Source organism: Paraglaciecola arctica (assembly GCF_018861065.1).
Taxonomy (GTDB): domain Bacteria; phylum Pseudomonadota; class Gammaproteobacteria; order Enterobacterales; family Alteromonadaceae; genus Paraglaciecola; species Paraglaciecola arctica_B.
This window is the reverse complement of the sequence record NZ_JAHKQO010000007.1, coordinates 1-57671: the sequence shown is the minus strand read 5'-3', so window position 1 is coordinate 57671 and position 57671 is coordinate 1. Positions and strand designations below refer to the sequence as shown.

Annotated in this window: 54 protein-coding genes (1 of these 54 running past the window's edge); 26 read left to right on the top strand and 28 right to left on the bottom strand. The window is 41.1% G+C overall.

Going from position 1 to position 57671, the window contains the following annotated elements:
- The 5 genes from KO534_RS02430 to KO534_RS02410 all read left to right on the top strand — a co-directional run.
- Window positions 1–755 carry the 3' portion of a DUF3300 domain-containing protein gene (locus tag KO534_RS02430; protein ID WP_215926833.1) on the top strand. It extends 517 nt beyond the left edge of the window, so 755 of the gene's 1272 nt are visible here — the last part of the coding sequence; the start codon falls outside the window, past its left edge; it ends in the stop codon at window positions 753–755.
- Window positions 756–830: 75 nt separating this feature from the next.
- Window positions 831–1310: a GNAT family N-acetyltransferase gene (locus KO534_RS02425; protein ID WP_252731915.1), complete on the top strand. Its 480-nt coding sequence runs from the start codon at window positions 831–833 to the stop codon at window positions 1308–1310.
- A 48-nt stretch (window positions 1311–1358) separates the two neighbouring features.
- Window positions 1359–2363 (top strand): aspartate carbamoyltransferase, encoded by a 1005-nt coding sequence (locus KO534_RS02420; protein WP_215926831.1) that lies wholly within the window; start codon window positions 1359–1361, stop codon window positions 2361–2363.
- Window positions 2364–2408: 45 nt separating this feature from the next.
- On the top strand, window positions 2409–3704 hold the full coding sequence (gene hemL, locus KO534_RS02415) for a glutamate-1-semialdehyde 2,1-aminomutase (protein WP_215926829.1): 1296 nt from the start codon (window positions 2409–2411) through the stop codon (window positions 3702–3704).
- Between the two features lie 54 nt (window positions 3705–3758).
- Window positions 3759–4850 carry an adenylate/guanylate cyclase domain-containing protein gene (locus tag KO534_RS02410; RefSeq protein WP_215926826.1) on the top strand — a complete coding sequence of 364 codons (1092 nt, stop codon included), beginning with the start codon at window positions 3759–3761 and terminating at the stop codon, window positions 4848–4850.
- Between the two features lie 19 nt (window positions 4851–4869).
- Here the strand turns inward: KO534_RS02410 and KO534_RS02405 are convergent, their stop codons facing one another.
- From KO534_RS02405 to glnK, 6 genes are all read right to left on the bottom strand, one after another.
- The gene (locus KO534_RS02405; RefSeq protein WP_215926824.1) at window positions 4870–5130 is read right to left on the bottom strand and encodes a hypothetical protein; all 261 of its coding nucleotides are present in this window, start codon (window positions 5128–5130) and stop codon (window positions 4870–4872) included.
- Window positions 5131–5298: 168 nt separating this feature from the next.
- Entirely contained in the window at window positions 5299–6222 is a 924-nt protein-coding gene (locus tag KO534_RS02400) for a Dyp-type peroxidase (protein ID WP_215926822.1), read from the bottom strand.
- A gap of 4 nt (window positions 6223–6226) precedes the next feature.
- Complete coding sequence (htpX, locus tag KO534_RS02395; RefSeq protein WP_354667902.1) at window positions 6227–7105, bottom strand: protease HtpX; 879 nt, start codon at window positions 7103–7105, stop codon at window positions 6227–6229.
- Window positions 7106–7215: 110 nt separating this feature from the next.
- Window positions 7216–8907, bottom strand: coding sequence for a gamma-glutamyltransferase (gene ggt / locus KO534_RS02390; RefSeq protein WP_436836567.1), 1692 nt, complete (start codon window positions 8905–8907; stop codon window positions 7216–7218).
- A gap of 200 nt (window positions 8908–9107) precedes the next feature.
- On the bottom strand, window positions 9108–10358 hold the full coding sequence (locus KO534_RS02385; RefSeq protein WP_215926799.1) for an ammonium transporter: 1251 nt from the start codon (window positions 10356–10358) through the stop codon (window positions 9108–9110).
- Between the two features lie 17 nt (window positions 10359–10375).
- Window positions 10376–10714 (bottom strand): P-II family nitrogen regulator, encoded by a 339-nt coding sequence (gene glnK, locus KO534_RS02380; protein ID WP_007622553.1) that lies wholly within the window; start codon window positions 10712–10714, stop codon window positions 10376–10378.
- Window positions 10715–11016: 302 nt separating this feature from the next.
- Between glnK and KO534_RS02375 the strand changes: the two genes are divergently transcribed.
- The gene (locus tag KO534_RS02375; RefSeq protein ID WP_215926797.1) at window positions 11017–11388 is read left to right on the top strand and encodes a hypothetical protein; all 372 of its coding nucleotides are present in this window, start codon (window positions 11017–11019) and stop codon (window positions 11386–11388) included.
- A 288-nt stretch (window positions 11389–11676) separates the two neighbouring features.
- Window positions 11677–12411, top strand: coding sequence for a hypothetical protein (locus KO534_RS02370; RefSeq protein WP_215926795.1), 735 nt, complete (start codon window positions 11677–11679; stop codon window positions 12409–12411).
- Between the two features lie 93 nt (window positions 12412–12504).
- Here KO534_RS02370 and mrcB read toward each other — a convergent pair whose 3' ends face one another.
- Both mrcB and hrpB read right to left on the bottom strand, forming a co-directional pair.
- The gene (mrcB, locus tag KO534_RS02365; RefSeq protein ID WP_215926793.1) at window positions 12505–14865 is read right to left on the bottom strand and encodes a penicillin-binding protein 1B; all 2361 of its coding nucleotides are present in this window, start codon (window positions 14863–14865) and stop codon (window positions 12505–12507) included.
- A complete protein-coding gene (gene hrpB, locus KO534_RS02360; RefSeq protein WP_215926791.1) occupies window positions 14865–17327 on the bottom strand; it encodes an ATP-dependent helicase HrpB in 2463 nt (820 codons plus the stop codon). The genes mrcB and hrpB overlap by 1 nt, the downstream gene beginning before the upstream one ends.
- Before the next feature lie 91 nt (window positions 17328–17418).
- Between hrpB and thpR the strand changes: the two genes are divergently transcribed.
- The 3 genes from thpR (at window position 17419) to KO534_RS02345 (ending at window position 19644) form a co-directional block, all read left to right on the top strand.
- Window positions 17419–17934 (top strand): RNA 2',3'-cyclic phosphodiesterase, encoded by a 516-nt coding sequence (gene thpR / locus KO534_RS02355; protein WP_215926789.1) that lies wholly within the window; start codon window positions 17419–17421, stop codon window positions 17932–17934.
- A 238-nt stretch (window positions 17935–18172) separates the two neighbouring features.
- Window positions 18173–19027 (top strand): formyltetrahydrofolate deformylase, encoded by an 855-nt coding sequence (purU, locus tag KO534_RS02350; protein ID WP_215927347.1) that lies wholly within the window; start codon window positions 18173–18175, stop codon window positions 19025–19027.
- 14 nt (window positions 19028–19041) lie between these two features.
- Window positions 19042–19644: a histidine phosphatase family protein gene (locus KO534_RS02345; RefSeq protein WP_215926787.1), complete on the top strand. Its 603-nt coding sequence runs from the start codon at window positions 19042–19044 to the stop codon at window positions 19642–19644.
- 30 nt (window positions 19645–19674) lie between these two features.
- On the opposite strand, the gene KO534_RS02340 is transcribed toward KO534_RS02345, so the two are convergent.
- Window positions 19675–20244, bottom strand: coding sequence for a hypothetical protein (locus KO534_RS02340; protein ID WP_215926785.1), 570 nt, complete (start codon window positions 20242–20244; stop codon window positions 19675–19677).
- 233 nt (window positions 20245–20477) lie between these two features.
- On the opposite strand from KO534_RS02340, the gene KO534_RS02335 reads away from it, so the two are divergent.
- On the top strand, window positions 20478–22646 hold the full coding sequence (locus KO534_RS02335) for a M3 family metallopeptidase (RefSeq protein WP_215926783.1): 2169 nt from the start codon (window positions 20478–20480) through the stop codon (window positions 22644–22646).
- 87 nt (window positions 22647–22733) lie between these two features.
- Here the strand turns inward: KO534_RS02335 and KO534_RS02330 are convergent, their stop codons facing one another.
- Together KO534_RS02330 and KO534_RS02325 are read right to left on the bottom strand one after the other, a co-directional pair.
- The gene (locus KO534_RS02330) at window positions 22734–23378 is read right to left on the bottom strand and encodes a DsbA family oxidoreductase (protein ID WP_215926781.1); all 645 of its coding nucleotides are present in this window, start codon (window positions 23376–23378) and stop codon (window positions 22734–22736) included.
- Window positions 23379–23746: 368 nt separating this feature from the next.
- Window positions 23747–24274 (bottom strand): DUF2937 family protein, encoded by a 528-nt coding sequence (locus KO534_RS02325; protein ID WP_215926779.1) that lies wholly within the window; start codon window positions 24272–24274, stop codon window positions 23747–23749.
- Between the two features lie 107 nt (window positions 24275–24381).
- Between KO534_RS02325 and KO534_RS23360 the strand changes: the two genes are divergently transcribed.
- Window positions 24382–24855 (top strand): hypothetical protein, encoded by a 474-nt coding sequence (locus KO534_RS23360; protein WP_252731914.1) that lies wholly within the window; start codon window positions 24382–24384, stop codon window positions 24853–24855.
- Between the two features lie 142 nt (window positions 24856–24997).
- Window positions 24998–25618 (top strand): DUF2726 domain-containing protein, encoded by a 621-nt coding sequence (locus KO534_RS02315; RefSeq protein WP_215926777.1) that lies wholly within the window; start codon window positions 24998–25000, stop codon window positions 25616–25618.
- A 126-nt stretch (window positions 25619–25744) separates the two neighbouring features.
- On the opposite strand, the gene mdh is transcribed toward KO534_RS02315, so the two are convergent.
- Window positions 25745–26680: a malate dehydrogenase gene (gene mdh, locus KO534_RS02310; protein ID WP_215926775.1), complete on the bottom strand. Its 936-nt coding sequence runs from the start codon at window positions 26678–26680 to the stop codon at window positions 25745–25747.
- Between the two features lie 229 nt (window positions 26681–26909).
- On the opposite strand from mdh, the gene argR reads away from it, so the two are divergent.
- From argR to KO534_RS02290, 4 genes are all read left to right on the top strand, one after another.
- Window positions 26910–27374, top strand: coding sequence for a transcriptional regulator ArgR (gene argR / locus KO534_RS02305; protein WP_215926773.1), 465 nt, complete (start codon window positions 26910–26912; stop codon window positions 27372–27374).
- Window positions 27367–27939 carry a paraquat-inducible protein A gene (locus KO534_RS02300; protein WP_215927345.1) on the top strand — a complete coding sequence of 191 codons (573 nt, stop codon included), beginning with the start codon at window positions 27367–27369 and terminating at the stop codon, window positions 27937–27939. The genes argR and KO534_RS02300 overlap by 8 nt, the downstream gene beginning before the upstream one ends.
- 125 nt (window positions 27940–28064) lie before the next feature.
- Entirely contained in the window at window positions 28065–29669 is a 1605-nt protein-coding gene (locus KO534_RS02295; RefSeq protein ID WP_215926771.1) for a S41 family peptidase, read from the top strand.
- A 20-nt stretch (window positions 29670–29689) separates the two neighbouring features.
- Window positions 29690–30043: a hypothetical protein gene (locus KO534_RS02290; RefSeq protein WP_215926769.1), complete on the top strand. Its 354-nt coding sequence runs from the start codon at window positions 29690–29692 to the stop codon at window positions 30041–30043.
- Between the two features lie 35 nt (window positions 30044–30078).
- Here KO534_RS02290 and KO534_RS02285 read toward each other — a convergent pair whose 3' ends face one another.
- The 12 genes from KO534_RS02285 to rpsJ form a co-directional block, all read right to left on the bottom strand.
- Window positions 30079–30705, bottom strand: coding sequence for a hypothetical protein (locus KO534_RS02285; protein ID WP_215926767.1), 627 nt, complete (start codon window positions 30703–30705; stop codon window positions 30079–30081).
- 194 nt (window positions 30706–30899) lie between these two features.
- Window positions 30900–31151 (bottom strand): 30S ribosomal protein S17, encoded by a 252-nt coding sequence (rpsQ, locus tag KO534_RS02280; RefSeq protein WP_215926765.1) that lies wholly within the window; start codon window positions 31149–31151, stop codon window positions 30900–30902.
- A gap of 1 nt (window position 31152) precedes the next feature.
- Window positions 31153–31356, bottom strand: a complete 204-nt coding sequence (gene rpmC / locus KO534_RS02275) for a 50S ribosomal protein L29 (RefSeq protein WP_215926763.1) — start codon at window positions 31354–31356, stop codon at window positions 31153–31155.
- Window positions 31356–31766 (bottom strand): 50S ribosomal protein L16, encoded by a 411-nt coding sequence (gene rplP / locus KO534_RS02270; RefSeq protein ID WP_215926761.1) that lies wholly within the window; start codon window positions 31764–31766, stop codon window positions 31356–31358. The genes rpmC and rplP overlap by 1 nt, the downstream gene beginning before the upstream one ends.
- 5 nt (window positions 31767–31771) lie before the next feature.
- Window positions 31772–32473: a 30S ribosomal protein S3 gene (gene rpsC, locus KO534_RS02265; protein ID WP_215926759.1), complete on the bottom strand. Its 702-nt coding sequence runs from the start codon at window positions 32471–32473 to the stop codon at window positions 31772–31774.
- Window positions 32474–32482: 9 nt separating this feature from the next.
- Window positions 32483–32815 carry a 50S ribosomal protein L22 gene (rplV, locus tag KO534_RS02260; protein ID WP_215926757.1) on the bottom strand — a complete coding sequence of 111 codons (333 nt, stop codon included), beginning with the start codon at window positions 32813–32815 and terminating at the stop codon, window positions 32483–32485.
- A 10-nt stretch (window positions 32816–32825) separates the two neighbouring features.
- Entirely contained in the window at window positions 32826–33101 is a 276-nt protein-coding gene (gene rpsS, locus KO534_RS02255) for a 30S ribosomal protein S19 (RefSeq protein WP_014107406.1), read from the bottom strand.
- A gap of 15 nt (window positions 33102–33116) precedes the next feature.
- A complete protein-coding gene (gene rplB, locus KO534_RS02250) occupies window positions 33117–33941 on the bottom strand; it encodes a 50S ribosomal protein L2 (RefSeq protein WP_215926755.1) in 825 nt (274 codons plus the stop codon).
- 14 nt (window positions 33942–33955) lie between these two features.
- Window positions 33956–34258: a 50S ribosomal protein L23 gene (gene rplW, locus KO534_RS02245; RefSeq protein ID WP_215926753.1), complete on the bottom strand. Its 303-nt coding sequence runs from the start codon at window positions 34256–34258 to the stop codon at window positions 33956–33958.
- Window positions 34255–34860: a 50S ribosomal protein L4 gene (gene rplD, locus KO534_RS02240; protein ID WP_215926751.1), complete on the bottom strand. Its 606-nt coding sequence runs from the start codon at window positions 34858–34860 to the stop codon at window positions 34255–34257. Before rplD ends, rplW begins: the two co-directional genes overlap by 4 nt.
- Window positions 34861–34878: 18 nt before the next feature.
- The gene (gene rplC / locus KO534_RS02235) at window positions 34879–35517 is read right to left on the bottom strand and encodes a 50S ribosomal protein L3 (RefSeq protein WP_215926749.1); all 639 of its coding nucleotides are present in this window, start codon (window positions 35515–35517) and stop codon (window positions 34879–34881) included.
- Window positions 35518–35534: 17 nt separating this feature from the next.
- Window positions 35535–35846 (bottom strand): 30S ribosomal protein S10, encoded by a 312-nt coding sequence (rpsJ, locus tag KO534_RS02230; protein ID WP_006012796.1) that lies wholly within the window; start codon window positions 35844–35846, stop codon window positions 35535–35537.
- A 514-nt stretch (window positions 35847–36360) separates the two neighbouring features.
- On the opposite strand from rpsJ, the gene KO534_RS02225 reads away from it, so the two are divergent.
- The 4 genes from KO534_RS02225 to KO534_RS02210 all read left to right on the top strand — a co-directional run bounded on the left by KO534_RS02225 (window position 36361) and on the right by KO534_RS02210 (window position 44235).
- A complete protein-coding gene (locus KO534_RS02225; protein ID WP_215926747.1) occupies window positions 36361–37500 on the top strand; it encodes a HupE/UreJ family protein in 1140 nt (379 codons plus the stop codon).
- Window positions 37501–37719: 219 nt separating this feature from the next.
- Complete coding sequence (locus KO534_RS02220) at window positions 37720–39873, top strand: GspE/PulE family protein (RefSeq protein ID WP_252731933.1); 2154 nt, start codon at window positions 37720–37722, stop codon at window positions 39871–39873.
- Between the two features lie 249 nt (window positions 39874–40122).
- Window positions 40123–43470 carry an amidohydrolase family protein gene (locus tag KO534_RS02215; RefSeq protein ID WP_215926745.1) on the top strand — a complete coding sequence of 1116 codons (3348 nt, stop codon included), beginning with the start codon at window positions 40123–40125 and terminating at the stop codon, window positions 43468–43470.
- A gap of 81 nt (window positions 43471–43551) precedes the next feature.
- Complete coding sequence (locus tag KO534_RS02210; RefSeq protein ID WP_215926742.1) at window positions 43552–44235, top strand: cytochrome b/b6 domain-containing protein; 684 nt, start codon at window positions 43552–43554, stop codon at window positions 44233–44235.
- Window positions 44236–44276: 41 nt separating this feature from the next.
- Here the strand turns inward: KO534_RS02210 and KO534_RS02205 are convergent, their stop codons facing one another.
- Together KO534_RS02205 and KO534_RS02200 are read right to left on the bottom strand one after the other, a co-directional pair.
- Entirely contained in the window at window positions 44277–44747 is a 471-nt protein-coding gene (locus KO534_RS02205) for a c-type cytochrome (RefSeq protein WP_215926740.1), read from the bottom strand.
- A 117-nt stretch (window positions 44748–44864) separates the two neighbouring features.
- Window positions 44865–46298, bottom strand: a complete 1434-nt coding sequence (locus KO534_RS02200) for an alpha/beta fold hydrolase (protein WP_215926738.1) — start codon at window positions 46296–46298, stop codon at window positions 44865–44867.
- Window positions 46299–46485: 187 nt separating this feature from the next.
- Between KO534_RS02200 and KO534_RS02195 the strand changes: the two genes are divergently transcribed.
- The 3 genes from KO534_RS02195 (at window position 46486) to KO534_RS02185 (ending at window position 50720) form a co-directional block, all read left to right on the top strand.
- A complete protein-coding gene (locus KO534_RS02195) occupies window positions 46486–47502 on the top strand; it encodes a GGDEF domain-containing protein (RefSeq protein WP_215926736.1) in 1017 nt (338 codons plus the stop codon).
- Window positions 47503–47682: 180 nt separating this feature from the next.
- A complete protein-coding gene (gene fusA, locus KO534_RS02190; RefSeq protein WP_215926734.1) occupies window positions 47683–49773 on the top strand; it encodes an elongation factor G in 2091 nt (696 codons plus the stop codon).
- Between the two features lie 197 nt (window positions 49774–49970).
- Window positions 49971–50720, top strand: coding sequence for an FKBP-type peptidyl-prolyl cis-trans isomerase (locus KO534_RS02185; protein ID WP_215926732.1), 750 nt, complete (start codon window positions 49971–49973; stop codon window positions 50718–50720).
- A 477-nt stretch (window positions 50721–51197) separates the two neighbouring features.
- On the opposite strand, the gene KO534_RS02180 is transcribed toward KO534_RS02185, so the two are convergent.
- Both KO534_RS02180 and KO534_RS02175 read right to left on the bottom strand, forming a co-directional pair.
- Window positions 51198–51989 carry a peptidylprolyl isomerase gene (locus tag KO534_RS02180; protein WP_215926730.1) on the bottom strand — a complete coding sequence of 264 codons (792 nt, stop codon included), beginning with the start codon at window positions 51987–51989 and terminating at the stop codon, window positions 51198–51200.
- Between the two features lie 181 nt (window positions 51990–52170).
- Window positions 52171–53223 (bottom strand): aldo/keto reductase, encoded by a 1053-nt coding sequence (locus tag KO534_RS02175; RefSeq protein ID WP_215926728.1) that lies wholly within the window; start codon window positions 53221–53223, stop codon window positions 52171–52173.
- A gap of 294 nt (window positions 53224–53517) precedes the next feature.
- On the opposite strand from KO534_RS02175, the gene KO534_RS02170 reads away from it, so the two are divergent.
- Together KO534_RS02170 and KO534_RS02165 are read left to right on the top strand one after the other, a co-directional pair.
- Window positions 53518–54402, top strand: coding sequence for a response regulator (locus KO534_RS02170; protein ID WP_215926726.1), 885 nt, complete (start codon window positions 53518–53520; stop codon window positions 54400–54402).
- Between the two features lie 135 nt (window positions 54403–54537).
- A complete protein-coding gene (locus KO534_RS02165; RefSeq protein WP_215926724.1) occupies window positions 54538–57417 on the top strand; it encodes a PKD domain-containing protein in 2880 nt (959 codons plus the stop codon).
- Window positions 57418–57671: the final 254 nt, after the last annotated feature.

The following is a 57671-nucleotide window of genomic DNA, read 5'->3' as shown; positions in this document are numbered from 1 at the left end:
CTATACGTAGAGAAGTGGTTTATGTCCCTTACTATGACACTCGTGTTGTGTATGGAAACTGGTGGTGGAGCAATCATCAACCTTACTTTTGGGCTCGACCTAGACACAGTTTATTTAGTGCCGGTTTATATTGGAGTGTAGGGTTTAATATTCGCCCAAGTTTTTATTTCGGAGGCTTTAATTGGCACAACCGCCACCTTGTTGCTAACTATCACTACCATAAGCATGCAAATAGATATTGGTCAAATCATCATAGCAAGCGCCAAGTGGTGAGAGTTAAGGAATATCCGCGTTGGAATCACAATCAACAACATAGACGAGGTGCACAATACCGAATAAATGGTCAACGAATTGTGCGCACTATAAACGGTGGGAACAAGGTCAATACGTATAAACAAATTGATAAACAAAGAGTATTGAATGTTAGTGATTATGCTCACAAACACACTAAAAACAAAGGATATAAGAAAAAATCCAAAAGCTTTAAACAAACCTTAGGTAAGCAACAACATGTTACGCATCAAACTAAAAGCGTCAAACCATCTAAAGTGGCCAATAATAAACAGCGCGTTATTAGTCAAAATAAGAGTCAACAAAAGCGTGTTATCACTAATAAAGCTAAAACCAACAATTACAAATCGAATTACAAAAGTAATACCAAAAGTAATAATTATCGCGCCAAATCAAATAAACAAAACAAATCGAGGCCGCTGAAAGTTTCCCAGCACAATAAAAGTAAGGGTAAACATCGATAAGCCTCTATTGATAAAAACGATCCGCTCAAGTTACTATTCTTTTTCAAACGAGAGAAATAACTTGAGCGATATCTTTTGCAAATCAAAATAGACAACCTCACACATCCTAAAGTAGTGGATCTACTTCAACAACATCTCGACGATATGTATGCCACGTCACCACCTGAAAGTGTTCACGCCTTGGATTTAGACAAACTTCGTGAACCAGATATCACCTTTTGGACAGCTTGGCAGCAACAAGACCTACTTGGCTGTGGTGCGTTAAAAATACTCACTGCGCAACACGCTGAAATCAAGTCCATGCGCACTGCCCGCGAGCATTTACGCAAGGGAATAGCAGCGCAAATGCTTAAATTTATTATTCTACAAGCACACAACAAGGGATTAAAACGCCTAAGCTTAGAAACAGGCTCCCAAGCCTTTTTTCATCCCGCTATCGCATTGTATCAAAGCCACAACTTTGAGTTTTGCGAGCCTTTTGCGAACTATAATAACGATCCCAATAGTAAATTTATGACATTGGTATTGGAAAGTTCAACAGACCCTGAAGATTAAATTTGTTAAAATGAAAACTATCTAAGGTTTATATAAGTTGCGTAGCAAATGAATTTTAAAGGTAACCATATTTTGTCGGTCAATCAGTTCGATCGCGAAGCAATTGAGCGAGTGTTTAATGTTGCTCATCACATGTTGCCTTATGCCAAACGACAAAAACGCACAACAGTGTTAGACGGGGCTATTTTAGGTAATTTATTCTTTGAACCTAGTACCCGTACCAGAGTCAGTTTTGGTACCGCTTTTAATTTATTAGGTGGCGAAGTTCGCGAAACCACAGGATTAAGCAACTCAGCTCTAGCAAAAGGTGAGTCTTTATACGATACGGCTCGGGTGCTTAGTGGTTATTCTGATATTATCGCGATGCGCCATCCCGACTCGGGTTCTGTAGCAGAGTTCGCTGAAGGTAGTCGAATTCCCGTCATCAATGGCGGTGACGGTGCAAATGAGCACCCTACTCAGGCACTTTTAGATTTATATACTATCCAAAAAGAACTGCTCGACCACGGCAGCACCATTGATGGTATGCATATCGCTATGATTGGGGATTTAAAATACGGCAGAACAGTGCACTCCTTGTCAAAGTTATTGTGCTTATTTAATAACGTACGTTTCACTTTGATTTCCCCAAAAGAGCTATCCATGCCAAGCGCAATTATCGATGCAATTGAAAATGCAGGGCACCAGTACAAAATTACTGACCAATTTGAAGGCAGTGTAGATGCGGATATTTGTTACCAAACTCGTATTCAAGAAGAACGTTTTCCCTCCCAGGATGAAGCGAATCAATACCGAGGTAAATTTCGTCTAAACCAACAGATTTACACCAAACATTTTCAATCAAAAACAGTAATAATGCATCCGCTTCCTCGGGATTCCCGAGCAGAAGCCAATGAATTGGACAATGATTTAAACCTAAATCCTAATTTAGCTATTTTTCGTCAAACGGATAACGGGGTATTGGTACGCATGGCTTTATTTGCTCTTACCCTAGGTGTAGAAAATATTGTTACTCAGTTTGATCGAGAAGTACTTTGGCACGTAAATAGCTAACGATTAAATTTTCAGCAAAAAAATTAACTAATAAAAGAAGTCACTATGCAAAAATCAGAAAGTCTTTTCGCCCGCGCTAAGCAACATATCCCAGGTGGCGTTAATTCCCCTGTTAGAGCCTTTAAAGCAGTAGGCGGTACGCCTCCATTTATCAGTAAGGCCGACGGACCTTATATTTTTGATGTAGACGGCAAACGTTATATCGACTACGTACAATCATGGGGGCCCATGGTATTGGGTCATAACAACCCTAAAATTCGTCAAGCTGTAATTGATGCAGCAGCGAATGGCTTAAGTTTTGGAGCGCCCACTGAAACGGAAGTCATCATGGCTGAAAAAGTTAGCCAATTGGTACCTTCGATGGAAGTGTTACGTATGGTCAATTCAGGCACTGAAGCGACCATGAGTGCGATTCGTTTGGCTCGAGGCTTCACTAATCGCGATAAAATTTTAAAATTTGAAGGTTGTTATCACGGCCATGCCGATGCATTGCTAGTCAAAGCGGGATCTGGAGCTTTAACCTTCGGAGTGCCCAGTTCCCCGGGTATTCCTGCAGATTTTGCCAAACACACCTTAACCATGGAATACAATAATCTAGATTCAGTTAAGAATGCATTTCAACAATATCCTGAAGAAATAGCCTGCATTATTGTTGAACCAGTCGCCGGTAATATGAATTGCATTCCTCCTGTTGATGGTTTTCTAGAAGGTCTTAGAGATATCTGTGATCAATACGGTGCCATACTGATTTTTGATGAAGTGATGACAGGCTTCCGAGTAGCAAGGGGCGGAGCCCAAGAAAAATACAATATCAAACCAGACCTTACTTGTTTAGGAAAAGTAATAGGTGGTGGTATGCCAGTTGGCGCTTTTGGTGGTAAAACCGAAATAATGAGGCATATTTCCCCTGACGGGCCTGTCTATCAAGCGGGTACTCTATCGGGTAATCCAGTAGCAATGGCTGCAGGCTTGGCTTCTTTAGAAGAAATTCAAAAAGAAGGTTTGTATGCACAACTTACCCAAACCACTCAAACTTTAGCTGAAGGTTTTAAGAAACTAGCGAACAAACACGGTATTGCGATGTCTGTTAACTACGCAGGCAGCATGTTTGGGCTGTTTTTTACTGAAGTAGAACAAGTGACCAACTACCAACAAGCCATTAACTGCAATACAGCACAGTTTAACCATTTCTATCATGGTATGTTAGACAATGGTGTTTACTTAGCACCCGCTTCCTATGAGGCTGGTTTTGTATCCGCGGCACACGATGACGAAATTGTGGCGCAGACTTTGGCAATAGCCGATAAAGTTTTAGCGGATGTTGCAGCCAATAGTAAATAACCAATTGTAGAACGGCTAACATATCGATGTTAATAGAGAGATAAATGACACCTAATGCTTGAACAAGTATTACAACCTTTACCGCTGTTTTTATTAGCTATTATTGCACTATTTTCAATAGTGCTAATCATGCTTCTTAAAAAAACAGCGCGTTTAAGTAGTCATTTATCTCCTATTCAAAGCTCCCAGCCTAGTGAACATCAATCACACAATACTCAAGCCCTGCAACAGTATAAGGACAAAGCAGACGAAGCGATGCGTTTAAATCAAACGTTTCGTAAGTTTGTACCTAAACAATTTGTTGATCACTTTGCTAAACATGGCTCAGAAACACTAGAACTTGGCCGTGCAGATGAAGATGAACTAGCAATTTTATTTACAGACATTCGCGGCTTTACGAGTTTATCTGAACAAATGAGTCCGCAGGAATTGATGAACTTTTTAAATTCCTACTTTTTACGAATGAACGAGCCTATTCATAATAATAAAGGATTTATCGACAAGTTTATTGGTGATGCCGTCATGGCATTGTTCGATAGGCCAAGTGGTAACAATACCGACAAAGCCCAAGACGCCATCCGAGCCGCTCTTGGTTTACGCGATGCGATTAACCTGTATAACGAACATAGAGCCAACTGTAATTATTCTGCGGTGAATATTGGAATTGGTATCCATTTTGGACCTGTGATTATTGGCACTGTGGGTTCAGACGACAGAATGGACACTACCGTGATAGGCGACAGTGTTAACATCGCTTATCGACTTGAAGGGCTTGCTCCAAAATACAACACTGACATAGTCATCAGCGCCCAAGCGCTGCAGCAGGCCGCTGCTAAAGGTCTATTTGAATACCGTTTATTAGACTGGGTCAGAGTCAAAGGCAGAAAAGCCTCAATAGAAGTCTATGAAATAATCGATCATCAAAACAGCGCGGTAAAAAAACTGAAACTCGCCAACGCCTCGTTAATAGAACAGGGTTTGGCTTGTCGAAAACAACAAGACTGGCAACAGGCGATCAGCCATTTTCAAGACGCTTTGGATATTTACCCTGAAGACACTCTGGCGATTCATCACTTGGAGCAATGTGCTAAATTAAAAACCACTGAGTTAGCGCAAGATTGGGATGGGTCAATATTATTAGAATAGTTGCTTGTTTGACAAAGACTTATTCTGTTATGACAATTTGGAGTTGCGACCATAATTGACGCCACCTTTTTACCTTTTCGGTTTTGTTTAGACGTTTGGGTGAAACCACTAATCTTTGCTGTACTTGATGAAATTTATCTAATAATTTCGCGTTTAGGGATCCTACACAAACCTCTGTATCAATATAATAAACACCGATAACTGTTTGGCATTTTGAACATAGCAAGAAACTTGCTTGTTGTGAGCCTTGTTTTTGATGCTTAAGTGGGGTTTTAGACATGAAGCGAATCTTCGCATCGGGATCTGATAAATATTCAATTCCACGTGACATACAATAAACACAGTCACAGATTCTCGCGTTATAACTAGATAAACTCTTAGGACTAGAAAATTGAATCGTGACATTTCCACAATCACATTTCCCAGTGTGTTGATACATAAACGAAGCCTAATGTTTAGCTTGTCGTTTGATAAAAGTAACAGATGGAGCAAAAAATGCTCCACCCGTTTCGGCAATCGTGAAATCGAGTAACTTATCGTAAGATCCCTCTTCATCGCCAAAAATCATACTTTTGAGCATCTTTTTAAAAGGCTCAGGGCTATTAGCACATGAAACAAAATATAATCCCTGAATCGACATGTCGCCATATGGCATGCTTTGTCTGAGCATTTCTATGCTTTTACTCTTGTCATCTTTTAAATTAGTACGTTTTGTATGTGCAAAAGAAGCCTTTTTGTCACTCACAATTTCAACGTTATCCGTCTTAGACCTACCAATTATGTCTTCTTGACTACTGGTAGGCAGTAGTTGCCATTTTGTCATATTATGACGGTAGCGCTGCACATGAATATAACTCCCTCCAGCAAAGTCAGGATCATTATCACCCACTAACGCCACATCAAATTTATGCATGCCACGAGGGTTTTCTGTACCTTCCACGAATCCAGTTAAGTCTCGACCATCTAGATACCGAAAACCACGCACTTCTTCATACAAGTCAACGTGAGGCTTTAACAACTGCATAATTTCTATACCTATGGCATGGCATATATCAATGCGGTCAGCTTTAACTTGAATAAACAGATCCCCTGGAGAATTAGGGGCACTGCGATCGTCACAATTCATGGCTGGAAACGGAGCTAATTCCTGCGGGATAATATCTGGATAAAGTTCATACCAATACTCGGTACCGATCGCCACAACACCCGAGACCATCGCCTCATAATATTCCTCATCAAAATGAGTAAACAAGTCCAGAATACGTGCTAATTTAGTACGCATAGCCTGAGTATCATCGTCAACAACGGTAAAGGTTAGATACAAAGCATGCAGATTGGGTTCTGCGCAGATGCCTTTTTGAGCCTGAGCCATAATTCTAACGCCTCAAATTATGTAAGGCTTTGATACGCGATTCTAACGGGGGGTGACTAGAAAAAACCGCTTGCACCTTGCCTGCATTAATAGCCAACGCGGCCATTTCATCAGGTAATTTTGGAGCACCACTAAGACTTCTCAAACGCTGCAAAGCAGCAATCATATTATTTTGGCCAGCTAACTTTGCTCCACCAGCGTCAGCTTTAAATTCTCGGTATCTCGAAAACCACATAACGATCATAGTCGCAAACAGCCCAAGTACTATCTCAGCAATAATAGAAACAATCCAAAAAGCCGGACCATGTCCTCGCTCAACTTTAAACACTACTCGGTCAACAACATGACCAATAATTCGTGATAAAAAAACCACAAAAGTATTCACTACACCTTGAATAAGCGTCATGGTTACCATATCGCCATTTGCCACATGACTCACTTCATGAGCAAGTACGGCTTCTACTTCATTTTTAGGCATAACATCTAACAGTCCGCTACTCACGGCTACTAAGGCATTATTTTTATTCCAACCAGTAGCAAATGCGTTAGGTGAAGAATGCGAAAAAACACCCACTTCTGGCATGCCAATCCCAGCTTGTTTCGCCATACGTTGCACTGTGTCGACTAACCACCGTTCAGTTGGGTTTTGTGCGTTGACTATGACATGCACTTTCATGCTGCGCTTAGCTAAAAACTTAGATAAAAATAATGAGATGAATGCACCACTGAAACCTATTATTGCCGCATACACCAACAAAGCGTTAAGATTCAGATCTACGCCATTGTCAGCCAATAAGCTTTGAATCCCAAATAGACTAAACACGAGTCCTAACAAAGCCATCACAGCAATATTAGTTCCCAAGAATAATAATATTCTCATTATTTAACATTCCCCAGTTGAAGATTTCAAAATCAACAAAGAGTATTGAAACCAAGTATTTAAAACAAAACGCGATGACAACCCTATTTTCTTACCGTCCTACTTAGGTATCACTAATACCCCGCTGCTTGACCGTCTTTACGACTCTCAGACGCTCCGTAATACACTCCAGTTTTGGGATCGCGCATAATAGCTTGATATCCACCATAGGCACCAACACTATCGCGCAGTATGTGCCCTTTCTTAAGTAACTCCCTTTTTACTTTAGGTTCGTATCCCGACTCTAAACTAACATAACCTCCGTCAGTCATAATCTTCCCAGTAGGTTGACTTGAGCCAAAATGTAACATACGAGGCGCATCACCGGCTTCTTGTAAATTCATTCCAAAATCAATTAGATTCACTACTATTTGCGCATGCATTTGTGGTTGCGCACTACCGCCCATTACACCAAAACTTACCCAAGGCTGACCATTACGGGTAATAAATGCAGGGATAATAGTATGAAATGGGCGTTTGTTAGGAGCATAAACGTTAAAATGTTCTGATTGCAAACTAAACAACTCACCTCTGTCTTGCAGCATAAAACCTAGACCTGTAGGGGTCATACCTGAGCCCATTCCACGATAGTTACTTTGAATAAGAGACACCATATTTCCCTCTTTATCAGCCGTGGTGAGATAAATGGTATCACCATGATCTATCCCAGCATCGATTCGTTTAGCGACTTGCCCTTGGTCAATTAACTTACTGCGCTGTTGCGCATATTGTTTTGAGATTAACCAATCGACGGGAATATTATTGAAGGTTGGGTCAGCGTAATATTTGGCCCGGTCTGCAAACGCCAGCTTCTTTGCTTCAATAAATGTATGCACATATTGCTGTGAACCAAATCCCATGCCTTCAATATCAAATTGTTCGAGCAGATTCAAAATCTGTAATGCGGCTATCCCCTGACCATTAGGGGGTAATTCCCACACATCATAGCCCTTATAATTGGTAGAAACAGGCTCAACCCACTCAGAGGTATGATTGGCCAAATCTTCGTAACTCAAAAAGCCACCTTGTTCTTTCATGTAGGCTGCAATTGAACGGGCAATATCACCTTTGTAAAAAACGTCACGACCACCAGTGGCTATTTTTTCATAAGTAACGGCTAATCCCTTATTATGAAATATTTGCCCCTTAGCGGGTACCTTGCCATTGGGCATATAGGTTTCTTTAAAACCTGAAAATTCGCTGAGCTTAGGCACACTTTGTTGTAAGTAATAAGCGATTAATTCGCTAACTGGAAAACCCTTTTTTGCGTATTCAATACTGGGGGAAAGAATACTACTCATAGGTAAACTACCGAATTTAGCATGTAATTCAAACCAACCATCTACCGCGCCAGGAACAGATACCGATAAAGGTCCGTAAGATGGAATACGCTCTAGTCCCTGCAATGCAAAGTGTTCTAGGGTAAGCGAGGCTGGAGATCGCCCTGAGGCATTCAAACCATACAGTTTCTGAGTTTTTGCATCCCAAACAATAGCAAATAAATCTCCCCCAATACCGCTTCCGGTGGGTTCAACAAGCCCTAACATTGCATTGGCTGCAATAGCAGCATCTACTGCATTACCGCCTTGTTTTAATATATCTAAAGCAACTTGTGTGGCCAATGGCTGGCTTGTGGCCACCATAGCATTTTGAGCGATTACCTCTGAACGTGAAGAAAACGACTCCCCTGTTATTCGGTCAAAAGCAAAACTAAAGAAACTCGTTAGAACCAAAGTCAACAGACTCATTAATATAGAAATTTTCATTCGCTAAGATTTAAAAGTTGTGGGTGTGATAAGGATACTCTGATTTAACTGCGCAGTGCACAACCAAAAACAATTTGCATAAATTATCTTCTATGCTGTGAGACTCAGCTAGATAATCCATAAAAAAAGCCCCGCATTTAGCGAGGCCTTAACTTTCTAGATCCTAAAACTCATGTTTTAGAACACATTGAATTATCTGACTATGAACGTGATGTAGTGAAGTCTGGATAGGCTTCTAAACCACACTCACTCATATCAACACCTTCAAACTCTTCTTCATCTGTTACACGGATTCCAATCACTGCTTTGATAATTGCCCAAACAATGAAGCTGGTTACAAATACCCAAACAAAGATAGTCGCCGCACCAATTAGCTGACCAGCAAATGTAGCTGCATCAGGGTTGGTAACAGGAACAAGTAATAAACCTAGTAGACCTACTACACCGTGAACCGAGATAGCGCCAACTGGATCATCAATCTTCGCTTTATCAAGAGCAATAATACTAAATACTACTAATATGCCACCTAAAGCGCCAAACAAAGTCGCTTGTAAAGGTGTAGGTGTAGAAGGTTCAGCAGTAATTGCTACTAGACCAGCCAAAGCACCATTTAAAGCCATAGTTAAGTCAGCTTTCTTGAATAAAATGCGGGCTAGGATAAGCGCAGCTACTAAACCACCAGCAGCAGCGGCGTTAGTATTCATAAATACTACAGCTACACTATTTGCACTTTCTACAGTTGCAGTCGCAAGAACTGAACCACCGTTAAATCCAAACCAACCCATCCATAAAATGAACGTACCTAATGTTGCTAGAGGCAAATTCGCACCAGGGATTGCATGGGCTTTACCGTCAGCAGTATATTTACCTTTACGGGCGCCAAGTAAAATCACACCAGCTAAAGCTGCTGCAGCACCCGCCATATGTACGATACCAGAGCCTGCAAAATCAGAGAATCCAAGGTCACCTAGAGTGTACATACCAAAAACGGCTTCTCCCCCCCAAGTCCAAGCACCTTCCATTGGATAGATAAAACCAGTTAATACAACGGTAAAGGCTAAGAACGCCCAAAGTTTCATACGTTCAGCAACGGCGCCTGAAACGATAGACATAGCGGTTGCAACAAATACAACTTGGAAGAAGAAGTCAGCTGCAGGTGCGTAAGTCGCTGGGTCTTCAGCTACACCAGTTGCGCCATCACCAGTAATGCCACTTAGGAATAAAGTAAAATCACCACCGCCGTACATGATTGAATAACCACACACCATATACATGATGCAAGCTATCGAATACAAAGCCACGTTTTTGGTTAAAATCTCGGTAGTGTTTTTAGCACGAACTAAACCCGCTTCGAGCATAGTAAAACCAGCAGCCATCCACATGACTAGCGCGCCGCATATCAAAAAGTAAAATGTATCTAGGGCGTAGCCCAATTCAAAAGTAATTTCCACGGTTCCTCTCCTAAATTCTAAATGGCTTCGCCATCTGTTTCGCCAGTACGAATACGAACGGCATGCTCTAAGTCATACACAAACACTTTACCGTCACCAATTTTGCCAGTTTTAGCTGCGCCAACAATGGCTTCAACTAAACGCTCGACATGATCATCTTGAACCGCAACTTCAAGTTTAACTTTCGGTAAAAAGTCCACTTGATATTCCGCTCCACGGTATAATTCGGTGTGACCTTTTTGACGGCCAAAGCCTTTTACTTCTGTGACGGTTAAACCGTCAATGCCAATTTCGGAGATGGCTTCTCGCACATCATCAAGCTTAAATGGCTTGATGATCGCAGTAACTAATTTCATGGTGTAGCTCCCAGTTTATTGTTATGTGTTGCAAGTAATTGCCAGAACTACAACAAGACCTATGCCAAATTTTTTTAACAATAAAATCAATATGTTAAACGACAACAGCAGATAATTATTACATTTAATTGCGTTTCTTTGGTGCAACCAACAAAAATGGGATCAAGTTGGTGCACGATGTAAAAACAAGGTGAATTGACTCAACACAAACACAAACACAAACACAAATCCAGATTGAGATAATTGTGCATGGCTTCAAGTTTTGGTTTATTCTTCGATTCAAAAAATGGAGAAAGAAATTAATGCAATACGACATTTCCATTACAGACAACATGGCTTGCATCACCATAGAAGGCAATCTCAATTCTCTAGATTTGATGTTTATGTTTCAAAGCAATGAATATAAAGACGTGATTAATCAATATAAAAAAATCTTAATCGACTACACCAACATTAGCGGAGTGTCGATAACAGCTGAAGATGCCCTTGCTATTACTATGCTAGGAAAAATGGGGTTAGAGCAATCAGGCAAAATAAACATTGGGATCGCGGTTAATGAGAACGAACGTGATGTCATGGAGAATGTCACAAAAAGTATATTTTCTGACAGCCAAGCCATAGTCTTTGTTAGCGACTCTAGCAAAGCCGCACTGCAAAAATTAGCTGCTTTATGACATTTTTTTAAATGAAAAATTCAATGACAATTTGCCTCCTCTTAAATCATATCTTTACTGTATAAATCATCCGATTTTTATTAAAGGATAAGTTATATTAGCTAATGAATTGAACTGGTATGGGATTGACATGTTTTTGCTGATTTGAACTAATCCAATCCAGAATACTCTATTAAACCCTAACTTTATCAAAGGCATGCGCGAGCAGCAGTGTTTAGAAAAAATAAGTTCCTATTTTTATCAGTTTTTGCGCACCTGATAGTAATATATATTGTAGCTCAGTCGGTTATGTTTCCTTCAGTCTTAGACTCGCCTGTAAAAAAAACGAACGTCATTCAAGCAACCTTAATATTTGACCTCCCCCCTCCCCAAATGGAGTCCATTGAAGAAGAAATACCTCAAGCTGTTGAGCCACAAGAAATGGTACCAGCTGCTGAACTGCCCAAAAACAACCTAATCGAGCCAGTTAACGAAGTAGAGAAACCACTTCCCCCTGTTGCGTTACCTCAACCCACAATCGAAGATAAGTTGCCTCCTGAGACAGAAGACAATAGCCAAGTCAATGACAACGAGGCCACCGACATCAAGGCCAATGATATTATCACTACTGATAAAGATATCGAGCCTGCAAACAGTTCAGAAATGCGCTCTTCTAGATCAAGCATGGTGAAACGTCACCTAAACAGCTTTCAACAACTGCAGCAAAATAAAATGGCAGAACAAGCATCTAGGAATTACCAGAAACGTAAAAACTCACCAGTAATCAATGGCCAGGTGCAAGATCCTTTTATGACAGAAGATGAAAAGATCAGAGAAAGCTTCAAAGTTCGCGCAGATTGCAGTAGTGCTAGTAAACAAACCACAGCTGTTGTATTAGGTTTTCTTGGAGCCCAAATTGATTGTTCAAAGCCGCCCCCCATATCAGGTTTCATACAAGACAGGATAAATAAAAAATCGCATTTACCCAGCCTAAATCAGCAAGCTGAGCAAAAAATCCCTCAGTCTGTGGTGATCAAAAAGTAATGTGACCCAATTCCTTCATACAGGACTGAATCCTAAATAGCTTTTTCAATCTAGGTTTACGATGACCCAAAAAGCTGTACTTGTATGAAAAGCTCATCCAAATATTCTTTCCCACAAACTCTTTGATTTATCAGGCACAGTAGATTCGCCAAAACACTTCTTCGGCACCGGAGGCAGTGCGGCTGTAATAGCAGGAACACTATAAGTATCAGTACATCCAGCTCTACTAAGACGCCCTGTGGCGTTATCGAAGTGGGCAATCCCTAATCCTTTTGGAAAACGCCTCACCAACGACTTAGGCTCTTGTTGTTGTTGATAACCAATAAACAACTGCATTGCACCACTTGCTCCGCTTAAATTAACGGGCTCATTGTTGTCTTTACCAATCCAACTAGTAACTAAAATATTTTTGTCAAAACCACTAAACCAACTATCACGATAATCATCAGTAGTGCCGGTTTTTCCCGCCATATTAATATCGGGAAATTTTGCACGAATAGTTTTAGCAGTGCCTTCTAAGGTCACTTTATGTAAAGCATAATTCAGCAAATAGGTAGCTTGTTCGTCCACTCGTTGCTCTTCGGCCACATCAAAGTTCCACAATAAATTATTGTTTGGAGACATAATTGCAGTGATAGAATGCAAGGGTATATAGCGACCATTATTGGCAATGGTTTGATACATTTGATTGACTTGTAATGGTGAGAAATTAACGGCACCCAAGGTAAGAGCTGGATACAACTCGAGCTCTTCTTCTACCCCTAAACGCCAGATAGTATCAGCAATATTTCCTAAACCTAGGGTCATTCCTAATGTAACGGTTGGCACATTGAGGGAGCGACTCAAAGCAGTTAATAACGGCACTTCCCCTCGAAACTTTTTATCAGAGTTTTGTGGCTCCCACATTTTTCCGTAGGTGCTTTTGAGTTTGATTGGTTCATCTTTTAGATGCGTAGCTAAATTATAGTCTGTCGCCTGCTCTAGCGCTGTGAGATAGATAGCGGGTTTTATCAATGAACCAATAGAACGTTTTGCATCTAATGCGCGATTGAATCCCGCATAGTCAGTATTACGCCCTCCAACTATGGAGCGAATTTCACCAGAATCAATATCAGTCACTATCATCGCAGCTTCAAATCCGCTCTTACCAAGTCTTTTTTCTTGTGCTGCGACACCTTTGGAAACAGCACGTTCAGCTTTGACTTGGGCATTAGAGTCTAAAGTGGTAAATACTTTTAACCCTGATTGACGAATGTCAGGGTTATCTAACACTAATCTCAGCTCACGGCGCACCTGATCCATAAATGCGGGATGTTTATCTTTTTTAAGACTTGCGCCACTGGCAAGCTTAATTGGCAACTTAACTAAATCTTGATATTCATTCGGTGTTAACTGATTATTTTCAAACATCAATCGCAAAACTATATTGCGTCTTTCGGCGACTCGATCTGGGTATTTTCGAGGGTTATAATATGAGGGTCCTTTGATGATGCCGACCAAGGTTGCAATTTCGTCAATGCTTAATTCATCTAATGGTCGATCGTAATAGAAATAACTCGCCAATCCAAACCCATACACACCAGTGTCGCCATTTTGACCGAGAAACACTTCATTTAAATAAGCTTCTAGTATCACATCCTTGCTGTATCTAACCTCAATTATCAGTGCCATCAGCGCTTCTTTAGCTTTGCGAACTAAAGATTTTTCTCGGGTTAAAAACAGGTTTTTCACTAACTGCTGGGTCAACGTACTACCGCCTTGAACTGTGCGTCCCGCAGAAATATTGGCCATTAGTGCCCGCAAAATCGAAAGCGGTGCCACTCCATAGTGCTGATAAAAATCTTTGTCCTCAACGGCCACTAAAGCCTGAGTCAAAATCGGTGGTACATTGTTAATTTGTACCAACATACGATCTTCTCTACCACTGCTGACCAAACGAGTCACTAGCCAAGGTTCAAGAGAAATATTGCTAATTTTTTGGCCACTACTGAGCTCTTGAATATTGGCAATGCGCTGATTCTTGATAGTAATTTCTACGTAACGCAGGTCCTCAGTACCGTGAGAAAAATCAAACTTACGCCTTTGAATACGGATCCGATTATTCAATACTTGATATTCACCGGAGCTATCTGCTCGAGTGAGTTTTCGGTAGCCTAATAGCTGTAATTCTTCTTCAATTTCTTTGATGCTTATTTCTTGCTTTACCCGTAAAAGCATCGGACGTGCATAAATTTGCGCAGGAACTTGCCATTTATTACCAGCAAACTTCGCCCTAATTTGCGCATCTAAGTACACCCCATACGCCCCTACCACTAAAATACAAACAAACAGCAACTTAAACCAATGCCTTGCAAGCCAGAGAAACGGGTTTAGGCGCCTTATCAGCGAAGCTTTGGTGCTAGTGGCAGCCTTGGGTGAGGTTTTTTTAGGTTTCCCTTTTTGAGTTCTGCTCATTATTTACTGCTCATTTTCTTTTTAGTACGCGTTGTCGCTTGGGCATTGGCTGGATCATCAGGCCAGAAGTGACGAGGATAACGGCCTTTCATTTCTTTTTGTACTTCTTTGTAACTTCCTTGCCAAAACCTCGGTAAATCTTGGGTTGTTTGTATCGGGCGACTGGCAGGAGATAATAACTCAACGGTGAGAGGGATTCGCTGCTGCGCAACAGATGGGTGACTTTGTAATCCATAAAACTCTGGCATACGCGCCGACAATATAACTGTGTGCTCTGACGTGTAGGTTAATAGTGCATGGGTTCCACTCGGCAAAACGAAACGTTTCGGTAGCTGATTATTTACGTATTGCTGCTGTGGGTAATCCAATTCGCTCAACAACTGTTGATAAAAATGACATTGACTCAGTTGATTCCACGTCAAAATCTCTGCCAAATATGGCAACAACCATTTATCAATTGTATTCAGTAAACCAACTTCACTAAAGTCTGGAAAGGTCATATCCCCCGACAGTTTTGCCGCTAGCTGTACTCGATATATAAGTTGCTGAGTTTCTTCATTAAATGGCAGGCTAGCGATCCCTTTTTCATGAACCACGTCTTGCCAAATATCCATAGAATGTTGCTGCGAAGGCCGCTTAATGGGCTGTTTCTCGATAATAATCTTACCTAAATTTTTGCGCATTTCTGAGGTTATGCGTTGATTATTATGATCCCAAGCGACACGCTCTTTGGTTTCTATCAAGTAACTAAAGAATTGCTGTATTTGTGACAGGGTTAACGACTCAGCATAACGAATTTGCGCATTGTCCTGTTGCCTATCATTAGTTTGCATATTTGCAATCGCCAGCCAACTTTGCGTAGTTAAGACATCATCATGAAACAATACCGCACCGCTACCATTTACTAATTGATAGCGCTCGTTTTTTCTCTGCTTTGCGAGCCATTGTGGATACGCAAACGCGACTAAAACTCCGGTATCTTCAAGCGGCCACTCTACGAGGCGACAGGCCATTTTAGTATGCCATTGATTGATCGTTTGCCAAATAACATGATTTTTTTGCCTCAGCAAAAAATGTAATCTCGCTGAGATACTTGCCCCGCTTGAGGTTCTACCCATAGGATCTTTATTTTCAATAACAGCTGCAATCCCACAAGCCAAGCTCAGATGATTGAGGCTTACCTTGGCACTTTTGAACAACATCACTGCGATACTGGGATGGCAACCTAAAGCATGAGCTTTGTGACCCAGTGCCGTGAGTTTGTTGTTACCATCGAACAATTCTAGTTGTCGCAATAGGGCGATACCTTGTGACACTTGGGCATCACTGGGATAATCTAACAAAGCAAGGGTTTTAAGCTCAGCTCCCCACACTGCAGTTTCTAAAATAAAACTACACATATCTGTACACATAATTTCAGGTGTACCTTGTTTACTTAGCCTTTCCTGCTGCTCTTTACTCCATAAACGGTAACAACTTCCAGCCTTTAAGCGACCGGCTCTACCCGCCCTTTGAGTCGCAGACGCCTGTGATATCTTTTGATTTTGTAAATGTGTAACCCCACGACTTAACTGAAAGTTAGCCTGCTTTTCAATACCACTATCAATCACAACTTCTATGCCTTCAATAGTTAGACTGGTTTCTGCGATATTGGTTGCTAACACAACTTTTCTTTTTCCCGATGGATGAGGTAGTAGTGCCCGTTGCTGTTCGCTTTTAGATAATTCAGAATACAACTTTAGGATTTTAACCTCAGCTCCAAAATGTTGGCTCAAGCGTTCTGCAGCTTTGTTAATATCAAAAGCACCGGGTAAAAACACCAGAAAATCACGTTGGTGTTTGTAAAACACCTGAATTATCAGCCGACTGACTTTTTCAAAAGGTGCTGAGTTAGAGTTATCTGGGTGGTAAATAATATCAACCGGATAATTTTTTCCTTGTGACTCTAACAATTTTGCAGCGGGTAATAATTCTTTTAACGGCGCGACATCGAGGGTGGCAGACATTACCAACAAACGTAAATTTTCCCGTAACGCTTGTTGCACCTCAATGCATAAAGCCAAAGAAAAATCGGCATGCACGCTACGTTCATGAAACTCATCAAATATCACTAAACCTACCTCTGGTAACTCTGGTTGGTTTTGTAACATCCGCGTTAAAATGCCTTCAGTTACTATTTCCAATCGTGTGTTAGCGCTTACTTTCACCTCTCCTTTTATTCGGTAGCCTATGGTTTTACCTACCGATTCTCCTAGTTGACTTGATAGATATGCCGCAATATTTCTTACAGCAATACGCCTTGGTTGTAATAGAATAATTTTTTTATTTTTGAACACGGTTAAATTAAGCAAGGACAAAGGCAAGCAAGTAGACTTTCCTGCACCAGGGGGGGCCACAACAATGGCGTCACCATTACTAAGCTGCTTATGCAGCGTCGGTAAAATATGTTCAACAGGTAACAAATGAAGTCTCTTTGAGTTTAAGGTTAAGCTCAGCTAACACTGATTCATAAAATATCTGTTCGAGATGATAACAAACATTAGAGGTAGCAGTATGCGAGCATTTTTTGGCTTAGAGCCTAACGCTGAAACTAAATCAGCGATTGAAGTTTGGCGCAACCAAGCCTTCCCGCAATTACTTGCGCCAGTGCCTGCAGAGAACTTTCATATTACTTTGGCATTTTTGGGTAATATAACGGCTCAACAACTTCATTCCCTTACCCGCCTTGTAGATGAAATGCCTAGAGTCTCGGCCTTTGATATTTCCCTTAACCAATTGGGTTATTGGTCAAAACCCAAAGCGTTTTGGTTGGGCTGCGAAAAAACCGCAATAGAACACTTAAATCTAGTGGCAGAAATAAACAAACTAGCGCAAATGGCTGGTCTTAGATTGCAGCAACAAAACTACACAGCACACCTTACATTAGCGCGAAAATGTAAGGCCAAACCAGACATATTCTCAGCGGCTGCGGACTTTCAGTGGCGAGCAAATGAATTTCACTTGTTTGCGTCAAAACCCAGCGAGCAGGGAGTGTATTACCCAATCCAACAATCTTGGCTTTTGGGTTAAGTGATTAACATTCTATATTGATTAGGCTTTTTGGGTGAGTACCTAGAATAGATTAGTCGCGATAAACACCTGTCAATCCTCCTACTCACAGCGCGTTTACATGAATTTTGAGAAAAACAATGGTAGTACGACACTCGCACTTTTTACTATTGATTCTGAAATAGCAGTAATTGTTCTTTACGCCTGTGTATGTACCGAGCAACAATAGGGTTAAGTTATCGGAAATATGTCAAAGAATATGCAGCAAACATTTAGATTAGTAATAGATTGCCCAGATCAAGTAGGGTTAGTCGCAGCGGTAAGTCAGTTTTTAGCAGAACAAAATGCCACTATTGTAGAGGCGAACCACCACACCGATCAGCAAACAGGACGTTTTTTTATGCGTCATGAGATAAAAGCTGAATCTATCAATATGAGTATGGACAGCATCCAGCAAGCTTTTGAACCTATTGCTGAAAAATTTCAGATGAATTGGAAAATTGCCGATTCTCATAAAAAACAAAAAGTCGTCATGCTGGCCAGTCACGAGTCTCATTGTTTGATGGACATTTTACATCGCTGGCATAGTGGTGAATTGCAATGCGATATTCCGTGTATTATTGCCAATCATCCGCAAATGAAACAGTTTGCTGACTGGCACAATATCCCTTTTCATTGGGTAGACTTTAAAGACCAATCCAAAGAAAAAGCCTTTGCAGAAATTGAAAAACTCATAGCAGCCTATGATGCGGACTTGACTGTATTGGCTAGGTTTATGCAAATTATTCCTGATCATCTTTGCAAAAAGTTGGCTGGAAAGGCAATCAATATCCATCACAGCTTTTTACCTTCCTTTGCCGGTGCTAAACCTTATCTTCAAGCCTATAATCGTGGCGTGAAACTAATTGGCGCTACCTGCCATTATGTCACCAGTGATTTGGATGAAGGCCCAATCATTGAACAAGAAGTGATGCGGATTAGCCATAGCGATACTTCTGCGGATATGGTTCGCAAAGGCAAAAACTGTGAAAAAACGGCGCTAGCCAATGGTGTTCGATACCATTTAGAAGACCGAGTGATTATTCACAAAAACAAAACCGTGGTGTTTGCATAGGGGCTGTTCGACTGATGTCTATTTACCTGATTCGTCACGGCAAAACTAATGGCAATAGAGATAGAATTGTACAAACACCCGATACCCCTCTTTCAACTGAAGGGCACAGGCAAGCGCAGTTACTGGCCGAGTCTTTTCGCGACATTCCTGTTCAAGGTATAATTTGCAGCGATCACGTACGTACCCAACAAACGGCTGAACCTATGCGAGCAATGGCATCGTCAAGTTTTACTCTTGAGCCCTTACTCAGAGAAAGAAGTTTTGGGGATCTACGCGGCAAAGCCTATGCTGATATTGATGCAGATTTTTTTGCTGAGAACTACGCGCCACCCAATGGTGAAACTCACCCACAATTTGTACACCGTGTAAGTCTGGCATGGCAAAGCGTTTTAAACGCTTATCAAAATATGTCAGGAAATTTAATTGTGATGACCCATGGCTTAGTATTGCGAGAACTAATAAAACAACATTTAGTCGTTAATAAGGGCATGCTTCCGCTGTCTGATTTTCAAAACACCTGTATTACCCAAGTAAATGGCTTGGACAAAAAAACAGTGTTGAGGCTATGCGACGCGCAACATTTAGGGACGAGCTCCGCTCAAGGTGCGGCAGTATAAAATGATGGACAAGGTAGTGGCAATATTCTTTTAGAAGTAGCCATTATAACTCAATACGACTTTATGATTAGTTGTGCCGTTTTCAAATAAACCTCCAAAGTCATTTGAGGCACGCCATTTTTGGCTTGATAACGACCACTCCAAATAATGATTATAGGCAAACCCATTAGTGCGAGTGCTGAACAACCACTCAGTATTTTTAGGTAAATTAAGCTCTATGCCTTGACTGGTTTTAAATTCAGTTTGTGATTGCGCGATTACTCCAAACCCAATACTGACATTTTGGGTAAGGTGGAATCTGGGAACAAAAGTAAATTCTTTGACTGATATTTTTTGACTAAATACGCCCCACGAGTGTTTGCCTTTGGCATACCCCACTGCCATTTCGAGAGTAATATTGTCAGTTAAAGGTTGGTTAAAAGCAGCTAAATATTCTTTCTGCCTACAACCGTTAAATTTTATGGCTGACTTTAGCATTGTAAATTCGATATTTTGCGGAGACCAAGTCTTCAACCAATTTAACGTAGTCGCCAATACATCTGAACTAGCATAACTATGGCTAGATATTAGTATCGATGTTGTGACTAAAATTGATTTCATATCAAGGCTCAACTTGGGCTTGTCTAGTCTAATACTTTACCTAGTTTAGGTATCAATACCGTATACCCAAGGCTATTTGGGTATAAAAAAACATACCAAATTTAATACTCATAACTAAGTCAATGACCGCTTATCCCTCTTGTACTTTGATGCCAGAACTTTACACTCTGCCGCTAGTTAGAGACGAACTAACGAAATTAATCATAAATATAAAATTTACTAGGCAGAAAATAATGAATACTAAACTAGCAACGCTATTAAGTAGTGCGCTGATAGTGGCTTTAAGTGCTTGTAGCGAAAACCCCACTCCACAGTCTAAAACAACACAAACCACAGTCGAAGAAAAGACCCAACAATCCAATCCACTGCTAGCAGAGTTTACCGGCCCATATGGCGGTGTACCTGCGTTTGATAAGATGGACTTAGCAGATCTTAAACCTGCCTTAGAAAAAGGCATGGCTCTGAAATTGGCCGAAATAGAGGCGATAGTTAATAACCCTGAACCAGCTAACTTTCAAAACACCATAGCCGCTTTAGAAAAATCTGGCGACGAATTAAGTAGAGTCTATAAATATTGGGGCATTTGGAGTTCAAACTTGAATAGTCCTGAATTTCGAGCTATTCAAAAAGAAATGGTGCCAAAGATCTCTGCTTTTAATTCAAGCATCATAGGTAACCAGAAACTCTTCGATAAGATAAAAACCGTGTATCGAAGTGCAGAACTAAAAACCCTTAACAGCGAAGAGCAGCGCATCACATGGCTTACCTACAATAGTTATGCTCGAAATGGCGCAACCTTGTCAGGAGAAGCGAAAATACGCTATGCCGAAATCAACCAAGAATTGGCAGGCTTACAAACTCAGTTCGCCAACAATGTGCTCGCTGACGAAGAAAATTATGCATTGTTTTTAAGTGAGAAGCAGTTAGCGGGTCTCTCAGAATCGTTAATTTCAGCTGCAGCTAACGCCGCAAAAGCCCTAGGAAAGGAAGGCCAGTATGCAATTACTAACTCTCGTTCATCTATGGACCCATTTTTAACTTACTCCGACGAACGAGAACTAAGAGAAAAGGTTTGGAAAACCTATTACAGCCGCGCAAATAATGGTGATGAATTCGATAATAACGAACTCATCAAACAAATCCTTAGGTTACGTGATGAGCGTGTTGCACTGCTTGGTTACGATAATTATTCACAGTGGCGCTTAGAAGACCGCATGGCTAAAAACCCGGAAAGCGCCATGAATTTAATGAAACAAGTATGGCCAGCGGCAATAGCCCGTGTTGAAGAAGAAGTGGCAGATATGCAAGCGATTGCTGATGCACAAGGTGCAAACTTTAAGATCGCGCCATGGGACTATCGCTATTATGCAGAGAAGGTTCGTAAAGACAAATACTCGCTTGATTCTGATGAAGTAAAACAATATTTACAATTGCATAAATTACGCGATGCAATGTTTTATGTGGCTGGTCGCATATTTAACTTTGATTTCAGGCCAGTACCAGAAGGTTCGGTTCCAGTATTTCATGAAGACGTTAAAGTCTGGGAAGTAACAGATAAAACCTCAGGTGCACACGTTGGACTTTGGTATCTTGATCCATTTGGCCGCAAAGGAAAACGCTCTGGAGCTTGGGCAACTACCTACCGTAGCCATACAACATTTGACGGTAAAAAGACGGTTCTTTCTTCAAACAATTCTAACTTTGTTAAAGGTTCTGAAGGTCAACCCACTTTAATATCTTGGGACGACGCTGAAACCTATTTCCACGAATTTGGTCATGCCTTACATTTCTTGTCAGCCACTGTGGCTTACCCAACTTCGCACTCTGGGGTACGAGACTACACTGAGTTTCAATCGCAATTGTTAGAGCGATGGTTAACAACAGATGAGGTGATCAACAATTATCTAGTCCATTACAAAACTGGCGAACCCATCCCCGCTGAATTGGTAACCAAAATCGAAAAAGCCGCCACCTTTAACGAAGGTTTTAAAACAACCGAGTATATGGCGTCAGCTATTATGGATTTGTTGTACCACACTACAGATCCTGCCGAAATCGAACCCCAAGCTTTTGAAAAAGAACAATTAGCCGCACTGGGTATGCCACAAGAAGTCGTCATGCGTCATCGCAGTACTCAATTTGGACATGTGTTTTCTAGTGAAGGTTATTCATCCGGTTACTACGGCTATATGTGGGCAGAAGTTCTCACTTCTGACGCGGCTGAAGCCTTTGCAGAAGCGCCGGGTGGTTTTTATGATAAAGAGCTGAGTAAGAAACTAGTTGATCACTTGTTTTCTATCCGCAACGCAATGGAGCCGGCTGAGGCCTACCGTTTATTCCGAGGACGTGATGCTAAAGTTGAAGCATTAATGCGTGACAGAGGTTTCCCAGTTAACAAGTAACTTAAATACAGCAACACACTCTATTTGCCCATGAGGCTATCGGGTAAATAGAGTGAATCCGCCAAATCAGGTAACGTTAAAAATCCGTTATTCAGCCGCTATTTGCTTTAAGGCTGTTTGAAACACTTCTGTAGGCTGACCACCACTAATTAAGTGTTTATTGTTCACTATCACTGCAGGAACTGAATGCACCCCTGCAGATTGATAATGTTGCTGTTGTTTTCTTACTTCAGTTGTATATTTATCTGAATCCAAAACTTGTTTGGCCTCAGTCACATCTAGTCCAATATTTTTAACCACCGCTAGTAATTGCTGATGATCGCTAGGGTTACTATTTTGTTGAAAATACAAATTAAACAACGCCAATTTAAGTTCAGTTTGTTTGCCAAATTCATGAGCCCAATGCAATAAACGGTGTGCATCAAAAGTATTGTAAATACGGCCACCTCCACGGTTACCAAATTCATAACCAACAGACAGGCCACGCTCTTTAATTGCGGCGCGGTTTTCTTCAGCTTGTTGTTCGCTGATGCCGTATTTTTGGGTAATATGCTCGGTAATCTCTTGACCTTCTTTTGGCATTTGAGGATTAAGCTCAAAAGGTCTCCAAGTAATATCAGCTTGAATATCAGGAGCTAAATTTGACAGAGCCTGATTCAAGGCTTGGTATCCGATAATACACCAAGGACAAGATACGTCAGACACAATATCGATTGTTAGATTTTTATTCATAGAACCACCACATTATTTAGCGCAAGATTGAAGTTTATAACGAGTAGATGTGGGGCAGTAAACTGTGTTAGTCAAGGCCATGTAGCGAAGTATTAGCCATTCATCACCTATGGCTTTCAGCTACTTTAACCTTAGCTCGGGATAAGAAATGTCGACAACAAAAAAAATTTAATTAAATTTCAATGAGATACGAACTTCATCGATACTTATTAACGGTCAATTTGGGGTAAGAACAAAAATAGCGTCGCTTACAGGCGTTGGTTATCCCGAGTTCAGGTTACTTTAGATGACCAATCACCTAAATCCACACGTGACTCAATTAACTTGGAATAACCATATCTTATCCCTTTAAGGATATTGCATTGAATTCAATTATTAGGACTGTGTTTATGGGGGCGAAAACACAGCAAACAAAAACCCAAAAGATGTAGCACTGCTTCCAACCCAATGGTAATCAAAAAACCGCAGACTATGCCCCAAATCAAGGCTTGAGGGTCGATAAGGATCATATAGCTATATTGTTCCATGGTCTGTTGAATAATTTGTTTATCTGCTGATGTGACAACATGTAACACTCGCCAAAGTGCTTGTTGCTGCAGAGACTGGGCTTCTTGTTGTAGTGTGGCCACGCGATCAGAGATAAAACGAATGTTTCGGGCATCATCATTAAAAACAAGGTCTTCGCTACTTTCATAATGTTTAACGAGCTCCTCGACGTTACCACCAAAATAACGATCAGCTGTTTGTTGGAACCCAGCAAAAATTTGTAACGCTTCTGATAAACGGGCATCGACCCGTTTTTCGTATTGATCAACCACTGCAGGAACTTGAATACCGATTAACAACCCGCTACAAAAAAGTATAAGTCGTAAGTAATCTAAACAAAATTTTATCATTTCTATACTCATTCACGGGCAAACATACCTTTGCTCACCTGAATTGCCTTGCTGCTAAGGTTATGAACTTCTATAGTAAACAAAAGCGTTAACACGGGGATAGTTGTTTGTTAAATTTTAAATTGAAAAGTTCAATCTTGTTGACTGCTTTAACTAGCATAACATTGCAGGCTCAAGACTATACAGTAACAGATACCGTGGCGTTGCAAGCACAATCAGAGGTGGTGGAATCACAACCGTCCGAGCCAGAAAAACTAACTGCTAGTGACTCAGAATCGACTACTACAACCCAAACGTCTAGCCCGATGTGCCCGGCGGATTTCTTTAGTTTACCTCTATACCCCAATGCCAAATTTTGTCAGTTATTTGACCACGGGTTACCTGCAAGCATGTCCTACTTCGCAATCAGTAATCAGCAAAGTGCAAAGGATTTTTATATCTCCCAAATGGGTCAAGCTGAACAAGAGAAAATGCTCAATGGCCGCATAGTACTGCAATATTCAAATGGGCAACAAATAGTTGTGATCTCCAAAGATGGCCAAGGTAGTCAAATAGATATCCTAATAAAATCGGCTGGTTAAAGTTAAAAACGACAGAAATATAGATCCACTCCTAATCCACATCATTGAAGCCCTTCTCTACCACTCATTGGCACTTTCTTTGCTTAGTTAGGAGAAAGATTAATACTGAGTCAATTTTCCGACATTGACTTTTGGAGGCAAAGTGGAACTAGCAATTGTTTTGATGATGTTACTTATTATAGTAGCAGTAGGCGCAATGAAACTTAATGAACCAGGTTTAACCTTTCCTTTTAGAAAGAAAGGCAACTTGTTCACCCCTGTTGAGCGTACGTTTTTAGAGCTTATCGAAGAAGCTGTAGGGAATGAGTTTCGTATTTTATGCAGAGTAAAGATGAGCGATATCTTAACTATCCACCAAAATGCAGATAAAAAAACTATCAAAAATGCCGCTTCACGAGCCGGCAGCAAACATTTAGATTTTGTGCTTTGCTCCAAAAAAGATATGACACCAATACTTGCGATAGATTTAGTCCACAATAGTGGAAAAGATGGATATAAGAGCCAGCGAGATTTTTATGTAAGCGGTGCACTTGATGCAGCTCATATTCCGCACGTGAGAATCAAAGTGCGATCAGGTTACAAAGCGCTAGACATCAGAGAATGTATTCAGGCTAAGCTGCCTAAACCTAAGTTAAAACAATTAACCGCTCCAACATCACAAAGTGGCGGAAAATTGGCATCTGCGTTAGCAAGACAATCTAAACCAACTAGGCCAATTCAGACTAATAAAACTGTACCAAGTCGCCCTGTAGCTGCTGCTTAGTAGCCAGGTAACAATGACTAATTGATTGTTAATCAATATATTTGGACGTAAAAAAAGCCCCTTAGGTACTTCTTTAAGGGGCTTTTTGTTATTGCATCAAATTAGTAAATCAGTAAAAACTAATCTTTAACCTTTTACAAATTCAACGCCTAAAGCGATATCACCACGTAAACCATCCAACATAGCTTGTTTAGCGTTTTCTTCAAACTCACTTAGCTCGCCGTAAGATAAAATTTCTTCTACGCCATTTTTACCTAAACGTACTGGGTGAGAGAAAAATTCAGCATCGTCGCTGTTGGTTTCAACATAAGTATATTCAACTACGTTTTCACCGCGCATGGCGTCTACTAAAGACAAGCAGAATCTTGCTGCAGCTTGACCCATAGAAAGTGTCGCGGATCCGCCACCAGCTTTTGCTTCAACAACTTCAGTACCCGCGTTTTGGATACGAGTAGTTAAACTTGAGACTTCTTCATCTGTGAACTCCACACCTTTTACTTGAGATAAAAGAGGTAAAATAGTGGTACCAGAGTGTCCGCCAATTACAGGCACATGCACGTTAGCAGGGTTTAATCCCTTCAGGTTACCTACAAATGTTTCTGAACGAATAACATCAAGAGTCGTCACACCAAATAGTTTATTTTTGTTATAAACACCTTTAGCTTTTAACGCTTCTGCCGCAATAGCAACTGTAGTGTTAACTGGGTTAGTAATCACACAAGTACACGCTTCTGGACAATTATCAGCAATAGCATCAACTAAATTTCTAACAATTCCAGCATTGATGTTAAATAAATCAGAACGATCCATACCTGGTTTGCGCGGTACTCCAGCTGGGATCAATACAATGTCACAACCGGTCAACGCATCGGCTAAATCTTCTTTTCCGAAACCCTGTACTTTCACATCAGTAGGGATGTGACTTAAATCTACCGCTACACCAGGAACCACTGGAGCAACATCATACAAATTTAACTCTGAGCCAGCTGGCAATTGAGTTTTTAATAATAATGACAACGCTTGGCCGATACCACCGGCTGCACCTAATACGGCTATTTTCATGATTCTCTCCTGTGAAAAGCTTGCTGCTTTGCAATAATCAAAACTAACATGGTTGGTAAAATATAATTCTTAGTCAATATTTTAGACCGCGGGATTATACTAGGGTCTGGTTAGATTTAACAGGCAGCTATGTTTTATCATATACTCTTTACATTCTTTAAGCTGGCAAATTGCTTAAACCCAAGCAATACGGCAAAATACCTCCATCAACCCACGCAATTAGCTGCATATGGCCACCAATAAACAAGACGCATTGATAAAAGCATTTAAAAATATCCTGAAAACCGAAAGTTTTGGGTCTCAAGGCGATATAGTCGAAGCCCTAAAAACCCAGCAGTTTGATAATATTAGTCAATCCAAAGTCTCGCGGATGTTGAGCAAATTTGGCGCGGTTCGTACTCGAAACGCTCGCGGTGACATGGTTTATTGTTTACCTCCTGAAATGGGTATGCCAACGGCAAAAAGCCCGCTTAAGCAGTTGGTGCTTGATATTGTACACAACAATGTGATGGTGATTATTCGTACCAGTCCTGGTGCAGCTCAGTTGATTGCTCGTCTGTTAGATTCATTGGGTAAAAAAGACGGTGTGCTAGGCACTATTGCTGGAGACGACACAATTTTTATCGCCCCTGCAGACATTAAAACGATTGAAGATACTCGTAAACGTGTAGAAGCATTGTTTGAAAATGTATAAAAAGCATATCGGTTTTGCATTAAACATCGCGGCGCTAGGGTTTTTCTTTCCTGGTATTTTACTCACCATGTTTTCATTTAATATGGAAATGGCGGCTAGGTTAAGCGGCTCAGACCTTAGATCATCGTTAATAGACAAGGAATTATCTATTATGGCGACCATAAGTGAATTATGGGACGACCAACGTTTGTTGGTTGCCGCATTGATATTTGTGTTTTCAGTTTGCATTCCGTTGCTAAAAACACTGCTTTTGTGTTTTGCCTACTTTAATAAATCTCTGCAAGTTGAAAAAAGACTTATTAATTTTGTCGCGTCTATAGGTAAATGGTCTATGGCTGATGTCTTTGTCATTGCTATATTTTTAGCAATCATGTCTACCAACCATGCAGATACTTCTACCACTGAACAGTTCAGCGTATTTGGCTTTAAAATTGCGTTGGACATTAGTACCCAAACATTATCTGCCGCTGGTGAAGGTTTTTATTACTTCACTGCATACTGTTTGCTGTCATTGATCGGTACGCAATTCGCAAGTTCTGCGATTAAATCGAAAGCAGCTAATTGAACGAATATTTCGTCAGTTGACACTCTTTGCAGAGTAAACGAATCTAGGTTTTTACTTGTAGTCATGACAGAGAAATCCAATAAAACTCTTTGTTAAAAATTATATCCGTAAGAAGAACTGTATCTATGAACCAAACACCATTAGCCATTTTTATTGTAACCATGAGTTTTATATTAACCTCTTGCGGTGGCAGTGATTCGAATACCGGGAAGCCCCCCATCCCTAATACAAATGAGCCAGAATGGGTAGCTGGCCAGTATGCTGAGGCTGCAAACTACAAGAACCTCTGCTCTGCTCCACGAACAGGTCCCGATAGCAATGGAGATACCTTCTTGGACTCTCAAGGCACCGCAATGCATGAAAAAATGTGGCTTCGTTCTTGGACTGAAGATACCTACCTTTGGTACAGCGAAGTTGCTGATAACAACCCGTCGAATTTTTCCGTAGCAGACTATTTTAGTCAGCTAAAAACCACTGAATTAACGATAAGCGGTTCCAATAAAGATAATTTCCATTTTTCGCAATCTACACAAGAATACAATAAGCGTACTCAAAGTGGGGTGACTTCTGGATACGGCATCAGTTGGGAATACCTGAGTACTAGTTCGCCACGGCGTATAATCGTACGTTACACAGAACCCAACTCCCCTGCCGCCATGGCAGGTGTCAGTCGTGGATACGAATTAAAAACAATCGATGGCGTTGATTTTGTTAACGCAACCAATCAGCTTGATGTAGATAAAATCAATGCCGCCTTAAGTCCTGCGGATGCCGGGCAAACTTTTAATTTTGTATTTGCCGATAGCGCTGGAAATCAAGTGTTAGAAACGAATTTAACATCCGCGAATATCGAATTACGCCCAGTTCAAAATGTTAAAGTACTCAACACTGCGGCTGGTAAAATCGGTTATATGCAATTCAATTCGTTCATCAGAACAGCTCAAGATGCACTTATTGATGGTTTTCAAACATTTGTAGATCAAGGTGTCACTGAACTAATAATCGACCTACGGTATAACGGTGGGGGTCTGCTAGCCATGGCTTCGCAAGTCGCTTATATGGTTGCTGGAGGCGCCCAAACTAACAATCAAGATTTTGAAACTTTGCAGTTCAATGATAAATACCCTACCCAAGACCCAATTACAGGCAACACGATACAACCTACGCCTTTTTACTCTAAAGAAATAGACTGGACGTCGAACACATTAACAAACAACACTTTACCTTCAGTAGAGGTAACTAGAGTATTCATCTTAGCGACAGACAACACTTGTTCTGCTAGTGAAGCGGTGATAAATGGTTTACGAGGCATAGATGTTGAGGTGGTATTAATCGGCGATACAACATGTGGCAAACCCTTTGGGTTTTATGCAACGGACAATTGCAGTACCACTTACTTCACCATTCAATTTCAAGGTGTCAATGCTAAGGGTTTTGGTGAGTATTCTGATGGTTTTATCCCAGTCACCACTCCAATATTTGACGACCAACTACCGGGTTGTTCAATTGCAGATGATTTCTCCGCTCAACTTGGTGATGAAAATGAGGCGTTGTTAGCATCGGCTATTGGTTACGCCGAAACTGGAATTTGTCCGCCCCAATCTAAAATAGCCAAAAGCGCTCTCGAGAAAAAGAATGTAGAACCCTCAGGTATAGCCATTAAAACACCTAACACATTTCTTGATTCGCTCAAGATCCTAACACCTATTAGTGAACCTGCAGCCTTGTGATAACAAAAAAACGGATAGTAATGATAACTGCAGCAAGCATGTTGGTTGGCTGCAATATGATGCAGTCACAACATTTTGTCACGGCGTTACTTGAGAAACCCTCACCCGCCACTCGAGTAATATTAGAGCGAGCCGCTGGTAACTTATTAAATAGTCAGACTATTAAACTCGCAGATAGCGCTTTTACCGAAAGTGCCACAATTATTGTTGAGGCTATTCAAGTCCAAAACAGTCAGGGGCAGTTGTTAAACGGGCGTGAAATACGTACAGCGATCACTTTGTCGTTGTTGTCTAATGATAAGAAATGTTACTTACGACATGACCAAAGTGGACAAATAGAGTATCTAGGCCAAATCAAGTGCAAGGCGATATAGCCGTTGGTTGGGTAACCGTTGGGAAGATAACAGGATTACTTTAACATTCGTAAGCCAATGCAAAAAAACCAACCAACAAACAAGATTAGGTAAAGGTTTGCAATCGAATAAAAAGCCGGATGCAGCAATATCATACCTAAAACACCAACCAATCCACCCCATATAGCAAGAACTCTATATGTTGTTTTCATTTTGAACAAATAGCTATTAATAAGTATTAACCACACATCACCCGCAAATTCGGTACTGCCTCTAAATTTCTGCAAAAAAGTGAAGTATTCCCTGAACTCATTGGATTGACTTAGCGTGTTAACATCGTTAGTCACAATAAAGGTGGAAGAAATTTCGATTAGTCCAATTGAAACAAAGTAACATACTGCGACAAAACACGATAAGGTGATTAGGCTCTCATAAATATTGTGGGGTCTTTTTTCGTCATAGAGTAAAGCATAGTTGCTTAATAACACCGCGCCTGCAAACACTATCCAAACTACAAAATAGTAAGCTTGTATGAGCAAAGCATGTTGCCTAATAGAATCAGCGCGAGTATCCGAATTACCAACAAAGTCAGGTACAATAATGAAGGAAACCACGTAACCCAAAAACAAACACATGGCAGCAATCAGTGATGAGCCTGCACCTATATGTGTCACTTTTATCACTAGATTTTTCCCAAATAAGCAAAGATCCTATTAGCCATAAAGTGGCATACCTCAGTTTTTTGATCAACAACCATTGTCTGCTTCACCTGCCCTGCAAGGGCTCATCGAAGGCGTCCAAACTAACTCTACCAACACAAAAAAAGGTGCTTATCTTACGATAAGCACCTTTTTAATTTATTACCTAAAACTTGTTATTAAGCTTTAGTCACAACGTCAACTAACATCCAGTTTTTAGATTTAGACAAAGGACGACATTCACGAATTGTGACTACGTCTCCTTGATTACACTGGTTAGTTTCGTCATGTGCGTGTAGCTTAGTAGTACGCTTAATGAACTTACCATAAATAGGGTGTTTCACTTTACGTTCTACTGCAACGGTAATGGACTTATCCATTTTGTTGCTAACCACACGACCTTGTACTGTACGAAATGTTTGTTCAGTCATCTTAAGCTCCTACTGGGGCATTAGACTTTTCAGTCAGAATGGTTTTAACACGCGCGATACTGCGACGCACTTTACGAAGACCGTCAGTTTTTTCAAGCTGACCTGTGCTCGCTTGCATACGCAAGTTGAATTGTTCACGAAGCAAATTTAATAGCTCTGCGTTCAACTCTTCTACGCTTTTTTCTTTCAGTTCTGTGGCTTTCATTACATCACCGTCCGAGTTACGAAAGTTGTTTTAAAGGGCAGTTTTGACGCTGCCAATGCAAACGCTTCGCGTGCTACTTCTTCTGGAACACCTTCCATTTCGTATAAAACACGACCTGGCTGAATTTGGCATACCCAGTATTCAACGTTACCTTTACCTTTACCTTGACGCACTTCTAGAGGCTTCTCAGTAATTGGCTTGTCAGGGAAAACTCGAATCCAAATTTTACCTTGACGTTTAACGGCACGCGTCATAGCACGACGAGCTGCTTCGATTTGGCGCGCGGTCATTCGACCACGTCCTACGGATTTTAGTCCGTATGTTCCGAAACTTACACTGTCACCCGCAGCAAAACCACGGTTACGACCTTTATGCATTTTACGGAACTTCATACGTTTAGGTTGTAACATAATTATTAGCCCTCACGCTTAGGAGCACGGCCCTTCTTCTTAGGTGCGGCAGCTGGCTGCTCGTGAGTAAGTGGCATGCCACCTAATACTTCACCTTTGAAGATCCATACTTTTACACCAATGATACCGTACTGAGTATCAGCTTCTGACGTTGCATAGTCGATGTCAGCACGGAAAGTGTGTAATGGAACACGACCTTCACGATACCACTCGGCACGTGCAATTTCAGCACCGCCTAAACGGCCGCTTACTTGTACTTTGATACCTTTAGCACCAATTCGCATTGCATTTTGAACCGCACGCTTCATAGCACGACGGAACATAACCCGACGTTCTAATTGGCTAGCAATACTATCTGCAACAAGTTGTCCGTCTAATTCAGGCTTACGCACTTCAGCAATGTTAATCTGAGCTGGCACACCGGCTAGCTTAGATACATACTTACGTAGCTTCTCAACGTCTTCACCTTTTTTACCGATAACAACACCAGGACGAGCAGTGTGTATAGTTACACGTATGCTTTTCGCTGGACGTTCGATAACGATCTTCGAAAGTGAAGCACTCTTAAGTGCCTTAGTCAGATACTGACGTACCTGATGATCATTAAACAGGTTATCTGCATAATCTGCAGTATTAGCGTACCAGGTAGATGTCCATGGTTTGCTGATACCCAGGCGTATACCTGTAGGATGTACCTTCTGTCCCATTACTTTCTCCTAGTTATCAGACACAACAACAGTGATGTGACTGCTACGCTTAAATATACGATCAGCACGGCCTTTGGCTCTTGGCTTGATACGCTTCATAGTTGGACCTTCGTCAACAAAGATTTGTGATACTGACAATTCGTCGATATCTGCACCTTCGTTATGTTCGGCGTTCGCAATCGCTGACTCTAATACTTTCTTGATTAGATCGGCACCTTTCTTTTGGCTATAAGCCAAAACTTCAAGGGCCTTTTCAACGTGTAAACCACGAATTTGATCTGCTACCAAGCGAGCCTTTTGAGCAGAGGTACGAGCATGACGATGTTTAGCAAAAGCTTCCATAATCTATTTCCTATCTCTTGGCTTTCTTATCCGCGACATGGCCACGGTAAGTACGCGTTGGAGCAAATTCGCCCAATTTATGGCCGACCATTTCGTCACTGACAAATACAGGAACGTGTTGACGACCGTTATGGACCGCAATGGTCAACCCAATCATATCTGGGATGATCATAGAGCGACGAGACCAAGTCTTAATTGGTTTTTTCTCGCCTTTCTCCACTGCAGCCTCAACCTTCTTCAGCAAGTGTAGGTCTATGAATGGACCCTTCTTGAGAGAACGTGGCATGGTGAATCCTCGCTGTTACTTATTACGACGACGTACGATTAATTTATCAGTACGCTTGTTACTACGTGTTTTCTTACCCTTAGTTGGAACGCCCCAAGGTGAAACAGGATGACGGCCACCAGAGGTACGACCTTCACCACCACCATGTGGGTGATCAACAGGGTTCATGGCAACACCACGTACAGTTGGGCGGATACCGCGCCATCTGTTCGCACCGGCTTTACCAAGTGAACGTAGCATGTGTTCTGCATTACCGATTTCACCAATGGTGGCACGGCAATCTGCTAATACTCGGCGCACTTCACCAGAACGTAAACGAAGAGTTACATAACCCTCGGCACGCGCTAGTATCTGAGCGTAAGTACCTGCAGAACGAGCAATTTGAGCACCTTTACCAGGCTTCATTTCAATAGCGTGTACCGTAGTACCTACTGGAATGTTACGCATTGGTAAAGTATTACCTGATTTAATCGGTGCATCAGAACCTGATTGGATTGCATCACCAGCTTTAGCACCTTTTGGAGCTAAAATATAACGACGCTCACCATCTGCATATAATACCAAAGCGATATTAGCAGAACGGTTTGGATCGTATTCTAAACGTTCAATTTTGGCAGGAATGCCGTCTTTGTTACGTTTAAAATCGATAACACGATAATGATGCTTGTGACCACCACCAATGTGACGCACGGTAATGCGACCATTGTTGTTACGACCACCCGATTTGCTGTTCTTTTCAAGCAAAGGAGCATAAGGTGCGCCTTTGTGTAGGTCAGGGTTAATAACCTGAACTACGTGACGACGACCAGCTGAAGTCGGCTTAGCTTTCAATAATGGCATATCTAATCCCCTTCTTAACCTTCGCTGCCAGCAAAGTCGATGTCTTGACCTTCTTTAAGCACGACGTAGGCTTTTTTCCAGTCTTTACGCTTGCCGAAAGATGCACCATGACGTTTGGTTTTACCCTTAACGTTTAGGGTACGAACAGAATCAACTTCAACTTCAAACAATTTTTCAACTGCTGCTTTGATTTCTTCTTTGTTCGCATCTTTGACTACTTTCAAAACAACAGTGTTGTTTAGTTCAGCAGATAGCGTTGCTTTTTCAGAAACATGTGGTGCTAATAACACCTTAAGTAGACGCTCTTCATTTATCATGCTAGCGACTCCTCTAATTGTTTAACTGCATCAGCAGTCATCAATACTTTTTCGAATGCAATAAGACTTACTGGGTCAATACCCTGAACATCACGAACGTCAACTTTATATAAGTTACGTGCAGATAAGAATAAATTCTCATCTACTTCTGATGTCACAATAAGTACATCTTTAAGTTCAAACTCTTTCAACTTAGAAATTAATTCTTTAGTTTTAGGTGTTTCAACTGCAAATTTTTCAACTACGATTAAACGTTCTTGACGTACCAATTCAGAAAGGATGCTTTGTATCGCACCACGGTACATCTTCTTGTTAACCTTTTGACTGTGATCCTGAGGCTTCGCTGCAAAAGTTACACCACCAGAACGCCAGATAGGACTACGGATTGTACCAGCACGGGCACGACCTGTTCCTTTTTGACGCCAAGGTTTGGCACCACCACCGCGTACTTCAGAGCGTGTTTTTTGCGCTTTAGAACCCTGACGAGCTCCAGCACCGAATGCTACTACTACTTGATGTACTAGAGCTTCGTTAAAATCACGTCCAAAAGTTGCTTCGGATACTTCAAGACCGCCTTTAGCGTCTTTCAATACTAATTCCATCACTTAACTCCCCAGACGTTACGCTTTGATAGCAGCTTTGATAATGACATCGCCGCCAGGAGCACCAGGAACTGTACCTTTAACTAATAAAAGGTTGTTCTCAGCATCTACTCGCACTACGTCCAAAGACTGCATAGTTACGCGTTTGTTACCCATCTGACCGGCCATTTTCTTACCTTTGAAAACTTTACCTGGTGATTGGTTTTGACCAATCGAACCCGGTGCACGGTGCGACAATGAGTTACCATGTGTGTTACGTTGGTGGCTAAAGTTCCAGCGCTTAATCGCACCTTGGAAACCTTTACCTTTAGAAGTTCCGACAACGTCAACCAATTTAGTTTCAGCAAAAATTTCAACAGTGATTTCACTGCCAACTTCTATGCCTTCACCTTCATTGTTGTCTAAACGAAACTCCCACAACCCACGACCTGCTTCCACGCCAGCTTTAGCAAAATGACCTGCTGAAGCTTTATTTACGCGGTTAGCTTTTTTATCGCCAGCTGTTACTTGAAGCGCTTTGTACCCGTCGGTTTCTTCAGTACGTAACTGAGTAACACGATTCGGGGTGGCTTCTATCACAGTCACAGGAATAGACACACCATCTTCAGTGAAGATGCGAGTCATACCTACTTTACGACCGATAAGACCAATCGCCATGTTAAAACCCTCTCTTGTTAGCCCAGGCTGATTTGAACATCAACACCGGCAGCCAAGTCCAATCTCATCAACGCATCTACTGTTTTATCAGTAGGTTCAATGATATCCACCAAACGTTTATGTGTACGAATTTCATACTGATCACGCGCATCTTTATTTACGTGAGGTGAAGTAAGTACTGTGTAACGCTCTTTACGTGTAGGTAGAGGAATGGGACCGCTAACCTGAGCACCTGTACGTTTCGCAGTTTCAACGATTTCAGCCGTAGACTGATCGATCAACTTGTGATCAAACGCTTTCAAACGAATACGAATTCTTTGATTTGGCATCGATTAAGCTCCAACCGAAAGAACAAAAAAAATCACCCACGCCATCAATTAATATTGATAGGAGGATGTGTGTAAACTGCTAACCCCCAATTGGGGTCCTGTTTTAGTATCAACGTGCAACCTATGTAAACATTTGTTGCTAGAGATTATCTAAAGTAGTGACAAGCACTAATTGACCTAGATAACCGCCCGTTAATCACGTCGCTACTAACAAGTTAGTGGGACAGTGGGCGCGCATTATACATACCAATAAATAGAATGCAACCGCTTAAGCAATGAAAATACCTGACGCGCCTTATTTGTTGATCCTATTTACGTCAATATCTGTTGCCCAGCCTGAGTTTTCGAATGACACCTAATTATTTATTATGTGTTGTGATATTAGGTCAGATATCATATTCGTTTTGCCGCCTCGCCTTATTCAGCTCTATTACATACTGCTCTGAAATGGTAGCAAATGAAGTTAAGCTAGATTAACCAAGTAGTCAGATTGTTTTTAAAGGAATCAATACCAATGAAGCATCCACACACCACGTTGTCAGTTAGTGCTGTTTTTCGTTATATCATCGCTACTATGTGGATACTTTTAGCTGGTTATGCCAATGCCCATCAAACAAGTACGGGCTACCTCAATCTGGATACTAAGGATATGCAGATTAACAAAGGACAAATCCAGCTTCGATGGTCTGATTTAGAAACGAGTCTTGCTTTGGGCGACAATACTGTTAAGCAACTATTATTAGCGGAAATCCAAAGTCAACAAACTGCAGTCGTAAGTTACTTAAAGAAACATATGCATTTTATGGTTGAACAAAGTCCCTGTATCATCACTTTCACACCGCCACTGCAAGTCAGCGAACACTTTGATGAACACTATATGGTTGCTAACTTTAATTGGTCATGCCCAATTGAGTCAGAGCAACTGACAATAAACTACAGTGCCATTTTTCAACAAGATAACGCCCATAGCCTTCTAATCTACGTCGAAGATAACAACAGTTCTGTAAGTGGTGTTATTAAAAAAGAAGACGAGAGTTTTGTAGTTGATTTTACCCAAGCCTCGCAATGGGAAACCTTTACACTTTATGTTTATCAAGGTGTATTGCATATTTTTATGGGAATAGATCATATTTTATTTCTCATAGCCTTATTACTAACTTGTGCTTTAAGTCGAGAAGAACAACACTGGAAACAAGCAACCAATAACAAGAGCGTATACAAAAACGCTGCTTGGATTGTGACTGCATTTACATTAGCCCACTCACTTACACTCACCGCGACGGCAATGGAATTAATTGTGCCAAACAGTAGATGGGTTGAACTAGGCATTGCAATTTCAGTTTTGCTGACGGCCCTGAATAATATTTGGCCGGTTATTATTAGGCTTGGCTGGATTACTTTCGCATTTGGTCTATTGCATGGCATGGGGTTTGCCGGAGTATTAGGTGAGTTAGGGTTAGCCCGAGATCAAAAATTATTGTCGATACTCTCTTTTAATTTAGGCGTAGAGGTGGGGCAACTTATGATTCTGATAATAGTGTTGCCACTACTAATTTTGGCTAGTAAGCGAAACTGGTATCAACAGTATGGAGTCAAAATTGGTTCGGCGATGATAGCGCTTATTGCACTAAGTTGGAGTGTTCAACGCTTTTGAAATAATCATTAATAAGTGAACTAGTGCAAAGCAATAGTATCGGATCATTGAGAATAAAGTAGAAGTAGTTTGCTGTAAGTGAATGCTCGGTTATAGTAAGTGCTTAAATACCTAGAAGAAAAACAGCAAAGACGCACACTGAAAAAATTTATGAACGCAGACGTTAATCAAAATCATCTCGATCGCATCAACCAGCTACTTAAGACGTATCCCTCTCTTATGGATGCCTATCATAAGTTAGAACCCTTTGTTTTGGGTTTATTTGATGCTGAACGTATGAGTATTTTTCAGCGTCGCCGCCAGCATCAAGACTTAGTAGCGCGCTTTAAAACGGGAAAAGAAACACGGGAAATCAAAGTACCTATTAGCCCTATGTCAATTGCAGGCTATGTTGCGTTGAGTCAATTACCTCTGATTATTAACGACCCCTACAATAAAGAAGAACTAGCAAGTATTCATAAGCGCCTTAATTTTGCAGATAAATTCGACAAAGGCTCAACCTTTAAGACACGCAATATTATTTGTATTCCTATCCTTGATTCTGGTGTTCTGATGGGCGTAATGCAAATCATCAATAAAAAAGATTCGTCCTTTACTGAAGATGATCTTGCCCTTGCCAACGCTATTGCAGAAATCATGGGAAGAAAGTTTCGTTACGAATTAGGTGGAACCAGTCAACCCTTTGATTATTTAGTGCACCGCAATCTTATTGCTGAAAAGGAATTAAAAAAGCTACAAGAAACCAGTCATGACAGCCGTCAGTTAGTACAACGCTTAACATCTGAACACAGAGTGCCGGAAGATGACTTAGGTAACGCTTTATCAGTTCACTTCCAAGTACCTTATTTAGCCTACTTACCCGACAAATATCACCTGTATCAAAGCGACAGTAAACTTAATTTATCTTACTTAAAGCGCAATTTTGTAGCGGTATTAGCTGATGTAAACGAAAATCCCATTGTATTGATGTCAGAGCCTAATAACGCCACTTTATTAATGGAAATTGAAAGTGCTTTAGGGATAGATAGTTACGAAATATCAGTTAGTTTGCCTAACATTATACTGCAGTATTTAGGAGAAGCCGCAGGCGGTGGAGCGGGTCCTGGGGCAATGGACGAGATCCTCGATGAAATTGGTACTAGTGCTGATGAATTAGACGAACAAACTGATGAAATGTCAGACGATGCGCCTGCTGTTGTGAGACTAGTTAGCAGAGTGCTACATGATGCCAAACGTCTTAACGCATCGGATATTCACGTTGACCCCGAAAAAAACGCACCCACTCGAGTACGTATGCGTATAGATGGGGTTTGTAGGGATGTCACTCAAGTGCCAGCATCTCACCACAGTGCTGTCATCGCCCGTATTAAAATCATGTCAAATCTGAACATCGCTGAAAAGCGCGTACCTCAAGATGGTAAATTGTCGTTCAGAATGTCAGGGCAACTCATTGAAGTGCGGGTCGCAACTATCCCGACCATTGCCGGCGAAGGCGTGGTAATGCGGATATTAGCTGCCGGTGGTGCTATGCCACTAAGCAAACTAAACTTGTCCCCCCGCAATCATGAAAAAATTCTTGAACTAGTACAAAAACCTCATGGGATCATGTTAGTAGTAGGACCGACTGGTTCGGGTAAAACCACAACATTGCATGCTGTTTTAGGACACATAAATACACCGGAAAAGAAAATTTGGACTGCAGAAGACCCAGTTGAAATAACCCAACCGGGCTTACAGCAAGTCCAAGTCAGCGCCAAAATAGGCTTTACTTTTGCCAATGCTTTACGCGCTTTTTTACGTGCCGACCCTGACATTATTTTAATTGGTGAAATGCGTGATAAAGAAACCGCCCATGCAGGTATCGAAGCTTCACTTACAGGGCACTTAGTATTTTCTACACTGCATACCAACTCGGCTCCAGAAACAATTTCTCGACTGTTAGACTTGGGGCTTGATCCAGTCAACTTTTCAGATGCTTGTGTGGGTATTTTAGCGCAACGTTTGATTAGAACCATTTGTCCAAATTGCAAAGAGAAATACCCTGCAAGCGAAACGGACTTAGCCTTTATTAAACGCCAATATGGCGAAGAATATATCTCAGAGCTTAATTTACCTGAGCCACTCATGCTATACAGAGGCAAAGGTTGCGATGAATGTGGAGATACAGGTTATAGAGGCAGAACAGGTGTGCACGAATTATTGTCAATGACTGGGGAGTTACGTTCTTTAGTATATAAAGAGGCCTCTGTACATGACATGCAAGATCAAGCCATGGCAGACGGCATGCGAACACTTACCCAAGACGGGATTCTAAAAGTAATAAAAGGTGATACAGATATTCCGCAAATTCAAATTATTAGCGGCACCGGGTAATTATTTACCTCACTATAAATGCACTGTTACCGCCCTATAAAATGGTGTTTTTTATCAATATTTAAGCTGGTAAATCAGAACAAAATGGGCTGTGCTGAATCCTATACAGCGCGCTTAAATCAGTTTAGGGCATTTTCAAACGCATCACTTGTAGATAAAAGCCATAGTGATATTGTATTTTGATTCCACGACATTTAATTAACGTCAATATAAACCCACGAAAGAATCTAAAAAACTAGGGAATTCAATATGTCATCCTTCAACAAAAACCTGCTGCGTGCGGCCGGAATAACCTCTGCATTATGCTTTTCATTTTTGACATTTAGCCAAACCGAACAAGATGAAGAATCATTATCTGCAGAACCAGCGCAACAAAATCAAGACTGGGATGTTCTGAACCCACCTCTTGATTTAGCAACGGTATCTATCGATACAAACAAAACCACTTGGTCTAGCCTAGACGTCGCCCCTGATGGTAAAAGTATAGTGTTTGATATGCTTGGAGATATTTATATCACTGATATAAATGGTGGAAAATCCAAGGCCCTTACTCAAGATTTTGCATGGAATATACACCCTGCCGTTAGCCCCAATGGAGAAAAAATCGCTTTTATCTCAGACCGTGGCGGATTATCTAACCTTTGGGTCATGAACCAAGACGGTACCAACTTGAAACAACTCAGTACCGAAAAGCATAACCTTATCCATTCCCCCAAGTGGAGCCCAGACGGACAATACATAGCAGTAAGCAAAGGAATAATGTCGAGTCGAAGCATCCCAGCTGGAGAAATTTGGCTTTATCATCATAGTGGCGGCGACGGTTTACCGATTAAAAAGCGAGTAAATGGTAAAAAAGATCAAAAAAATATTGCCGACCCCGCTTTCTCACCTGACGGAAAATATTTGTATTTCACCCAAGACATAACTGCTGGAAGCACCTTTAGTTACAATCGTGACCCCTTAAAAGGCATTTTTGCCATTACCCGCTACGAATTAGCAACGGGTGAAGAAGAGCGTTTTGTAAGTGGTACAGGTGGGGCGGTAGTTCCCACTCCCTCTCCAGATGGTAAACACCTTGCATTTATCCGCAGAGTAAAACAGAAAACCGTACTTTTTGTTAAGGATTTAACCACAGGTATGGAAACACCTTTATACATGGATCTCGAACGTGACATGCAAGAGGGTTTTGGCTCTGAGGGTTATTTTGCATATTTTGACTGGACACCCGACTCTAAACATATCGTTTTCTGGACAGCGGGTACTTTCCATAAATTAAACGTTAAAGACTTATCTGTGGCCACAATAGAGGTGAATGTTCAAACTGAACTACGATACGCCGATGCAGTGCGTTTTGATGTAGATGTTGCTCCCGATAATTTCCCTATAAAAATGACACGCTGGGCCCAAAAATCTCCCGATGGAAAAAGCATACTTTTTCAAGCTTTGGGTAAACTTTATGTTAAAGATATTAAGTCAGGTAAAACTAAACGTTTGACTAAACAAAATGATCATGAAGAGCTTTACCCCCGCTATTCCAATGATGGTAAGTCTATCCTCTACACCACGTGGCACGACCAGGAATTAGGCAGTATAAAAATGGTGCGAGCCCGCGGCGGAAAAGGTAAAACATTAACCACCACGCCAGGTCATTACATTTCACCTTCCTTTTCCACCGATGGTAAATTAGTCACTTACAAAAAAGTGACGGGCGGTTACTTACTTAGCCCTGAATATTCTGTCGACCCAGGAGTTTACGTACTCGATCTAAAAAGTAAAATCACTAAACGTATTGCCAAATCTGGCTCCGCCCCTCATTTTTCTGGCGACAATAAACGCGTGTATTTAACCACCTCAGTCCCGGGAAGTAGTTATGCGGAAAGCCAACTTGTGAGCGTCGACTTAAACGGCGAAGATAAACGTGAACATTTGTATGGAGCCAATGAAGTCACGGAGTATCGCCTCTCACACGACAAAAAATGGGTCGCGTTTGTCTATCAATACAATGCCTATATTGCGCCGTTTGTAGATACAGGTAAACGCGTCAAAATTGGCCCGAATATGTCTTCATTGCCTGTTAAACAAATATCGAGCCGCGCTGGAGAATTTCTGACTTGGAGCGCCGATAACCAAGCGGTGAGTTGGTACCACGGTGCAACTTTCTATGAACGCAAATTACAAGATGCCTTTGCGTTTTTAGAAGGCGCGCCAGATAAATTACCAGAGCCAGTCACCGAAGGAATTGATTTATCGTTCCAACATAAATCCGACAAACCATCAGGTTATAAAGCATTAGTAGGTGGCACTGTCGTTACTATGAGAGACGCCAATAGACAACGTGAAGTGATTGAAAATGGCGTAGTGTTAATCCGAGACAATAAAATAATCGAAGTAGGTAAATCAGGAGAAGTATCAATCCCCGATGAAACATTACTGATTGATACTAAAGGAAAAACCATACTACCGGGGCTTATCGATGCCCATGCTCATGGTTCACAGGGCAGTTATGAAATTATACCTCAGCAAAACTGGAGCATGTATTCAAATCTAGCATTTGGGGTAACCACTATTCACGATCCGTCTAATGACACCACAGAAATTTTCTCTGCGGCAGAGTTACAAAAAGCCGGAGAAATCTTGGCGCCTCGCATTTATTCAACCGGTACTATTTTATACGGTGCTGAAGGCTTAGGGTACAAAGCAATTATCAATAGTTACGATGATGCTTTATTTCATATGCAACGATTAAAAGACACGGGTGCTATTTCTGTTAAAAGTTACAATCAACCAAGACGGGATACTCGCCAACAGGTTTTAGCTGCCGCAAAAGCTCTCGGCATGATGGTAGTGCCAGAAGGCGGCGGTAAACTGCAACAAAATATAACAATGTTAGTCGACGGACACACTGGGTTAGAACATTCATTACCTATTGCCAAAGGTTATGATGATTTAACGGCTTTATGGTCAGCAACTAAATTTGGTTACACCCCAACGTTTGTGGTGTCTTATGGTGGCATGATGGGTGAAGAGTACTTTTACGATAAAACCGAAGTCTGGAAAAATCCACGCTTAATGCGCTATACACCTAGCTTTTTAGTAGACAAACGTTCAATACGACGTCCTACCGCACCAGAAAACCAATATAACCATGTCACTGTGGCCGAATATGCGAAAACCTTACGTGATAATGGCGTAAGTGTGCATATAGGCGCACATGGTCAGCGCGAAGGATTAGCTTCTCACTGGGAGTTATGGATAATGAATCAAGGTGGTTTTACACCTTGGGAAGCGCTTAGAGGTGGCACAATAGACGGCGCCACTCATTTAGGAATGGACAAACAAATAGGCAGTATCGAAGTGGGAAAAATCGCCGATTTGATGGTTATCGACGGAGATGTTCTCAAAGATATCACTCGTAGTGAATTTGTTGAATACACGGTTTTAAATGGCCGCGTTTATGAGACTGCAACCATGAATGAAGTGGGTAAGAAAGAGCAACGAAAAGCGTTTTTCTTTGAAAACAACAATCGACTGTTTATGCCCAAAGCAACACAACAAGCCATAGATGCTAAGGCGCAAAAACACCACTGGGTACATTAGGTTGTTTTCAACATGCCTTGGCTCATTCTAGTTAAGGCATGTTGAATTAATAAATTGAATAGACAATGAGAATCTCTAAATATGAAAAGAAACTTAGTTTGGGATATTCCCGTAAGATTATTTCACTGGTTATTAGTGTTGTGCCTATGTGGGCAATGGCTAACAGCTGAAGTTTTGGAAGATGCCATGGATATCCATTTCTATATTGGATATTTTACGTTAGGGCTCATTATATTTCGGCTTATCTGGGGATTTTTGGGGACTAAGTACGCTAAGTTTAGTAGTTTTATTGCAGGTCCTAAAACTATGTTGGCGTATTTAAAAAGCATCGGCTCAAAACAACATACCTTCAGTATCGGTCACAACTCTGTGGGTGGACTGATATTACCTGCGGTGATCATTTTAGTGGGTTTACAAGCCATTAGTGGATTATTTACGTCAGACGACATTTTATATACAGGACCTTATTACGACAGTGCTAGCGACGACTTGCAGCAATGGATGCAGTGGTTACATCACAATATTTTCGATCTGTTGTTGGCTATCATTGGATTACATTTGGTTGCGATTGGATGGTATTTGTTTTTTCTCAAACATAACCTTATAAAACCCATGTTAGACGGTAAAAAAGCAGTCTCAACAAAAGACAGCATTTCACACTCTCAACTTATTAAAGCGATAGTGATCATGTGTTTAGTGGCGGTATTTATATATTGGTTAGTTGAAATAAATCCGCCTCCAATAGATGACGGATATTACTATTAATCAATGGGTTTGCAGTTGTGCTACAAACCCAATAGTCAAGCTTAGTCTGCTTTGTAGTTATCGTGACAACCTTTACAGCTTTTAAAAATCTGCCCAATAGCAGGCTTATATTTACTGGCATCACCAGCTTTAGCTACTTTGTTTAGGTTGCTTGCGGCCAGAGTCAACGCATTTATTTTGTCGTTAAAGTCGGCTTGGTTTTTCCAAACTTTATCCAAGGCTGCGGTTTCAACATCAAAACCAGAGGTATCAGTTGCAAAATAGTCTTGCAACATCAAAGACAACTGTTCGATACGCATTGCATTTGTTTGCATAGCTTCCGCGTCAAATGGGATAGCCCCTTTGTTCATGGCACCTAAAATACCAACATTGCTTTTAACAAGTGTAAAAATGGCTTGTCTAAACTCGGTGACATCTTTGGCGTGTTTAGCCGATTTGGCCGGCTCTGCAACGACAGAAAATGTACTTAACATAGCTGAACCTATTATTATCGCTAACGCTTTTTTCATCATATTGCTTTCTCCAAAAGTTAGGGGTAATTGTATATAGAACGATGATAACTGTTTTTTGTTTTGCATTCCTATTATTTACGAACAACAACCTTGTAGATTGATAATTGCCGATATTATTTACCTCAGATTGTAACTATTTCCCTGTGACATTCCGTGTAGATACTGAAATTTATCATTGTGGTATTGGCGGCTCACTGACAGATAAATAAGTGAATCAGACACCACCTGAATCGGGCGAGTTACACCTGTGAATTCGGAGCCTGCCGCATCAAGGGTACTGCCGGCCACTCTCAATGCTGTTTCTCCTTGTAATTGCACGTTAGTCATAGTGACAAAAGAGTCAATCACTTCCATAGTTAAACTGTCTGACTTAGCAACAACCTGCTGCATAGTGACGTCTGAGTTCTCAATATAAATTTGCTCGGCATAGAGGTCTGTTAAGTTAATATATCTACAGCCACTGATATAAACAAAGGCATAATGTCCACTGTATGACCGTTCATTTTGGTTATTACATGTAAGAGTAGGTAATTTCTCAGTTTCTAGAGTATTTGAGTGTGGTGTCTTGAAAGGAGGATTATTTAATGCGTAATTTAGTTTGCGCATAAATTCCGCAGGCTTATCCTTCATTGGCACATGCCCAGCCTCGTGAATAACATTTAACTCAGCATGGATTATTTGAGACTGGAGTATTTCTCCCGTTCTAAGAGGTGCAACTCGATCAAATTCACCCCAAATAATATGCGTAGGCACCACAAGACTATCTATGGCCTCAGAAAAATCCTCGTTTATAAGTCCAAGGGCCGCATTCAAAGTAGGGCGATCCTTATATACATATTGCTGCGCATATTCATTTTGTAGCAATACTTGCGTAGGGTCGGGTAATCGGTCTAAGCGATTTAGCACAGAACCGCTAACTCTATCAATAAAGCGATTAAACCTGCTGACTGCTGTATCGACAAAATCAAACTGCTGTTGATATCTTGCTAACCATTCATAACGATCTGGCATTTGAGTCATGTGCCGCACAAATACTGAGCGATGTAGCACCCCAGCAGTATCTACCATGACTAAGCGCTCGACCATTTCGGGAAACTGTGACGCAAAGCGTAAACTGATTGCCGCGCCCATAGAATGACCAATGAGTATTGCTTTTTGAGAGGAAAACTGCGGAATCAGCCACTTAAGCAACTGTGCATAACGTCGCGGGGCAAGCTGCAACGAGGTAGGATCTGACTCCCCAAATCCGGGCAAGTCCAAGGCGATGACATGATACTCAGACTCAAGTTGTGGAATGACATCCGACCAATCACGTAAACCACTGTATCCTAGACCGTGCACTAGGATAATGGTTTCTTTATGTTTTTTCCCCGTTTCGACTACATGAACTTCACCGTCAAAAACGGGCTCATTGATTCGCGACTGTTGCCAATGAGATGGCAGAGGCTGCAATGTTGTTGATTGTACAACTTCTTCGCTATCTTTTTTGTCCTGTGCATAGCTGCTAGTGGCAATAAAAAAGTAAATAAATACAACTATATAATGGCGCATAAAACAATCATACCAGTAGCAGAATAGATGACTTTTAAATTAAAGATGAGTTAGTATCATGTCAAGTTAAGCGATTGTTAATCAACATCTAAGCGTGACTAGGACAACACTTAATATTGAGCGCGTAAACCTATATCCTGAGATATATTAATGGTTCTAAAAATACTAGAGATAAAGGACTTATTTAATGGCAGACAACAATTTAGAAAAATCTTTCGCTACTCTAAAACAAACTATTCCACTTTTGCTGAAACATAAAATTTCTGCCATCCCCACCAATTATGCACTTTGGTATACCTATGTTGCTAATGAATCGCCCGAGTTAAAAACAGCAATCGATTATGTAATAGATAACAAATTACAGCTCTCAGAAACTAAAACCAAGGAGCTGTATCGTAGTTATTTAGCAGAAACTGAAGAAGTGACAGCTTGGGAGTTACGACAATCGGTGGAAGCTATGCTTATTGAGTTATCTCAATCGTTACAAGATACACGCTCGGAAACCATTAGTTTTAAGGAATCGATGGACACTTGTGTTGATGGCCTTGCGAAAGTAGAAAGAGAGGGATTGTCGGTTAAAGAAGTTATGGCCTTAGTACGTAATTTAGTAAGAGATACACAAAACATCAGGCGCAGTACCATCGGATTTAATAAAGCCTTAACCGAGGCACAAAAAGAAATTACAGCATTACGAGGTCAACTTGAGCAAAGTAAACAAGAGGCTTTATACGACGCACTCACGGGACTATGCAATCGCCGTTATTTTGATGAAGAGCTCGCGACTCAATCTTTACAGCCCAATTTATGTTTATTATTAGTTGATCTCGACCACTTCAAAAAAATCAATGACAACTACGGCCATGTTATGGGTGACTTAGTATTAAAAGCGACGGCAAAAAAACTACAAGCCACTTGTAGAGACGGTGCTCAAGCGTTTCGTTTTGGTGGTGAAGAGTTTGCTATTATTGTCCCAAATTCAGATCTAGCGAAAGCAAGACGTTTAGCCGAATCAATGCGTAAAGCCATTGAAAAAATAGGGGTGAAAGACAAGCGTAGTGGCGAGGTATTAGGCGACATCGCAGCCTCAATTGGCGTAGCTGAACTGACAACAGGAATGAATCCTCTGGCACTTATAGAAAAAGCCGACAAACAACTTTATGAAGCCAAACGATTGGGGCGTAATCGCGTTATGCCAATGACGTAAAGATTCTTGCCAGTTTTCAATTGCAGAAAAGACCGTAATTTCTGCATATTTTCGCCCTAATAAACCCTATTACAAGTGAGTTATTCCAATTAGCTGATTTTTATACAAAAGAAATTCGGCATCTAGTCAAAATATCTTGTATAATCCCGCGCAAATTTTACTCAGACTGAAGTTGGAACAATGACAGATTTAGCAAAGTACAGAAATATAGGTATTTTTGCCCACGTTGACGCGGGTAAAACAACTACTACAGAACGAATCCTTAAACTTACTGGTCAAATTCATAAGACTGGTGAAGTACATGACGGTGAATCTACTACCGATTTCATGGAACAAGAAGCCGAGCGCGGAATTACTATCCAATCAGCAGCCGTTAGCTGTTTTTGGGACGACCACCGCTTTAACGTTATCGATACTCCTGGGCACGTTGACTTCACAGTTGAAGTTTATCGCTCACTTAAAGTACTAGATGGCGGTATCGGTGTATTCTGTGGTTCTGGTGGTGTTGAACCACAATCAGAAACTAACTGGCGTTATGCGAATGACTCAGAAGTCGCACGTATTATCTTCGTAAACAAATTAGACCGTATGGGTGCTGATTTTTACCGCGTAGTTAAACAAACTAAAGACGTACTAGCTGCTAACCCACTAGTAATGGTTCTACCTATCGGAATCGAAGATGATTTCGTAGGTGTAGTTGACTTGCTAACTCGCAAAGCATATATCTGGGATGACACTGGTCTTCCAGAAAACTACAAAATTGAAGATGTGCCTGCGGACATGGTCGATAAAGTAGAAGAGTATCGTGAAATGTTAGTCGAAACTGCTGTAGAGCAAGACGATGACCTAATGATGGCTTACATGGAAGGCGAAGAGCCGTCTATTGAAGAAATTAAACGTTGTATCCGTAAAGGTACGCGTACTATGGACTTCTTCCCAACCTATTGCGGTTCGGCGTTCAAAAACAAAGGTATACAACTTATCTTAGATGCAGTGGTTGACTACTTACCTTCACCAACAGAAGTTGATCCTCAACCTCTTACCGATGAAGAAGGTGAACCAACTGGCAAATTCGCACTTGTTGATCCTAAAGAAACCTTTAAAGCCTTGGCCTTTAAAATCACCGATGACCGTTTTGGTGCACTAACTTTCGTGCGTATCTACTCAGGTACACTTAAGAAAGGTGACACAATATTGAACGCTGCGACTGGTAAAACAGAGCGTATTGGACGTATGTGTGAAATGCAAGCTGACGACCGTAATGAACTTTCTTCGGCTCAAGCCGGTGACATTATCGCGATCGTAGGTATGAAGAGTAACGTTCAAACGGGCCACACTTTGTGTGATCCTAAAGATCCAATCATCCTTGAAGCTATGGTATTCCCAGAGCCAGTAATCTCTATATCGGTAACACCGAAAGATAAAGGTTCAACTGAAAAAATGGGTATCGCTATTGGTAAAATGGTAGCTGAAGATCCTACTTTCCGCGTTGAAACTGACCAAGATTCAGGTGAAACCATCCTTTCAGGAATGGGTGAGCTTCACTTAGATATCAAAGTAGACATCCTTAAGCGTACTTACGGTGTTGACTTAGTTGTAGGTGAACCTCAAGTGGCTTACCGTGAAACTATCACGCAAGAAGTTGAAGATTCTTATACCCATAAGAAACAGTCTGGTGGTTCTGGTCAATTCGGTAAAATCGACTACCGTATCAAGCCTGGAGAGCCAAATTCTGGTTTTACTTTCACCTCAACAGTAGTTGGTGGTAACGTACCTAAAGAATTCTTCCCAGCTATCGAAAAAGGTTTTGCTGGCATGATGGATACAGGTGTTCTAGCTGGCTTCCCAGTATTAGACGTTGAAGTTGAGTTATTCGACGGTGGATTCCACGCAGTTGATTCATCAGCCGTTGCCTTTGAAATTGCTGCTAAAGGCGCGTTCCGTCAATCAATTCCTAAGGCTGGTCCTCAGTTAATTGAACCAATCATGAAAGTTGACGTATTTACGCCAGACGATCACGTTGGTGACGTTATTGGTGACTTAAACCGTCGTCGTGGCATGATAAAAGATCAAGAAGCTGCCGCTACAGGTGTGCGTGTTAAAGCTGATATCCCACTTGCAGAAATGTTTGGTTATATCGGAAGCTTACGTACTATGACTTCTGGTCGTGGTCAGTTCTCAATGGAATTCTCTCATTACAATCCTTGTCCACAAAATGTGTCAGAGAAAGTAATTGCAGAAACCAAAGAACGTGAAGCTGCTAAGAAGTAAATTATTTAATTGATTTAAAAAGCCCTATTAATATGAATTAATGGGGCTTTTTTGATCTTATCTTCCCTTTAGGCTTGAATACTGTGACTCGGCACCATATGGTAGCTATGACATAAATAATTCTGCTCTTTATGATTTTAAATTAATAGGTCAGTTTATCTACACCCATTAATCCCATCCCAAAATAGGAAAAATACATGAAATTAAACACTCTTGCTTTTTTGACGGCATCTTCTTTATTTTTAGCTGCATGTGGCAATGACAAAACAACACCAGAATCTAAAACAGCAGAAGCTCCAGAGGTTGCAGGCGATGCTGCAACTGATAGCGCTTTAACTACTCTTGAGCAGAAACTGAGTTATATAGTAGGAACAAACTTAGCCGGTCAATTTAAGAATGATGAACTTTCTTTGGATGTGGATGCCTTCGTTTTGGCAGTTAATGATGTAATGTCAGGTGCAGATCCACGCTTAACTCAAGAACAAATTCAAGAAGCAGTAGCAACGGTACAGAAACAAGCCCAAGAGAAACAACTACTTGCACAACAAGAAGCCAGCGCTAAAAATAAAGCGGATGGGCAGGCCTATCTTGAAGCAAACGCTAAAAAAGAAGGCGTAGTGGTAACAGAAAGTGGTTTACAATATAAAGAAATCGTAGCCGGTGATGGTGAAATGCCAACTTCAGATAAAACTGTTGTGGTGCATTATTCTGGTACGTTGACTGACGGCACTGAATTTGACAGCTCTTACAAAAGAGGCCAACCCGCTGAATTCCCAGTGACAGGCGTAATTAAAGGTTGGGTAGAAGCCCTACAATTAATGAATGTAGGTGACAAGTTTGAACTAGCTATTCCATCTGATCTAGCTTATGGAGCAAAAGGTAGCGGTCCAACTATAGGTCCTGATGCTACTTTGTTATTTGAAGTTGAGCTAATCGAAATAAAATAACATATTAACTGCAAGCCTTGCCTGTATTTGTGTGAGGCTTGCAGTTTGATAAAACTGCGATATCAACATGTAAATCCCTACCCTGAGTTCTTCAAAAATACCTTAGACACACCCAACCCGTTAATAGAAGATGCCGTTAAGGTGGGAGGAGACCATCACATCAGGTTAGTTAGCAATCTTTGTTTTCTTAAATTTATCAGGAATGATGTCGTAGCTCGACTAAACAGGCCAAGCGACTATAAGGGTTTTGAAGCATTTTATTAGCCGCTCTGAATCACAAAGCGGTGTTGGCTATTAACGAATCGTTTTGACGTGATAGCGCGCTCTAACGACTTGTAAGCACACCATTAAACATTCTATTACTACCTTTTTATGACGTCGCTAGAGGCCGTAAAAGGGCAGCTACACTGCCCGCGAACGATACATGCCGCACTCTTGTCGCTGCAACATATTAAGCGTGAAGAGTAACCGCGTTAATTACAACTTCAGTCGTCTATTTCTATAAACCATTGCGAGACCTAGCAACAATAACCAGCCAAAAGCGCCACCACCGGAACCTGAATCACCACTACCATTGGTCGCTGTAATTAGAGTATTAGCCGCTGGGTTGAGGTTGGCAGCCGTAGCGGCTTGTGCATCAATGACAACTATGTCGGAAATGATCACCAAATTTTCATCGGTAATGGCTTCATCATTATCAACGTCTGCTTGCGTATAGTTTCGGATCGGTAGATCACTAAAAGCGCCGCCAGCATTCATCAAACTTAATTCAGCAATAGCATCGATTACTTGCATTCCCTCGTCTGTTACTTGCCCAAACACCGTAAAACCGCTATTTTGCAAATCTAAATTTGCGCTATTATCTGACAAGTTAATGAACCATTCTGAAGTCGCACTGTTCGCTTGATTGCTTAATTTCGCCATAGCGATCGTGCCACGAACGTTAGACAACTTGGGTTCGTTGACAACCGAACTACCTTTTTCGATTTCGTCGAGGGCGAAACTACCGGTTATTGGCCCATTGTATTGGTATCCACCTGCTTGCACGATAAATCCACCTACAGATCTATGCACTACGTTATTAAAGTAGGCGCCAGAATTAACGTAACTTAAAAAATTATCGACTGTGGCAGGGGTTGTATTATCAAACAAATTCACTTCAACCACACCAAGTGAGGTACGTATTTCTACTATTGTGCTGTGTACATTAAACGACAACAGAGCAAATAAAGCGGTAGCAAAAACAAAGGGGTTGTTTTTAAAAATCATAATTAGAGATGTCTTCTTTTGTTACTGTTCGTAGCATTAGAATAAAATAGATCTACGGCATTACAAAGCTATCACTTGCATCAATTTGTAATTGCGCACTGCGACCGCTTAACCATGGATAGCTACCTATAACACCTCAGAATTCGAATATCAAAACAACGGGGTGTTATAGGTCTAAAGCTTAAAATGGAACTGGATATTCCCTAAACACTTGCCCAACAGCAGATACAAGTTCCTGTGATAGTGGGTTGCTAAAAGCGGCAATGTTTTCTTTTAATTGCACCATATTGGTGGCACCAATTATTGTTGAAGTGACGCCATCCACTTGATCACACCAAGCTAAAGCAAGTTGCGAAGGCGTGAGTTTATAAGTTTTCGCTAGATCTACATACCTTGCAGTAGCCCCATGAGTAGCGGGCGTATCACGGAAAATGCCATTTCTTTGTTCAAAGGTCCAACGGCTACCTTTGGGCAAGTTACCTTGTAAATACTTGCCACTTAATACCCCACCCGCTAATGGGGACCAAGGCAAGTAGGCTAAGTCTTCACGGACACAATTCTCGATTAAATACGGCCAATCTTTGGCATGTAATAAACTGAATTCGTTTTGAACCGATACCATTCTTGGTAAGGCATATTGTTGACTTAACTTCAGATAAGCATTGATGCCCCAAGGCGTTTCATTTGATAAGCCACAAAAACGAATTTTTCCTGCTTTCACACAACTATCAAGGGCTTGTAAGATCTCCAACATGCCGTTGGTTTCTTGCTCAGTCTCAACGCTAGAAAACTTGACTTTTCCCGGCCAATGTTTGGAAAAATGCGGAGAAAGACGGTTTGGCCAATGCAATTGGAATAGGTCAATATAACTAGTTTGTAAGCGCTTTAGTGAAGCATCAACCGCTTCGATAACACTTTCACCTGTAATTTTTGAGCCACCTCGAATGTAAGGCAATCCAGGACCCACTATTTTACTGGCGAGTATTAAATCCTTTCGTCGAGTCGGATTCTGAGCGAGCCAGTTTCCAATTATGGTTTCAGTTCCACCATATTTATCCTCGGAAGGTGGAACTGGGTATAGCTCAGCTGTATCAATAAAATTTACGCCTTGGTTTAAGGCGTATTCGATTTGTTCATTTGCTTCTACTTGCGAATTTTGTAATCCCCAAGTCATACTACCTAAGCACACTCTCGAGACTTTTACCCCACTACTACCTAGCACGCTATATTGCATGTTTACCTTCCTAATAAGATGATTAATTGACACTTAGAAGCGTTGCATCTCTTCTGAGTCTAAAATTTTATTTAAGCCTTTTATTAAAAATATGGCTAGCAACCTTGCGCCATTATTTTGCTTGACCCGTTAGTCTTTGCCAATAACATTAAACAACACACGAAAATCAGTCTGCCGCTTTGAAAAAACTAACTATTGGTCAACAACTCGACATCAATTCATATGCTTTGTAGTGCATTAGATCTGATTAAAGTTTAGGGCTATGATGGTATTACCCCTTAAGCGTTAATTAATATGATATATCAAATTGCTTGTTTTGAAATCAATACTCTGAGTAAACAGTTAAGCATTCACAACAAAGTAGTGAAGGCAGACCAACGCTTGCCTGACTTGTTCATTGAACTAGTTAATCATTACCCCAATCATTGCAGCAAAAGTGCACTTATTGAAACACTCTGGCCTGATACTGTAGTGTCTGATTGGTCTATTTCTAAATTAGTGTCAGAAGCTCGACAACTTTTTAAACAATATGGTTATCAGCAAGAAGTGATTCAAACCTTACATGGTCGAGGATATCGTTTAGCTAGCGACCTAGGAGACCAAATTGTAAAAATAGAAGCGCAACCTGTGCAAACTAAAATTAAACATACACCAGCCCTACCATTTATGATGAGTACACAAGGAAAATGGACATTATTTGCAGGTTTAATGTTGATATGTGGCGTAGCTTGGCTTTTAGTTAGCAATCAGCCGCAACCATTACAAAAAAGTGAACCAGTAGATTCGATTGGACGTCTTCTATGGGTAGACGATAACCCTCATAACAATCTTACTGAGAAACGTTATCTAGAAAAGCAAAACATCACTGTTTATCAAGTTAATAGCACTGAGGAAGCACTCACCAGCCTTGAGCTGTATGAATTTGATGTCATTATTTCTGATATGGGTCGCGATGGCGAAGTATTAGCCGGGCTCAACTTGCTTAAATCTCTACGGGAGAAAAATAACCACACCCCTTTTTTGTTTTACACCATAGTGCTTACCCAAACTCAGCAGAACATTATTGAGCAATACCAAGGTCAGGGGGTCGCAGTCGAAGCCCAGAAACTTTACCAATTAGTTTTGCCGTTTTTTGAAAACGAGCCAAAAACCGCTGCCACTTTCAATATAAGCGGTTGATTTAACTTACTTTCACAACTTTTCAAAAGCTTTCAAAAACAAATCTATCAAGCTGACTTATATCTTTAAGTGCCATCTGGAATGGCCATTTGGCGTTTAATTAATTTCAAGTTAAGGCTTGTTTGGAAGGATTTCATGAAAGCTAAAAAACATCTACTCATTAGGCTAGTCGTTATCGCCTTTTTTATTTCTTTATTAGCCTGTGGGAGCAGTGATAACGACAGCTCGCTCTCTGAAAACAGCAATATTCCCCCTATTGCCAATGCAGGTAGTAATCAAAGTGTCGATAAAGCGGTGTTAGTCACTCTAGATGCCAGCGCAAGTAACGATTCTGATGGCACTATTGTGAGTTATCAATGGAGCCAAAGTGCTGGTACTGCAGTAGCCCTATCTGATAACTCTGTAGTTTCACCAACCTTTACCTCACCAACCTTAAACGCGTTAGAAACCCTCATGTTTCAAGTCACCATTAGCGACAATGATGGTGCAACAGCTACTGCCACAACAGAAGTCGTAGTTAACCCAGTGAAGGGCAACGAAGTAGCCACGGCATTGCTAGAAGATTCACTTTTGATCAATGAATTGTATTTTGAATATCAGCAGCGTTTAGGCGACAAAGTCTGGGTGATGGGTTACTTCGGCAACACCGATATCAATGAAGATGGTGACGCATTTTTAGTGGATAACGTGCTGCGCTTAGAAGTCGATGAAGCCTTTCCTCATCACACTTTTTTACGTCTTGATGGGGTGTTGCCGCCTGATTCTTGGCAAGGTGATATGATTATGGTTTACGGAGAAATTAAAGATTACGCCACAGAATCGGGCGAAATGTCTATACAACCAACACCTTTAATTACAGTTGAAAAGTATTCATTACTTAAACCCTTTGAGCAAAATAATTCATGGGACAATATCTTCTTAAAGTTTAACTTATCCCCTGAAAATTCACCAAAAACATCCGACTTACAGCACAATTACCCGGAAAGTGACTTATTTGCCACATTACCGACACCTCAATTTAAAACCCAATTAACCGGCACACAAGCGCAGGATTGTGATCGTGCTGTGATCATCAGTGGGGGGGTAGATAAGTCCAACAATCACAAACGTTATGAAAACAATGTGGTCGCCAAGTTCAATAAAATGAAAGACTTAGGGTTTACAGATGAGCAAATAGAAGTATTTTATAACGACGGTGGCGAGATATCAGTTAACGGTAGCAATATAGTTGACCAAAAAACCACAAACGAAGAAATCAAAGCGCATTTTGAAAAGCTTGCCAATGACATGCCTGGTAGTTGCACCTTAACCATATTTGTCACCGACCATGGCATAGGAAATAACCAACAACAAGGATATGTAGGTGCGCGTCCTGCTTTTTCAGGGGACGAAGCCAACAATGGTAAATTGCATGATGAAAATACTTTTACGTTTGATGCAAGGACTAAAACCCGAGTTATCTCTGACTCCTTTGTGTTTCAAGAACAAACTTGGCTCATTAAGAAAGATGAAACAGGCAATGTCTTTGTCTATAAATGGAATGGAGAGCAGTGGATATACCGCGGTGAAAACTCTAATGGCGACAATATAGTAAGTGAAACCGAGTTAGGCGGTTTAGATATTAACGGTGACGGTGATACCACAGATAGCGATTGGGGTATTCCGGTCTCTTGGTTAATCGACCGCTCGCTTGGCGATAGAGTCTATTATAGCAACAGTTGGGATACCGATGGTGATGGCAAAAACGATGTGCTACTCCGCTGGGACGGTGAGCGTTATGTAGCAGAGCGCTTAGTTGGCGAAGCATGGCAAGAAATGGGCCGCGATATTAACGGCGATTATTTTATCGATATCATTGACGGCGGTGTCGACTGGAATTTGGATGGCGATAAAACCGATCAAATAGCTTTCCACGAAGGTATCAATCTTTGGGGCAAAGAAGTGCTGTGGGACGATGCTTTTAGAGATTTGCTGAAACCTTTATCTGATGGTGGTGTACACATCATGATGGAAATGGTCTCGTGCTTCAGTGGTGGGTTTGTACCCAATGTGAAAGACTTGGTAGAAAACATCTACACCGGCTCAAGCGAAGATACCAAACACTTTAACCGACTCGGTGCAGATGGAAAATATTTCGCTACTGATGAAATGACATTCTTAGACAATCTAGTCGGTATAGATACCGATAGTTGGAACGCCGCTGCTGAGGCCGCTACTGCCGCTGACGACAAACTAGCTGAAGAACAAGAAGCCACAAAAAATATTCATGTTCACGAACAAACTACACGCTTTGCTACCAATAGCTTGTATCAACTAAAAGGCGACGGTCAGTATCAAATTTTGTTAGATTTACCCGATGATTTGGTGGGGCAAATATATGATTTTGAATTTATATTAGGCTTACAAAAACCACGCTGGATCGATTTTACATTTCCTGAGGGCTTACCTGAAGGCTTACAAATTGAAGATATACCAGGCGGTGTTCGGGTATTTAGTGACAATCCAATTAAAGATGAACTGATATTCACAATTGCCCCCCAAGGCATTAACCCTGAATCACATATTCGTATTGAGTATACAGATGCTGAACATAAACGCTTAGGTTATACCGTGGCAGAATCAGGCTCATTTGAAACGCTAGCTGAACAAATTAGTTTTGCTCCTGAAGAAACCAAAGTCTGTGTCAACCACACAGACCACGGTAAAAACTCACCCAGTATTATGGAATGGTTGTTAGCGGCAAACATCTTAGATAAATCAGAATTTATTGATATTGCGTTAACTATTGCCATTACCACCCCAGACGGTTCTGTAGTGGAAGAAGAAATCGTATTAAATGCACAAGGCCTAATGTATTTATTCCTAAATATATTTACCTATGGGGATTATAGTATTGAAGTGATTGGTGCTAGGCACGTACCCAGCGAGGCGGTATTGGAATTAGCCGGGCAATTGTTATTCGCATTTACAGTTACAGCAGAAGAAACCAATAAGGATCAATGTGAACCAGACTAATTATTAAGATATTTTAGACATAAAAAAGGTCACCGAGGTGACCTTTCTTGTATTAGCTTATTGGGCTAATTATAGGATTTTAGCTACTACGCCAGCACCTACTGGCCACGTTACTCCGGGCTTCCTGCCCTTCGCCCTTCGGGCCATCGTCAAAAGCGACGATGTTCTATTTTGCTCCCGGCAAAATAGTCACGGAAGTATCCCCTTGGGGCCGCACAATAGGAACTGGCGCCATTAAAAAAAGGCCACCGAGG

What these genes read in the sequence shown, in the direction of transcription:
- rpsQ (WP_215926765.1), bottom strand. Translation starts at nt 31,151, where the DNA reads ATGACTGAACAAACATTTCGTACAGTACAAGGTCGTGTGGTTAGCAAC.
- KO534_RS02210 (WP_215926742.1), top strand. Translation starts at nt 43,552, where the DNA reads ATGAAAAGAAACTTAGTTTGGGATATTCCCGTAAGATTATTTCACTGG.
- rplP (WP_215926761.1), bottom strand. Translation starts at nt 31,766, where the DNA reads ATGTTACAACCTAAACGTATGAAGTTCCGTAAAATGCATAAAGGTCGT.
- KO534_RS02345 (WP_215926787.1), top strand. Translation starts at nt 19,042, where the DNA reads ATGTCTATTTACCTGATTCGTCACGGCAAAACTAATGGCAATAGAGAT.
- argR (WP_215926773.1), top strand. Translation starts at nt 26,910, where the DNA reads ATGGCCACCAATAAACAAGACGCATTGATAAAAGCATTTAAAAATATC.
- mrcB (WP_215926793.1), bottom strand. Translation starts at nt 14,865, where the DNA reads ATGAGCAGAACTCAAAAAGGGAAACCTAAAAAAACCTCACCCAAGGCT.
- rplC (WP_215926749.1), bottom strand. Translation starts at nt 35,517, where the DNA reads ATGGCGATTGGTCTTATCGGTCGTAAAGTAGGTATGACTCGCATCTTC.
- KO534_RS02375 (WP_215926797.1), top strand. Translation starts at nt 11,017, where the DNA reads ATGCAATACGACATTTCCATTACAGACAACATGGCTTGCATCACCATA.
- hemL (WP_215926829.1), top strand. Translation starts at nt 2,409, where the DNA reads ATGCAAAAATCAGAAAGTCTTTTCGCCCGCGCTAAGCAACATATCCCA.
- rpsS (WP_014107406.1), bottom strand. Translation starts at nt 33,101, where the DNA reads ATGCCACGTTCTCTCAAGAAGGGTCCATTCATAGACCTACACTTGCTG.
- KO534_RS02205 (WP_215926740.1), bottom strand. Translation starts at nt 44,747, where the DNA reads ATGATGAAAAAAGCGTTAGCGATAATAATAGGTTCAGCTATGTTAAGT.
- rpsC (WP_215926759.1), bottom strand. Translation starts at nt 32,473, where the DNA reads ATGGGACAGAAGGTACATCCTACAGGTATACGCCTGGGTATCAGCAAA.
- rpmC (WP_215926763.1), bottom strand. Translation starts at nt 31,356, where the DNA reads ATGAAAGCCACAGAACTGAAAGAAAAAAGCGTAGAAGAGTTGAACGCA.
- KO534_RS02400 (WP_215926822.1), bottom strand. Translation starts at nt 6,222, where the DNA reads ATGGCTCAGGCTCAAAAAGGCATCTGCGCAGAACCCAATCTGCATGCT.
- KO534_RS02215 (WP_215926745.1), top strand. Translation starts at nt 40,123, where the DNA reads ATGTCATCCTTCAACAAAAACCTGCTGCGTGCGGCCGGAATAACCTCT.
- KO534_RS02225 (WP_215926747.1), top strand. Translation starts at nt 36,361, where the DNA reads ATGAAGCATCCACACACCACGTTGTCAGTTAGTGCTGTTTTTCGTTAT.
- KO534_RS02290 (WP_215926769.1), top strand. Translation starts at nt 29,690, where the DNA reads ATGATAACTGCAGCAAGCATGTTGGTTGGCTGCAATATGATGCAGTCA.
- rplB (WP_215926755.1), bottom strand. Translation starts at nt 33,941, where the DNA reads ATGCCATTATTGAAAGCTAAGCCGACTTCAGCTGGTCGTCGTCACGTA.
- rplW (WP_215926753.1), bottom strand. Translation starts at nt 34,258, where the DNA reads ATGATAAATGAAGAGCGTCTACTTAAGGTGTTATTAGCACCACATGTT.
- KO534_RS02370 (WP_215926795.1), top strand. Translation starts at nt 11,677, where the DNA reads ATGTTTCCTTCAGTCTTAGACTCGCCTGTAAAAAAAACGAACGTCATT.
- rpsJ (WP_006012796.1), bottom strand. Translation starts at nt 35,846, where the DNA reads ATGCCAAATCAAAGAATTCGTATTCGTTTGAAAGCGTTTGATCACAAG.
- mdh (WP_215926775.1), bottom strand. Translation starts at nt 26,680, where the DNA reads ATGAAAATAGCCGTATTAGGTGCAGCCGGTGGTATCGGCCAAGCGTTG.
- ggt (WP_436836567.1), bottom strand. Translation starts at nt 8,907, where the DNA reads ATGAAAATTTCTATATTAATGAGTCTGTTGACTTTGGTTCTAACGAGT.
- KO534_RS02170 (WP_215926726.1), top strand. Translation starts at nt 53,518, where the DNA reads ATGATATATCAAATTGCTTGTTTTGAAATCAATACTCTGAGTAAACAG.
- thpR (WP_215926789.1), top strand. Translation starts at nt 17,419, where the DNA reads ATGCGAGCATTTTTTGGCTTAGAGCCTAACGCTGAAACTAAATCAGCG.
- KO534_RS02175 (WP_215926728.1), bottom strand. Translation starts at nt 53,223, where the DNA reads ATGCAATATAGCGTGCTAGGTAGTAGTGGGGTAAAAGTCTCGAGAGTG.
- KO534_RS02325 (WP_215926779.1), bottom strand. Translation starts at nt 24,274, where the DNA reads ATGATAAAATTTTGTTTAGATTACTTACGACTTATACTTTTTTGTAGC.
- KO534_RS02420 (WP_215926831.1), top strand. Translation starts at nt 1,359, where the DNA reads ATGAATTTTAAAGGTAACCATATTTTGTCGGTCAATCAGTTCGATCGC.
- KO534_RS02200 (WP_215926738.1), bottom strand. Translation starts at nt 46,298, where the DNA reads ATGCGCCATTATATAGTTGTATTTATTTACTTTTTTATTGCCACTAGC.
- rplD (WP_215926751.1), bottom strand. Translation starts at nt 34,860, where the DNA reads ATGGAATTAGTATTGAAAGACGCTAAAGGCGGTCTTGAAGTATCCGAA.
- KO534_RS02405 (WP_215926824.1), bottom strand. Translation starts at nt 5,130, where the DNA reads ATGTCTAAAACCCCACTTAAGCATCAAAAACAAGGCTCACAACAAGCA.
- fusA (WP_215926734.1), top strand. Translation starts at nt 47,683, where the DNA reads ATGACAGATTTAGCAAAGTACAGAAATATAGGTATTTTTGCCCACGTT.
- KO534_RS02220 (WP_252731933.1), top strand. Translation starts at nt 37,720, where the DNA reads ATGGATGCCTATCATAAGTTAGAACCCTTTGTTTTGGGTTTATTTGAT.
- rplV (WP_215926757.1), bottom strand. Translation starts at nt 32,815, where the DNA reads ATGGAAGCTTTTGCTAAACATCGTCATGCTCGTACCTCTGCTCAAAAG.
- KO534_RS02295 (WP_215926771.1), top strand. Translation starts at nt 28,065, where the DNA reads ATGAACCAAACACCATTAGCCATTTTTATTGTAACCATGAGTTTTATA.
- KO534_RS02185 (WP_215926732.1), top strand. Translation starts at nt 49,971, where the DNA reads ATGAAATTAAACACTCTTGCTTTTTTGACGGCATCTTCTTTATTTTTA.
- KO534_RS02195 (WP_215926736.1), top strand. Translation starts at nt 46,486, where the DNA reads ATGGCAGACAACAATTTAGAAAAATCTTTCGCTACTCTAAAACAAACT.
- KO534_RS02180 (WP_215926730.1), bottom strand. Translation starts at nt 51,989, where the DNA reads ATGATTTTTAAAAACAACCCCTTTGTTTTTGCTACCGCTTTATTTGCT.
- KO534_RS02165 (WP_215926724.1), top strand. Translation starts at nt 54,538, where the DNA reads ATGAAAGCTAAAAAACATCTACTCATTAGGCTAGTCGTTATCGCCTTT.
- glnK (WP_007622553.1), bottom strand. Translation starts at nt 10,714, where the DNA reads ATGAAATTAGTTACTGCGATCATCAAGCCATTTAAGCTTGATGATGTG.
- KO534_RS02300 (WP_215927345.1), top strand. Translation starts at nt 27,367, where the DNA reads ATGTATAAAAAGCATATCGGTTTTGCATTAAACATCGCGGCGCTAGGG.
- KO534_RS02340 (WP_215926785.1), bottom strand. Translation starts at nt 20,244, where the DNA reads ATGAAATCAATTTTAGTCACAACATCGATACTAATATCTAGCCATAGT.
- KO534_RS02330 (WP_215926781.1), bottom strand. Translation starts at nt 23,378, where the DNA reads ATGAATAAAAATCTAACAATCGATATTGTGTCTGACGTATCTTGTCCT.
- purU (WP_215927347.1), top strand. Translation starts at nt 18,173, where the DNA reads ATGCAGCAAACATTTAGATTAGTAATAGATTGCCCAGATCAAGTAGGG.
- KO534_RS02335 (WP_215926783.1), top strand. Translation starts at nt 20,478, where the DNA reads ATGAATACTAAACTAGCAACGCTATTAAGTAGTGCGCTGATAGTGGCT.
- KO534_RS02410 (WP_215926826.1), top strand. Translation starts at nt 3,759, where the DNA reads ATGCTTGAACAAGTATTACAACCTTTACCGCTGTTTTTATTAGCTATT.